The 55,467-nt window shown below is 73.1% G+C and carries 58 protein-coding genes (1 of these 58 running past the window's edge); 31 read left to right on the top strand and 27 right to left on the bottom strand.

The genetic code is table 11. The features are described from left to right. Window positions 1-70: 70 nt before the first annotated feature. From ACFW47_RS22000 to ACFW47_RS21980, 5 genes are all read right to left on the bottom strand, one after another. Entirely contained in the window at window positions 71-1,294 is a 1,224-nt protein-coding gene (locus ACFW47_RS22000; RefSeq protein WP_386306748.1) for a cytochrome P450, read from the bottom strand. 154 nt (window positions 1,295-1,448) lie between these two features. Then, a complete protein-coding gene (locus ACFW47_RS21995) occupies window positions 1,449-2,762 on the bottom strand; it encodes a cation:proton antiporter (protein ID WP_386283586.1) in 1,314 nt (437 codons plus the stop codon). 73 nt (window positions 2,763-2,835) lie between these two features. Continuing rightward, entirely contained in the window at window positions 2,836-3,528 is a 693-nt protein-coding gene (locus ACFW47_RS21990; RefSeq protein ID WP_386283584.1) for a GAF and ANTAR domain-containing protein, read from the bottom strand. Window positions 3,529-3,610: 82 nt separating this feature from the next. Beyond that, window positions 3,611-4,255, bottom strand: coding sequence for a response regulator (locus ACFW47_RS21985; RefSeq protein WP_386283582.1), 645 nt, complete (start codon window positions 4,253-4,255; stop codon window positions 3,611-3,613). Continuing rightward, entirely contained in the window at window positions 4,252-5,577 is a 1,326-nt protein-coding gene (locus tag ACFW47_RS21980) for a histidine kinase (protein ID WP_386283579.1), read from the bottom strand. Before ACFW47_RS21980 ends, ACFW47_RS21985 begins: the two co-directional genes overlap by 4 nt. A gap of 196 nt (window positions 5,578-5,773) precedes the next feature. On the opposite strand from ACFW47_RS21980, the gene ACFW47_RS21975 reads away from it, so the two are divergent. Next, window positions 5,774-6,862 carry an ABC transporter permease gene (locus ACFW47_RS21975; RefSeq protein ID WP_386306818.1) on the top strand — a complete coding sequence of 363 codons (1,089 nt, stop codon included), beginning with the start codon at window positions 5,774-5,776 and terminating at the stop codon, window positions 6,860-6,862. Beyond that, window positions 6,859-7,542 (top strand): ABC transporter ATP-binding protein, encoded by a 684-nt coding sequence (locus ACFW47_RS21970; protein WP_386283576.1) that lies wholly within the window; start codon window positions 6,859-6,861, stop codon window positions 7,540-7,542. The genes ACFW47_RS21975 and ACFW47_RS21970 overlap by 4 nt, the downstream gene beginning before the upstream one ends. 7 nt (window positions 7,543-7,549) lie before the next feature. On the opposite strand, the gene ACFW47_RS21965 is transcribed toward ACFW47_RS21970, so the two are convergent. Continuing rightward, entirely contained in the window at window positions 7,550-8,002 is a 453-nt protein-coding gene (locus tag ACFW47_RS21965) for a hypothetical protein (RefSeq protein WP_386283574.1), read from the bottom strand. 98 nt (window positions 8,003-8,100) lie between these two features. On the opposite strand from ACFW47_RS21965, the gene nsrR reads away from it, so the two are divergent. Next, on the top strand, window positions 8,101-8,547 hold the full coding sequence (nsrR, locus tag ACFW47_RS21960) for a nitric oxide-sensing transcriptional repressor NsrR (protein WP_386283572.1): 447 nt from the start codon (window positions 8,101-8,103) through the stop codon (window positions 8,545-8,547). Window positions 8,548-8,636: 89 nt separating this feature from the next. Next, a complete protein-coding gene (locus tag ACFW47_RS21955) occupies window positions 8,637-9,833 on the top strand; it encodes a globin domain-containing protein (protein ID WP_386306747.1) in 1,197 nt (398 codons plus the stop codon). Window positions 9,834-9,856: 23 nt separating this feature from the next. Here the strand turns inward: ACFW47_RS21955 and ACFW47_RS21950 are convergent, their stop codons facing one another. After that, window positions 9,857-10,204, bottom strand: a complete 348-nt coding sequence (locus ACFW47_RS21950; RefSeq protein WP_386283567.1) for a hypothetical protein — start codon at window positions 10,202-10,204, stop codon at window positions 9,857-9,859. 157 nt (window positions 10,205-10,361) lie between these two features. Between ACFW47_RS21950 and ACFW47_RS21945 the strand changes: the two genes are divergently transcribed. Next, entirely contained in the window at window positions 10,362-11,045 is a 684-nt protein-coding gene (locus tag ACFW47_RS21945) for an adenosylcobinamide amidohydrolase (protein ID WP_386306746.1), read from the top strand. Between the two features lie 9 nt (window positions 11,046-11,054). Here the strand turns inward: ACFW47_RS21945 and ACFW47_RS21940 are convergent, their stop codons facing one another. Both ACFW47_RS21940 and snpA read right to left on the bottom strand, forming a co-directional pair. Further along, window positions 11,055-11,315, bottom strand: coding sequence for a hypothetical protein (locus ACFW47_RS21940; protein WP_386283562.1), 261 nt, complete (start codon window positions 11,313-11,315; stop codon window positions 11,055-11,057). Between the two features lie 154 nt (window positions 11,316-11,469). Further along, the gene (snpA, locus tag ACFW47_RS21935; protein WP_386283560.1) at window positions 11,470-12,150 is read right to left on the bottom strand and encodes a snapalysin; all 681 of its coding nucleotides are present in this window, start codon (window positions 12,148-12,150) and stop codon (window positions 11,470-11,472) included. A gap of 230 nt (window positions 12,151-12,380) precedes the next feature. Here snpA and ACFW47_RS21930 point away from each other — a divergent pair, with 230 nt between their 5' ends. After that, window positions 12,381-13,370: a LysR substrate-binding domain-containing protein gene (locus tag ACFW47_RS21930; protein ID WP_386306745.1), complete on the top strand. Its 990-nt coding sequence runs from the start codon at window positions 12,381-12,383 to the stop codon at window positions 13,368-13,370. A gap of 74 nt (window positions 13,371-13,444) precedes the next feature. Next, complete coding sequence (locus ACFW47_RS21925) at window positions 13,445-14,206, top strand: PepSY domain-containing protein (RefSeq protein ID WP_386306744.1); 762 nt, start codon at window positions 13,445-13,447, stop codon at window positions 14,204-14,206. 92 nt (window positions 14,207-14,298) lie between these two features. On the opposite strand, the gene ACFW47_RS21920 is transcribed toward ACFW47_RS21925, so the two are convergent. The 3 genes from ACFW47_RS21920 to mdlC form a co-directional block, all read right to left on the bottom strand. Continuing rightward, complete coding sequence (locus ACFW47_RS21920; protein ID WP_386306742.1) at window positions 14,299-15,552, bottom strand: MFS transporter; 1,254 nt, start codon at window positions 15,550-15,552, stop codon at window positions 14,299-14,301. A 95-nt stretch (window positions 15,553-15,647) separates the two neighbouring features. Then, window positions 15,648-17,102 (bottom strand): benzaldehyde dehydrogenase, encoded by a 1,455-nt coding sequence (locus ACFW47_RS21915; protein ID WP_386283552.1) that lies wholly within the window; start codon window positions 17,100-17,102, stop codon window positions 15,648-15,650. A 42-nt stretch (window positions 17,103-17,144) separates the two neighbouring features. Then, on the bottom strand, window positions 17,145-18,728 hold the full coding sequence (gene mdlC / locus ACFW47_RS21910; RefSeq protein ID WP_386283550.1) for a benzoylformate decarboxylase: 1,584 nt from the start codon (window positions 18,726-18,728) through the stop codon (window positions 17,145-17,147). A gap of 94 nt (window positions 18,729-18,822) precedes the next feature. Between mdlC and ACFW47_RS21905 the strand changes: the two genes are divergently transcribed. Continuing rightward, a complete protein-coding gene (locus ACFW47_RS21905) occupies window positions 18,823-19,761 on the top strand; it encodes a LysR substrate-binding domain-containing protein (protein WP_386306741.1) in 939 nt (312 codons plus the stop codon). 17 nt (window positions 19,762-19,778) lie between these two features. Here the strand turns inward: ACFW47_RS21905 and ACFW47_RS21900 are convergent, their stop codons facing one another. Then, complete coding sequence (locus ACFW47_RS21900; protein ID WP_386306740.1) at window positions 19,779-20,594, bottom strand: SAM-dependent methyltransferase; 816 nt, start codon at window positions 20,592-20,594, stop codon at window positions 19,779-19,781. Between the two features lie 115 nt (window positions 20,595-20,709). On the opposite strand from ACFW47_RS21900, the gene ACFW47_RS21895 reads away from it, so the two are divergent. Beyond that, entirely contained in the window at window positions 20,710-21,138 is a 429-nt protein-coding gene (locus ACFW47_RS21895; protein WP_386283544.1) for a hypothetical protein, read from the top strand. A gap of 225 nt (window positions 21,139-21,363) precedes the next feature. Next, window positions 21,364-23,004, top strand: coding sequence for a phosphoglucomutase (alpha-D-glucose-1,6-bisphosphate-dependent) (pgm, locus tag ACFW47_RS21890; RefSeq protein ID WP_386306739.1), 1,641 nt, complete (start codon window positions 21,364-21,366; stop codon window positions 23,002-23,004). Window positions 23,005-23,028: 24 nt separating this feature from the next. On the opposite strand, the gene ACFW47_RS21885 is transcribed toward pgm, so the two are convergent. Further along, window positions 23,029-24,234, bottom strand: coding sequence for a cytochrome P450 (locus ACFW47_RS21885; protein ID WP_386283711.1), 1,206 nt, complete (start codon window positions 24,232-24,234; stop codon window positions 23,029-23,031). A gap of 71 nt (window positions 24,235-24,305) precedes the next feature. Beyond that, complete coding sequence (locus ACFW47_RS21880; protein ID WP_386306737.1) at window positions 24,306-25,319, bottom strand: LysR family transcriptional regulator; 1,014 nt, start codon at window positions 25,317-25,319, stop codon at window positions 24,306-24,308. 102 nt (window positions 25,320-25,421) lie between these two features. Between ACFW47_RS21880 and ACFW47_RS21875 the strand changes: the two genes are divergently transcribed. Further along, complete coding sequence (locus ACFW47_RS21875; RefSeq protein ID WP_386306736.1) at window positions 25,422-25,892, top strand: ATP-binding protein; 471 nt, start codon at window positions 25,422-25,424, stop codon at window positions 25,890-25,892. Between the two features lie 36 nt (window positions 25,893-25,928). Here the strand turns inward: ACFW47_RS21875 and ACFW47_RS21870 are convergent, their stop codons facing one another. Next, window positions 25,929-26,636 carry a hypothetical protein gene (locus tag ACFW47_RS21870; RefSeq protein ID WP_386283535.1) on the bottom strand — a complete coding sequence of 236 codons (708 nt, stop codon included), beginning with the start codon at window positions 26,634-26,636 and terminating at the stop codon, window positions 25,929-25,931. A 131-nt stretch (window positions 26,637-26,767) separates the two neighbouring features. On the opposite strand from ACFW47_RS21870, the gene ACFW47_RS21865 reads away from it, so the two are divergent. The 4 genes from ACFW47_RS21865 (at window position 26,768) to ACFW47_RS21850 (ending at window position 31,392) form a co-directional block, all read left to right on the top strand. Continuing rightward, on the top strand, window positions 26,768-28,663 hold the full coding sequence (locus ACFW47_RS21865; protein WP_386306735.1) for a SpoIIE family protein phosphatase: 1,896 nt from the start codon (window positions 26,768-26,770) through the stop codon (window positions 28,661-28,663). 170 nt (window positions 28,664-28,833) lie between these two features. Then, the gene (locus tag ACFW47_RS21860; RefSeq protein WP_386283530.1) at window positions 28,834-29,268 is read left to right on the top strand and encodes a hypothetical protein; all 435 of its coding nucleotides are present in this window, start codon (window positions 28,834-28,836) and stop codon (window positions 29,266-29,268) included. Between the two features lie 136 nt (window positions 29,269-29,404). Beyond that, window positions 29,405-30,082 carry a class F sortase gene (locus tag ACFW47_RS21855; protein ID WP_386306734.1) on the top strand — a complete coding sequence of 226 codons (678 nt, stop codon included), beginning with the start codon at window positions 29,405-29,407 and terminating at the stop codon, window positions 30,080-30,082. 167 nt (window positions 30,083-30,249) lie between these two features. After that, window positions 30,250-31,392, top strand: coding sequence for a SchA/CurD-like domain-containing protein (locus tag ACFW47_RS21850; RefSeq protein WP_386306732.1), 1,143 nt, complete (start codon window positions 30,250-30,252; stop codon window positions 31,390-31,392). Window positions 31,393-31,476: 84 nt separating this feature from the next. Here ACFW47_RS21850 and ACFW47_RS21845 read toward each other — a convergent pair whose 3' ends face one another. Both ACFW47_RS21845 and ACFW47_RS21840 read right to left on the bottom strand, forming a co-directional pair. Continuing rightward, window positions 31,477-32,502: a methyltransferase gene (locus tag ACFW47_RS21845; RefSeq protein WP_386283522.1), complete on the bottom strand. Its 1,026-nt coding sequence runs from the start codon at window positions 32,500-32,502 to the stop codon at window positions 31,477-31,479. Window positions 32,503-32,563: 61 nt separating this feature from the next. Continuing rightward, a complete protein-coding gene (locus tag ACFW47_RS21840) occupies window positions 32,564-33,637 on the bottom strand; it encodes a nitrous oxide reductase family maturation protein NosD (protein ID WP_386283520.1) in 1,074 nt (357 codons plus the stop codon). Window positions 33,638-33,782: 145 nt separating this feature from the next. On the opposite strand from ACFW47_RS21840, the gene ACFW47_RS21835 reads away from it, so the two are divergent. Both ACFW47_RS21835 and ACFW47_RS21830 read left to right on the top strand, forming a co-directional pair. Further along, window positions 33,783-34,646: a restriction endonuclease gene (locus ACFW47_RS21835; RefSeq protein WP_386283518.1), complete on the top strand. Its 864-nt coding sequence runs from the start codon at window positions 33,783-33,785 to the stop codon at window positions 34,644-34,646. Next, window positions 34,600-35,136, top strand: a complete 537-nt coding sequence (locus ACFW47_RS21830; RefSeq protein ID WP_386283516.1) for an isochorismatase family cysteine hydrolase — start codon at window positions 34,600-34,602, stop codon at window positions 35,134-35,136. Before ACFW47_RS21835 ends, ACFW47_RS21830 begins: the two co-directional genes overlap by 47 nt. A gap of 40 nt (window positions 35,137-35,176) precedes the next feature. Here the strand turns inward: ACFW47_RS21830 and ACFW47_RS21825 are convergent, their stop codons facing one another. Further along, on the bottom strand, window positions 35,177-35,665 hold the full coding sequence (locus ACFW47_RS21825; protein WP_386283514.1) for a DUF5949 family protein: 489 nt from the start codon (window positions 35,663-35,665) through the stop codon (window positions 35,177-35,179). 315 nt (window positions 35,666-35,980) lie between these two features. Between ACFW47_RS21825 and ACFW47_RS21820 the strand changes: the two genes are divergently transcribed. Together ACFW47_RS21820 and ACFW47_RS21815 are read left to right on the top strand one after the other, a co-directional pair. Beyond that, window positions 35,981-36,244 (top strand): hypothetical protein, encoded by a 264-nt coding sequence (locus tag ACFW47_RS21820; protein WP_386306730.1) that lies wholly within the window; start codon window positions 35,981-35,983, stop codon window positions 36,242-36,244. Window positions 36,245-36,254: 10 nt separating this feature from the next. Next, window positions 36,255-36,611 (top strand): transglycosylase family protein, encoded by a 357-nt coding sequence (locus ACFW47_RS21815; RefSeq protein WP_386283512.1) that lies wholly within the window; start codon window positions 36,255-36,257, stop codon window positions 36,609-36,611. Between the two features lie 24 nt (window positions 36,612-36,635). Here ACFW47_RS21815 and ACFW47_RS21810 read toward each other — a convergent pair whose 3' ends face one another. The 5 genes from ACFW47_RS21810 to ACFW47_RS21790 all read right to left on the bottom strand — a co-directional run bounded on the left by ACFW47_RS21810 (window position 36,636) and on the right by ACFW47_RS21790 (window position 42,019). Beyond that, complete coding sequence (locus ACFW47_RS21810) at window positions 36,636-37,601, bottom strand: YihY/virulence factor BrkB family protein (protein WP_386283510.1); 966 nt, start codon at window positions 37,599-37,601, stop codon at window positions 36,636-36,638. Window positions 37,602-37,887: 286 nt separating this feature from the next. Further along, window positions 37,888-38,718 carry an ABC transporter ATP-binding protein gene (locus tag ACFW47_RS21805; protein WP_386306728.1) on the bottom strand — a complete coding sequence of 277 codons (831 nt, stop codon included), beginning with the start codon at window positions 38,716-38,718 and terminating at the stop codon, window positions 37,888-37,890. 115 nt (window positions 38,719-38,833) lie between these two features. Then, complete coding sequence (locus ACFW47_RS21800) at window positions 38,834-39,562, bottom strand: S1 family peptidase (RefSeq protein ID WP_386283505.1); 729 nt, start codon at window positions 39,560-39,562, stop codon at window positions 38,834-38,836. Between the two features lie 157 nt (window positions 39,563-39,719). Further along, window positions 39,720-41,090 (bottom strand): cytochrome P450, encoded by a 1,371-nt coding sequence (locus ACFW47_RS21795; RefSeq protein WP_386306727.1) that lies wholly within the window; start codon window positions 41,088-41,090, stop codon window positions 39,720-39,722. 176 nt (window positions 41,091-41,266) lie between these two features. Beyond that, window positions 41,267-42,019, bottom strand: coding sequence for a sulfite exporter TauE/SafE family protein (locus tag ACFW47_RS21790; RefSeq protein WP_386306816.1), 753 nt, complete (start codon window positions 42,017-42,019; stop codon window positions 41,267-41,269). Between the two features lie 333 nt (window positions 42,020-42,352). Between ACFW47_RS21790 and ACFW47_RS21785 the strand changes: the two genes are divergently transcribed. The 6 genes from ACFW47_RS21785 to ACFW47_RS21760 all read left to right on the top strand — a co-directional run bounded on the left by ACFW47_RS21785 (window position 42,353) and on the right by ACFW47_RS21760 (window position 47,568). Then, on the top strand, window positions 42,353-43,528 hold the full coding sequence (locus ACFW47_RS21785; protein WP_386283499.1) for an ATP-binding protein: 1,176 nt from the start codon (window positions 42,353-42,355) through the stop codon (window positions 43,526-43,528). Further along, on the top strand, window positions 43,525-43,926 hold the full coding sequence (locus ACFW47_RS21780) for a roadblock/LC7 domain-containing protein (RefSeq protein WP_073730178.1): 402 nt from the start codon (window positions 43,525-43,527) through the stop codon (window positions 43,924-43,926). Before ACFW47_RS21785 ends, ACFW47_RS21780 begins: the two co-directional genes overlap by 4 nt. Continuing rightward, window positions 43,923-44,300 carry a DUF742 domain-containing protein gene (locus ACFW47_RS21775; protein ID WP_272589843.1) on the top strand — a complete coding sequence of 126 codons (378 nt, stop codon included), beginning with the start codon at window positions 43,923-43,925 and terminating at the stop codon, window positions 44,298-44,300. The genes ACFW47_RS21780 and ACFW47_RS21775 overlap by 4 nt, the downstream gene beginning before the upstream one ends. Then, the gene (locus ACFW47_RS21770) at window positions 44,275-44,868 is read left to right on the top strand and encodes an ATP/GTP-binding protein (RefSeq protein WP_272589842.1); all 594 of its coding nucleotides are present in this window, start codon (window positions 44,275-44,277) and stop codon (window positions 44,866-44,868) included. Before ACFW47_RS21775 ends, ACFW47_RS21770 begins: the two co-directional genes overlap by 26 nt. Before the next feature lie 15 nt (window positions 44,869-44,883). Then, on the top strand, window positions 44,884-46,233 hold the full coding sequence (locus ACFW47_RS21765) for a cytochrome P450 (protein WP_386306724.1): 1,350 nt from the start codon (window positions 44,884-44,886) through the stop codon (window positions 46,231-46,233). 207 nt (window positions 46,234-46,440) lie between these two features. Beyond that, window positions 46,441-47,568, top strand: a complete 1,128-nt coding sequence (locus tag ACFW47_RS21760; RefSeq protein ID WP_386306723.1) for a tryptophan dimethylallyltransferase family protein — start codon at window positions 46,441-46,443, stop codon at window positions 47,566-47,568. Window positions 47,569-47,667: 99 nt separating this feature from the next. Here the strand turns inward: ACFW47_RS21760 and ACFW47_RS21755 are convergent, their stop codons facing one another. The 3 genes from ACFW47_RS21755 to paaI form a co-directional block, all read right to left on the bottom strand. Then, a complete protein-coding gene (locus ACFW47_RS21755; RefSeq protein ID WP_386306722.1) occupies window positions 47,668-48,966 on the bottom strand; it encodes a flavin-containing monooxygenase in 1,299 nt (432 codons plus the stop codon). Window positions 48,967-49,094: 128 nt separating this feature from the next. Then, complete coding sequence (gene paaK, locus ACFW47_RS21750) at window positions 49,095-50,441, bottom strand: phenylacetate--CoA ligase PaaK (protein WP_386283493.1); 1,347 nt, start codon at window positions 50,439-50,441, stop codon at window positions 49,095-49,097. After that, window positions 50,438-50,887, bottom strand: coding sequence for a hydroxyphenylacetyl-CoA thioesterase PaaI (paaI, locus tag ACFW47_RS21745; protein ID WP_384478612.1), 450 nt, complete (start codon window positions 50,885-50,887; stop codon window positions 50,438-50,440). Before paaI ends, paaK begins: the two co-directional genes overlap by 4 nt. A 187-nt stretch (window positions 50,888-51,074) precedes the next feature. Here paaI and paaA point away from each other — a divergent pair, with 187 nt between their 5' ends. The 6 genes from paaA to ACFW47_RS21715 form a co-directional block, all read left to right on the top strand. Continuing rightward, the gene (paaA, locus tag ACFW47_RS21740; RefSeq protein WP_386283490.1) at window positions 51,075-52,052 is read left to right on the top strand and encodes a 1,2-phenylacetyl-CoA epoxidase subunit PaaA; all 978 of its coding nucleotides are present in this window, start codon (window positions 51,075-51,077) and stop codon (window positions 52,050-52,052) included. Then, window positions 52,049-52,351 carry a 1,2-phenylacetyl-CoA epoxidase subunit PaaB gene (paaB, locus tag ACFW47_RS21735; RefSeq protein WP_386283489.1) on the top strand — a complete coding sequence of 101 codons (303 nt, stop codon included), beginning with the start codon at window positions 52,049-52,051 and terminating at the stop codon, window positions 52,349-52,351. Before paaA ends, paaB begins: the two co-directional genes overlap by 4 nt. A gap of 9 nt (window positions 52,352-52,360) precedes the next feature. Beyond that, a complete protein-coding gene (gene paaC / locus ACFW47_RS21730) occupies window positions 52,361-53,188 on the top strand; it encodes a 1,2-phenylacetyl-CoA epoxidase subunit PaaC (protein WP_386283488.1) in 828 nt (275 codons plus the stop codon). Next, entirely contained in the window at window positions 53,182-53,688 is a 507-nt protein-coding gene (gene paaD, locus ACFW47_RS21725) for a 1,2-phenylacetyl-CoA epoxidase subunit PaaD (RefSeq protein WP_386283487.1), read from the top strand. The genes paaC and paaD overlap by 7 nt, the downstream gene beginning before the upstream one ends. Then, window positions 53,688-54,806: a 1,2-phenylacetyl-CoA epoxidase subunit PaaE gene (gene paaE / locus ACFW47_RS21720; RefSeq protein WP_386283486.1), complete on the top strand. Its 1,119-nt coding sequence runs from the start codon at window positions 53,688-53,690 to the stop codon at window positions 54,804-54,806. Before paaD ends, paaE begins: the two co-directional genes overlap by 1 nt. 132 nt (window positions 54,807-54,938) lie before the next feature. Continuing rightward, window positions 54,939-55,467, top strand: the 5' end (the start) of a protein-coding gene (locus ACFW47_RS21715; RefSeq protein ID WP_386306721.1) for a hypothetical protein. It continues 944 nt past the right edge of the window; 529 of the gene's 1,473 nt are visible here — the first part of the coding sequence; its start codon is at window positions 54,939-54,941; its stop codon lies off the right edge, out of view.

Below are 55,467 nucleotides of genomic sequence, written 5' to 3'. Positions count from 1 at the left end.
TGCCGGAGTTACCCGAAGGGCGGGGTGCAAACGCCCCACAGGTGAAGGTACGGGGCGCGACCGGAAGGCGCTAGACCAGCCTGACCGGCAGCTCGAACAGGTCGTTCTGCGTGACCACCGGCTTGTTGCGCAGCTCGGACGCGGGCACGGCCAGGTCGAGCCGCGGGAAGCGGCCGTAGAGCGCGGGCAGCGCCACACCGGCCTCCAGCCGGGACAGGGCCGCGCCGGGGCACACGTGCGGGCCGTGCCCGAAGGAGATGTGCCGGCTGGGCGAGCTGCGGGTGATGTCGAACTCGTCCGCCGTGGGACCGTGCGCCCGCTCGTCCCGGCCCAGCGCGCCGTACGACACGATCAGCGCGTCCCCGGCGGGTATCACCCGGTCGCCGACCGGGACGTCCTCGGTGGCGAAGCGGATCAGGACGTGGGACGTCGGGGACGAATAGCGCAGCGTCTCCTCGACGACCGCGGACCAGTCCGCCTCGCCGGAGAGCACCAGTGCCCGCTGCTCGGGGTGCGTGGACAGGTTGACCACGGAGTTCACGATCAGCGAGATCGTGGTCTCGTGCCCCGCGGCCACCATCAGCTGGAGCGTGGAGACGATCTCCGCGTCGGTGAGGTGGTCCCCGTCCTCGGAGGCACGGATCAGCGCGCTGGTCAGATCGTCGCCCGGCGCCGCGCGCTTCGCGGCGACCGTGCCGGCCATGACGCCTGCCAGCTCGGTGAGGGTGGCGACCACCTGACCGGGCGGCGTCTGCGTCGAGAAGAACCTCTCGAACAGCACCTTCAGCCGAGGCAGCCGCGCCTCCTCGATGCCCATCAGGCCGGCGACGACGTACATCGGCAGCGGGTGGGCGAAGGCGGCCTTGAGGTCGACGACGCCGCCGTCCGCGGGCAGTTCGTCCAGCAGGCGGCCGGTCAGCTCGGTGATCCGCCCCCGCATGTGCTCCACCCGGCGCGCGGTGAGCGCCTGCGCCACGAGAGTGCGCAGCCGGCGGTGCTCGGCACCGTCCACGGTGAGCATCGAGCGGCCGGGGTTGGCCAGCCCGGTCAGCGGCCAGTCCGCGGGTATCTCGCCACGCTGCCACGCCCCCCACACGCCGATGTCCTTGACCAGACGGGGATCCGTCAGGAGGGCCTTGGCCTCCGCGTGGCGCGTGACCGCCCAGACGGGCACGCCGCCCGGCAGCTCCACGGCAGCGAGCGGTCCGGCCGCGCGCAGCCGGGCACTCTCGCCGTCCAGGTCGGTGACGAACGGGTCCAGCGGGATGCGGGCTTCTTCGGTGCCGGTCGTCATGCTGACGTGCCTCTCGGGGCCAAGGGAGCGGGCCGAAGCGCGCCGGAACGGTCGCACGGCGGGCAACAGGCGATCACTATAGGGGAGTTCATGATCCGACCGAGAGGGGTCCCGTTCGATCACGGCGTGCTTCGGGTCGGTCCAGGACGGCCGGTCACAGCCGCTCGCCGGCCACGTCGTCCTCGTCCGGCCCCCGTCCGGCGGGCCGTCGGCCGCGGGCCCTGAGCAGCCTGAGACGGTCCAGGCGGGAGATCGCGGGGGACGCGGTCACCCCGTGCAGGACGACGGAGGCGAGCACGGTGAACGCCACCACGGCCCACAACTCCCCGGCGGGCACGTGGAAGCCCTCCGTACCCAGGGCGTGCGCCAGGTAGAACAGCGAACCGATGCCGCGAATGCCGAAGAAGGCGGTCACGGCACGTTCCCGGGGGCCGGCCGCGACGCCGAACTGCGCGACCCAGCCGGTCACCGGCCGGACGACGAGCAGCACGAGCAGACCGACGGCCGCGCCCCGCCAGGTCAGGTCGGCCAGGGCGCCCTGCGCCACGCACGCGCCCAGCAGGAAGAGGAGACCGGCGGTCAGCAGTCGTTCGACCTGCTCCACGAAATCGTGCAGCACGGCGTGGTAGCCGTGGTCGCGTTCGGCGGCGCGGATGCGGCAGGCGGTGACGAAGACGGCCAGGAAACCGTAGCCGTGGGCGAGTTCGGTGACCCCGTAGGAGAGGAACGTGGCACCCAGGGCGACGAAACCCTCCCGGTGCTCGGACAGCCGTACCGCCTGCCGGCCGGCCCGGAAGAAGAGCCAGCCGAGCAGCTTGCCGACGGCCAGGCCGCCCAGGACGCCGATCACGCACGCGTACAGCAGGTCGACCAGCAGCCAGTGGCCGACCCAGTCACCGGACAGGCCCGTGCCCGCAGCGGCGGTCAGCGCGATCGCCGCCATGACGACCGGGAAGGCGAGGCCGTCGTTGAGGCCGGCCTCGCTGGTGAGCGCGAAGCGCGCCTCGTCCTCGTCGTGCTCGGAGTCGGTGGGAGCGCCCACCCGTACCTCGGAGGCGAGCACCGGGTCGGTGGGCGCGAGCACGGCCGCCAGCAGCAGCGCCGCGGCCGGCGGCCAGTCCAGCAGCCACCAGGCCAGCAGCCCCGTGACCGCGACGGTCAGCGGCATGGTGATGCCGATCAGCCGCCAGGGCGCCTGCCAGCGCCGTAGGCCGAACGGGCGGTTGAGCGCGAGTCCGGCGCCCATCAGGGAGACGATGACGCAGATCTCGGTGAGGTGTTCCACCCACACCCGGTCGCGGACCAGGTCGATCTCAGGGAGCGGGGTGGGCAGCAGTTGCAGGGCGACACCGAAGGCCAGGAACACCAGCGGCATGGACAGCGGCCGTCCGGCCACCAGCCGCGGCAGCACGGCCGCCGCGAGCGCACCCGCCCCGAGCACGGCGAAGAGGAAGTCAGCCAAGGTCACCGCTGACGTGTGCCCGCCGCGGCGGAGCGGTACGCCCATCCGGTGCGTACCGGGGCGTTCGCCGGGCGCCGGCTCAGGACAGGCCGCCCTCTTCGACCACCCGGCGGGCGACCTCGCGGAGTTTCACGTTGTGGTCCTGCGAGTACCGGCGCAGTGTGGCGAAGGCCTGGTCCTCGCTGATGCGGTGCCTGCCCATGAGGATGCCCATCGCCTCACCGATGGTGTGCCGGGTGCCGATGGCCTGCTGCAGCTGGGCGTGCGTACGGGCGCTGGAGAAGGCGACCGCGGCGTGCGAGGCGAGCAGCCAGCCCGCCGTCTCACTGGCCTCCGTGAACGCCCCGGGCCTGAAGGAGTAGAGATTGAGCGCCCCGAGGTCCTCGTCCTCGGTGAACAGCAGGAACCCCATCATGCTGCCCAGGTTCAGCTTGCGGGCCTCGGGAACGTACTTGGGCCAGCGCCGTGCCTGGTCGGTGAAGTCGGCGATCCGGAACTGCCGCTGTCCCACGGCGGTCCGCGCGGCGTCGAAGCATGGCCCCTCGCCGACGCGTCCCTGCAGTTCGTCGCTTTCGACGACCACCTGGTCGGTCGGGGCGAGGGACTGCACCTGGTTGCCGCGCAGGATGAGGATGCCCGCGGCGTCGCAGCCCTCCACCAGCTCCGTCGCGGAGAAGGTGATCCGCTTCAGCGTGTCGTTCACCGACTCCTGCGCCAGGAGATCGCGCGCCAGCGACGCCATCTGCTCGGCGAACCCGCGCCAGTCGTCCATGCCGCCTCCTCCTCGCTCCGTGCAAGGGTTCCCACGAATTTCCGGGTGGCAACACCGGACCGGCGACGGCCACCGGCCCGGCTCAGCGCCGGATGAGGCCGAGGGCCGTCGCGGCGGCGACCGCGGCGGTGCGGGAGTCCACGTCCAGCTTGGTGTAGACGCGGGCCAGGTGTGACTTCACGGTGCCCTCGGTCAGATGGAGCCGGGCCGCGATGTGCTGGTTCGACAGGCCCTCGGCGACCAGGGACAGGACCTCGGTCTCGCGGCGGGTGAGCGAGGTGTGCGGCTCGCGCAGGCGGGTCATCAGCCGGTCCGCGACCGTGGGCGCGAGCGCGGTGCGGCCCGCGGCGGCGGTGCGCACCGCCGCCGCGAGGTCCTCGGGCGGTGCGTCCTTGAGCAGGTAGCCGGTGGCGCCGGCCTCGATGGCGGGCAGGGTGTCGGCGTCGGTGTCGTACGTCGTGACGATCAGGACGCGCGGCGCACCCGCCCGCGCGGTGATCGCGGCCGTGGCCTCCGCGCCGCCCATGCCCCGGCCGAACCGCAGGTCCATCAGCACCACGTCGATGTCACCCCGGCCCGCCCGGGCGACGGCCTCCTCGGCGGTCGCGGCCTCGGCGGCCACGGTGATGCCGTCCTCGGTCTCCAGCACCGCGCGCAGCCCCGCGCGGACGACGGGGTGGTCGTCGGCGAGCAGCAGACGGATCGGCGTCGGGGCGGGCTCGGTCACGGGCGTGCCTCGGGGTCGTCGGGCTCGGGTGCGGGGGCAAGTGCGGGTCCGGGGCCGGGTGCCTGCTCGCGCCTGGGCGCGGTCTCGGAGCCGGGTGGGGTGTCGGGCCCGGGCGCCGGTTCGGAGTCGGACTTGGGATCGGGCACGGCTTCGAGCGGGATGCGCGCGGTGAGCGCGGTGCCGCGCCCGCGGGCGGACTCGACGGTGAGGGCGCCGTGCAGGGCGTGCACGCGAGCCCGCATCGCCGGCAGCCCGAAGCCGCCGCCGTCCGGCCCGGGCACGGAGACGGCGCCGGGATCGAAACCCACCCCGTCGTCGGTGACGCCCAGGGTGACGCAGTCGTCGAGGTAGGCCAGCGTCACCTCGGCCTTTCCGGCCCGGGCGTGCCCGACCGTGTTGGCCAGCGCCGACTGCGCGACGCGCAGCAGGGCGACCTCGTGCGCGGTGGGCAGCGGGCGCGGCCGGCCGGCGAGGGCGAAACGGACGTCGAGACGGTGCCGCTCGGTCGTGGTCGCGCACAGGCGTCCCAGCGCGTCGGCGAGCGTGGTGTCGTCCAGGGCCGGCGGTGCGAGCGCGGCGACGAGCCGACGGGCTTCGGCGAGATTGTCCAGCGCGGCCTGACGGGCCTGGCCCACGTAGGTGGTGGCGGGCCCCGACCCCTCGGGCAGGGTCCGCTCGGCGGCGCGCAGCAGCAACTGGATGCTGGACAGGCCCTGGGCCAGGGTGTCGTGGATCTCCCGGGCCAGGCGTTCGCGTTCCTCCAGCACCCCCGCGGCCCGCTGGGCCTCCGCCAGGTCGGCACGGGTGACCGTGAGCTCCTCGATGAGCCGCCGCCGCTCCTCGCTCTCGCGGTACAGCGCCTGGTAGCCCCACACCACCGCCACGGCGACGGCGGCCCCCAGCCCCGGGCCGATCACGGTGGCCACCGTGAACGTGCCCTGGTGGGCGGCGAACGCCGCGATCGCCGCGACCGCCGTGGCGAAGACCGCGGTCAGCCCGGCCCGCCGGGACAGCAGGTGGAGCTGGACGAAGTACAGCGGGAACGCCAGCCACACCCCCTCGGCGGAGAGCGCGAGCAGCGCGAGCCACACCGCGCCGACGGCGCCCAGCCACAGCGCGGCCGCACGGCGGGACGACCGGACGGATTCGAGCGCGGGGCCCAGGGCGTACACCACACCCACCAGCGCGGCCACCGCGACGACGGCGGGCGCGTGCGGCCGGTCGTCCGCCACCGCACGCACCGCCACAAGGGCGAGCAGGCCGGCCACGAGCAGGTGCAGGCTCCAGGTCAGGGCCCGGGAGGTGGGAGTCAGCGCGTTCACGATCGTTCCAGCGTACGGACCGTGCCGGGGCCGGGCATCTGCCGAAAGTTGCAAGTCGCACCGCACCCTTCGGCCCCGGAAGTGCCTGCCCAGGAGCGAGGCCCGGCGGGCCGCCGAACGGCGACGGTGGACACCTCGCCGGCCACTCCGGCGCGTGTTCCTCCCTCCCACCATCGTCGAAAGGCCGGGCGAAGACGTGTTTGTCGCCTTGAGAGACCTGACGTTCGCCAAGGGGCGGTTCGCCCTGATGGGCGGCGTCGTCGTACTGATCACCCTGCTGGTCGGACTGCTGTCCGGCCTCACCGCCGGTCTGGCCCGGGAGAACATCTCCGCCGTCACGTCCCTGTCCGCCGACCGGATCGCCTTCGCCGCGCCGAGCGGCGGCCAGGACCTGTCGTACGCGGACTCCACCGTGACCGAGGACCAGTGGCGCCGGTGGGAGCGCGCGCCCGGCGTCCGCAGCGCCGAACCGCTGGGCATCACCACCACGCGGGCCACCGCGGGCGACCGCGGCACCGGCGTGTCCGTCTTCGGTGTCGAACCCGGCTCGCGCCTGGCACCCGGCGGCGACCGCGTCGACGACCGTACGGTGCTGATGCCGGACTCGGTGGCCGATGGACTCGGCGTGCGCGAGGGCGGCACCGTGGCACTCGCCGGCCGGCGGCTGGCCGTCGCCGTCACCGGCCACGACGTCTCCTTCAGCCACACGCCCGTGGTGTGGACGAGCCTCACCACGTGGCAGTCCGTCGCCCCGCCCACCGGCGGCACCGACGGGCACTCCGCCACGGTGATCGCTCTCGACACCGCCCCCGGCGCCGACCTCGCGGCGACGGACCGGGCGGCGGGCACCGACACCGTGAGCAAAGACGAATCGCTCTCCGCGATCGGCTCGTACACCTCCGAGAACGGTTCGCTGCAGCTGATGCGGGGATTCCTCTTCGCCATCTCGGCCCTGGTGACCGGCGCCTTCTTCACCGTGTGGACGATCCAGCGCGGCGGCGACATCGCGGTGCTGAAGGCCCTGGGCGCCACCACCGCCGCACTGCTGCGCGACGCGCTCGGCCAGGCCGTCGTCCTGCTGGCCGGCGGCACCCTCGTGGGCACCGCCGCCGCGGTCGCGATCGGCGCCGCGGTGTCCGGCTCGGCCGTCCCCTTCGTCCTCACACCCGCCACCGTCCTCGTCCCGGCCGCCGTGATGATCCTGCTCGGCGGCCTCGGGGCGGGACTCGCCGTCCGCCGTATCACCTCCGTCGACCCGCTGACCGCCCTGGGGAACGCCCGATGAGCCTGTGCCTGACCGACATCACCCTCACCTACCCCGACGGCGACAGCCGGCTGACCGCCCTCGACCGCGTCACCCTGGAGGTCCCGAGTGGCCGCCTGACCGCCGTCATCGGGCCCTCCGGCTCGGGCAAGTCCAGCCTGCTCGCCGTGGCCGCGACCCTCATCACGCCCGACTCCGGCACGGTCACCGTGGACGGCGCCGACACCACCGGGATGAGCCGCGCGGAACTGACCGACCTGCGCCGGCACCGGATCGGCGTCGTCTTCCAGCAGCCCAACCTGCTGCCGTCCCTGACCGCGGCCGAGCAGCTCCAGGTGATGGCCCACATCGACGGGCGCCGGGCGCGCGCCGCCCGGGGCCGGGCGCTGGACCTCCTCGACGCGGTCGGCCTGGCGGACCGGGCCGACCGCCGGCCCCACCAGCTCTCCGGCGGCCAGTGCCAGCGCGTCAACATCGCCCGCGCCCTGATGAACGACCCCGGTGTGCTGCTCGTCGACGAACCCACCAGCGCCCTCGACCACGAGCGGGGCGCCGCCGTCGTCGACCTCATCACCCGCCTCACCCGGGAGCGCGGCACGGCCACCGTGCTGGTCACCCACGACCACGCCCATCTGGCCGCGGCCGACCGGGTCACCGAGGTGCACGACGGCCGCCTCGGCCTGCCCGCGGCGGCCGGCTGACGCGGGCTCAGGCGCCGCCGGGCCCCGGATCCCGTCCGGCGGCGTCCCGCGGCTGGATCCGCATGCCGGGACGCCGTCGGTGGACGGTCAGGTACGTCACGCCGTCCGGGCCCGCGGCGACGCCCCGCGCCGAACCGTGGGGCAGCCAGGTGAGGGCGCCCGTGCGCAGTGGGCGCTCGCCGTCGGCGCAGACCAGGTCCGCCGTTCCGTCCAGGACGAGCAGCAGGACGTCGAGGTCCGGCTCGGTGTGCGTGCCGACCCGCCCGCCCGCCGGGACGCGGACGACGTTGGCGTCGAGCTGCCGCCCCGGCTCCGCGAGCCTCCACAGGGCGCCGGCCGCCGCGTCGCCGCCGAGCGAGAGGACCTCCGCCGTGTCGCACAGGACCCGGGGGAGGGGAGCGTCGTCCGCCGGGGTGTCCGCCGTACCCCGGGCCGGGGAGCCGTCGTCGTCCGCTGCCATCCGAAGTCACCCTCCTCGCGCGTCCCGTGACGCATTCCACAAGATCATGGCCGCCAGTAAATGCGAATCTAACATGCGCATTTGATAGCGTCCGGGTCGTGCGGCTGACGAAGTTCACCGACCTGGCACTGCGTTCGGTCATGCGCCTGGCGGTCCTGAAAGACGGCGACGACCCGCTGACCACCCGTGAGGTGGCCGAGGTCATGGGTGTGCCGTACACGCACGTGGCCAAGGCCGTCACCCGTCTCCAGCACCTCGGTGTCGTGGAGGCGCGACGCGGCCGCGGCGGCGGTCTGACACTGACCGACCTGGGGCGGCAGGCCTCCGTGGGCCGGCTGGTGCGCGAACTCGAGGGGGACGGCGAGGTGGTCGCCTGCGAGGACGACCCGCCCTGCCCGCTCCGCGCGGCCTGCCGGCTGCGCAGGGCGCTGCGGGACGCCCAGGAGGCCTTCTACGCCTCACTCGACCCGTTGACCGTCGCCGACCTGGTGGCGTCGCCCACCGGCCCGGTCCTGATCGGCCTGACGGACCGCCCCTCGGGGTGAGCGCCGGCCCGTCGCCGCGGTCCGGCCGGTCCGCTCCGGTACCGGCCTGCTTCAAAACACGAATATCATCTACCAATTAAGGAGTCGCTGTGCTCTCCGAACAGTCGGTCCCCGTGGTCCGCGCGACCCTCCCGGCGGTGGGAGCGGCCATCGGTGACATCACCACGCTGTTCTACCGGAAGCTGTTCGACGCCCACCCCGAGCTGCTGCGGGACCTGTTCAACCGCGGCAACCAGGCCAGCGGGGAGCAGCAGCGGGCCCTGGCCGGCTCCATCGCCGCGTTCGCCGGCATGCTGCTGGAGCGCCCCGACGCCCGCCTGGACGCGCTGCTCTCCCGGATCGCGCACAAGCACGCCTCCCTCGGCATCACCTCCGACCAGTACAAGATCGTCCACCGCCATCTGTTCGCCGCGATAGCGGAGGTGCTCGGCGACGCCGTCACCCCGGAGGTGGCCGCGGCCTGGGACGAGGTGTACTGGCTGATGGCCAACGCGCTCGTGGCCGCCGAAACCCGTCTCTACCAGGAGGCGGGCGTCGCCGAGGGCGAGGTCTGGCGCCCGATGGAGATCACCGAGCGCACCGAGGAGACCCCCGACGCGGTCTCCCTCGTACTGCGGCCCGCCGACGGTCGCCCGACGCGGCCGTTCCTTCCCGGCCAGTACGTCGGCGTGCGGTCCTCGCTGCCCGACGGCTCCCGGCAGATCCGCCAGTACAGCCTGTCCGCGGCGCCGGGCCGGACCGGCTGGCGCATCACCGTCAAACGCGTCCGGGGCGACGGGCGGCCCGAGGGCGAGGTCTCCTCCTGGCTCCACGCGCACGCCCGTCCGGGCGACGTCCTCACCGTCTCCGCGCCCTTCGGCGACCTGGCGCTCGCGGAGAACGACGGCCCCCTGCTGCTCGCCTCGGCGGGAATCGGCGTCACCCCCGTACTGGCCATGCTGGACCACTTGGCGGCCACCGGCTCCACCCGCCCGGTGACCGTCGTCCACGCCGACCGGAGCCCCGCCGACCACGCCCACCGGCAGGAACACCTCGGCCTCGTACGGGCACTGTCCGACGCCCGGCTCCACCTGTGGTACGAGGAGCCCGGTGAGGGGGCGCCGGAGGCGGCGGCCGGCCGCGCCGACGTCACCGGTCTCGAACTGCCCCCGGGGCTCACCGCCTACCTGTGCGGACCGGTGCCCTTCATGCGTGCCGTCTGGGGCGACCTGCTGCGCCGGGGAGTGCCGGCCGAGGCCGTCCACTACGAGGTCTTCGGCCCCGACCTCTGGCTCGGGCGGCAGTAAGGGCGGAGGGCACGCGCGAGGCGTCAGGCCGCCGTGAACGCGGTGGAGATGGCGGTGTCGATCCGCGCGTGCACCACCAGCCGCGGGCCGGAGGCGTCGGCGTTGTCGTCCAGCAGCCGCCGGACGGGCGCGCTGTGGGTGACGACGCTCATCAGCACACCGAGGCGACCGCACCACTGATGGGCCCGGAGCACGGCGCTGACCGCGGCGGGGCTGCCGGCCCGGTCGGTCAGGAGGATGACGACGGGCGTCGGCTTGTGCGCGTCGACCAGGTTGGTGATGTGCGTGGTCAGCGCGGCCCGCCCGTCGATTCCCGGGTCCTGGTCCAGCGTGATGACCAGGACCCCATGCTCCAGGGTGTGGGACAGCATCGCGGCCTCCGATCCGACGCCTCGTGGCGAAGTTGTGTCCAGTGAAAGTGCCCAGGGCGGGGTCCGCAATGCGCCCGCCCCGCACCGCCCCGTCCGGGCGACCGGAGCCGAGTACGATCGTCCGGTTCGCCCCGACCGCCACGAGGAGTCCCGACCGGTGCCCGCCCTGCTGCCCCAGCCCCGTACCGGGGCCCGTCTGCCGGTCCCGGAGTGCCTGACGCGAGTGGAGGACGGCGAACGGCTGCACGCCCTGCTCTGGCGTCCGGGGCCGGGCTGGCGCACGGTCAGCAGCGCCGTCCTGGGCGGCGGGGTCACCGAGAGCGAGTGGGTGCTCAACGCCCAGGTGGCCCACGGCTATCGGCGCACCGACCCCGCCCGGCACCTGGCCGGCCTGGCGCGTGACGCCGGCGCGCGGGGGCCGGGTGTGGGCCTGATGACGGCCGCCGACGTGTCGGCCTACGCCGGCGCGCGGGACGGCGGTGCGCAGGCCGTGGTGACCGCGGGCATCTCCGTGCGCGGGTGGGCGGCCTCGCCCGAGGCGGGCGCCCCCGGGGCCCCCGCGCCGGGGACGATCAACATCGTCGCCGCGCTCCCGGTCGCGCTGACCGACGCCGCCCTGGTCAACGCGGTGATGACGGCGACGGAGGCCAAGGTGCAGGCGCTGCTGGACGCGGGCCTCGACTGCTCCGGCACTCCCACGGACGCCGTGTGCGTCGTCGCCCGCACCCCGCAGGACGGTGCCGCGCTCCACTCCTTCGCCGGCCCCCGCTCCGAGTGGGGAGCCAGGCTCGCCCGCGCCGTCCACCGGGCCGTGCTCGGCGCGCTGCCCGAGCGTCCCTGAACTGGCCCGTTACAACGGCGTCCGGCGCCGCACCGCGAGCGTCCGCAGAGCCAGTGCCCCGGCGAGCAGCACCCAGGCCACCGCGCAGTAGGCCCACGCGGTCCCGCCCCGTGCGACACCGACGGCACTCCAGACGGCCCACAGCGCGAGCACCACGCACAGCGCCGTCCAGGCGATGTCGGCGGCGCGGGTGCGCAGTCGGGCGCGCTGGCGGGTGCCGGGCTCCAGTTCGCCGAGGCCGTTGTCCGCGGTGCGCTCGTGCTCGTCCACGTCGGGCTCCCTTCGGGGTCACGGATCGGATCGCCGCAGCGCGGACTCCGGGTACCCGGGGGCTCGTTGGCCAAGCGGTCGCCCGGGCGGGGGGACGCGCACGCGCACGGGGGCGGCCCGGCCGGGCCGCCCCCGTCGACCGTCCTGTGGACGCTCAGCGCTGCGAGGTCTTCTCCAGCGCCTTGTCGAGCGCGGCCTGGAAGCCGTAGGCCCACAGCTGGTTGACCCGGCTGCGCTCGGCCGAGTTCGGGTAGGCGTTGGTGCAGGACGGGCCGGGGCCGCCGCCCGACATCAGCTCGCTGCACGGGCCGGAGTAGTGGTCGGGCAGACCGAGCACGTGCCCCGTCTCGTGGGCGGTCACGCGGGTCGAGTCGTACACCTGGTTCTGCCGGTAGTCGAGGAAGATGTAGCCGTTGCCGTGTCCGTCGGTGGACGCGTACGAGCCGCGCGAGTCGTTGCCCTCGTAGTACGCGAAGTCCGCGCCCGAGCTTCTCTCCGCGAGCCGCACGTTGGACACCGAGCTGTTCCAGATCTGAGTGGAGCGGGCTATCTGGTTGCGGAAGCTGGGCGCGTTGGAGGCGCTGTAGTAGACGGTCACGGCGGCCGTCGAGGACGGGTTGGCGGCGCGCTTCTCGGCGACGGACTTGATGACCGCCTCGAAGAACGCCCGGTTCGCGGCTGCGTCCTCGCCCGAGCCGGCGGCGGGCTGGTAGCCGAGCTGGGCGGTCTTGGCGGGTGTCTGGGGAGCTGCGACGGTAGCGGCAGGGGTGCCGAGCACGGCCGCCGTCAGGCCGAGGCCGACCGCGGTGGAGAGCAGGGGCATGCTGATGCGCATCGATGACTCCTTGTGTGGGGGAGTGGGGAGAGAAGTCGTCACCGGTGAGTGTGGAGCGCCCATGGACTCGCTGTGATGATGGCAACCGGTGATAGGGCGGGGCTATCACCGCCGGACGCCACCGCCGGACGGCGCCCCGGAACCAGCTTCGACCGGAGTGCAGAACTCGCCCTGGTCCGCCGCGTTTTGTTCACCTGGCGCAACCAACTGTTCCGCTTTACGCTCCCTGCATGGAGCTCGAGGTGAGGCACCTACGCGCACTGTGCGCCATCGCCGACGCGGGCAGCCTGCACCGGGCGGCACGTCAACTGGGCGTCGCCCAGCCCACCTTGAGTACGCAGCTGGCCCGGATCGAACAGGCGCTGGGCGGGCCCCTGTTCGTCCGCGAGCGCACCGGCTGCCGCCCCACCCCGCTCGGCCGGTCGGTCCTCGGGCGGGCCCGCCCGCTCCTCGCCGACATGAGCACCCTGGTCCGCGAGGCCCGCGCCGCCGCGGCCGGCGGCGACAGCAGGCTGCGCGTCGGCTCCACCGCGAGCCGCGCGCTGTCCGGCTGGCTGCGCCGGCTCAGACGCCCCGGTCTGGAACCCACCCTCCAGATGGACGTCTCCGCCAACGCCCTGCTGCGCCGGGTCACCGAGGGACAGCTCGACGTGGCCTTCGTGCACGAGGTCGAGGGCAGCCCGCTGCGCATCCCCGAGGGCCTGCGGCTGCGGGTCCTCGTGGAGCGTGAACCGCAGTTCGTCATGCTGCCCGCCGATCACCCGGCGGCCGGCCGGCCCGTCGTCCGCCTCGCCGACCTCGCCGACGACCGCTGGATGGTCGACCCCACCGTCGACGGCGAGTGGGACGGGGTGCACCGCATGCTGCGCGCCGTCGGGCTCAACCCCCGTGTCCTGCACGGCGACTACCACACGGCCGCCTCCCTCGTCGCCACCGGCGAGGTCGTCACCGTCTGCCAGCCCAGCTCCCAGTCGCGCCCCGACATGGCGGTACGGCGCCTGCACGGCGACCCGCTCGGCGTACGCCTCCTGCTGGCCGCGCGCACCCGGGCCGAGCTGGAAGCCGTCTACCCGGCGCTGGAGGAGGCGTACTGGGAGGTGGCGCGTCAGTCGACCGCCTACCGGGAGTGGCTGGAAGGCGCCGGGCCCCGCGCCGGTGCCCCGTTCACGCCCGGGGCCCGTACCGCAACGGACCGGGCGGTGTTCGTACCGGCTCGCTGAGCCGTGTCGGCCATTGCGGTGGTTTCCACCCGAAACCTGTATGACAAGACGGTCATATGGTTACGGAGAGGTGTATGAGCTCTGTGCGACGTCTCCCGCCTCTTCGTTCGATGGCCGTCATCTGCGCGCTGGGCAGCTCGGTGCTGCTGGTGACCGGTTGCACGAACGCCGACACGACACGCTCCAGTGTCGCCGAGGCGGCCCAGACCACCCCTGCCACCAACACCGCCTCCCCCACCGGTACCAGTACCGGTACGACCTCTCCCTCCCCCTCTCCATCCGAGTCCATGACCGATGACCAGGCCGAGCGCAAGGCCCTCGTCCCGATGGCGAAGGTCACCTGGGACAAGGCGGCCGACACGGCCGTCAAGGAGGTCCCCGACAGCAAGCTCGTCGACCTCGAACTCAAGCGCACCTCCGCCGAGGCCACCGCGTCGACCGGTTCGCCCAGCCCGAGCATGCCCAACCCGGCCCCCAGCCAGGGCGCTCCCGAATGGGAGGCCAAGGTCGCCACCGCCGACGGCACCGTGCACCGGATCGACATCGACGCCGTCTCCGGAAAGGTCTTCCGCACCCAGGCCGAGGACCAGGACGCGGACGACAAGCAGCAGCTCGCCGACCTGCTGAAGAAGGCCACCCAGACGCCTGAGCAGGCGGTGAGGGCGGTCACCGACAACGCCAAGGGCACCGTGACCCACGTCGAGCTGGACGAGAACGACGACCAGAAGGCCATCTGGTCCGTCGACGTGGTCTCGACCGACAACTGGAACAAGACGACCCTGGACGTCGACGCGACGAACGGCGAGATCCTGCGCGAGCACGTGGACCGCGACTGAGCGACCCCCACGTCGCCGTGAGAAGTACCTGACGACGACGGGAGCAGCCGGGTGACTCATCCGGCTGCTCCCGTCGTGCGCGTCCGCGGACCTCAGGCGGCCGGTTCGACGGCCTTCGCCCCCGCGGCCGCCGCCGTGCGCGGCAGGGTGAGTACGGCCAGGAACCCGAGGACCGCCACCGCGGCGAAGAAGTAGAAGCCCCACGGGTGGCCGACCCCGGACGAGACCAGCGCACCGGTGATCGACGGGCCCACGATCGAGCCGATCCGGCCGATCCCCGACGCCGAACCGAGCGCGGTGCTCCGCACGGAGGCCGGGTAGTAGGCCGTCACGTAGGCGTACACGAGCACCATGGCCGAGAAGACGAAAACGCCGGTGAGGAAGACGACGACGTTGAGCATCAGGTCGCTCTCCATCTTGATGCTCAGGCAGGCCAGCATGAGCACCGAGACCGCGAACCAGACCATCGTGGTGCCTTTGATGCCCCGTCGGTCGGCGACGAATCCGCCGAGCACCAGCCCGACCACACCGCCGATGTTGAGCACGAGGAGCTGGGTGACGGCCGTGGGCACGGGGTAGCCGGCGTCGTTCATCAGCTTCGGCAGCCAGGTGTTGAGGCCGTAGACCAGCAGCAGCCCCATGAACGACGCGACCCAGATGCCGGTGCCCGCCCGCAGGTACGCCGGCTTGAGCAGCTCGGTGAACGGCACCCGCTGTTCCCCGTCCTGCTTGGCCCGGACGAAGGCCTCCGACTCCGGCAGCCTGAACCACTGGACGGCGGCGACCACGAGGCCCACGACGCCGAGCAGGTAGAAGAGGATCTCCCAGTTGTCGGTCACCTGGAGCGCGAGCAGCGAGGTGATCACCGCACCGGTGTGGTAGCCGGTCATGGTCAGCGTGCTGGCCCGCGCCCGGCGGCCGGCGGGCATGTGCTCGGCCATCATCGTCAGCGACACGGGCATGCAGGCGCCGAGCCCGAGTCCGGCGACGAGCCGCAGCGCGGCGAACATCCAGACGGAGGTCGCGAGCGGCACCACGATGGTGAAGACCGAGAACAGCACCACCGAGCCGATGAGCAGCCGGCGGCGGCCCAGCCGGTCGGCGAGCGGCCCGACACAGACCGCGCCGATGGCGACGCCCACGAGCGAGAGCGTCGCGATGGTGGTGGCGTCACCCGCGGTCATGCCGAGGTGGTGGGTCTTGAGCAGGGTGGGGATGATGGCGCCGAGGACGACGAGGTCGTAGCCCTCCAGCAGGACGGTGATCCAGCACAGGACCACCGTCCACGCGCTGCTGCCGGTGCGGCCTGCCTGCGCGGGCGCGCCGGACGTGGTGGCGGAAGCCATGATGAGTCTCCCCCCGGGGGACGGGTGTGAGTGGGCGGAGCCGGAGCCGGCCCGGCCGGGGTGGCCGGGCCGGCCGGAACGAGGGGCCGGACGGGTCAGAACGGGTAGTCGGCGATGTCCGGGCGGACCGTGACCCACTGGGTCTCGGTGAACGCCTCGATGTTGGCCGTGGCGCCGCCGAAGCGGGAGCCAGTGCCGGAGGCCTTGACACCGCCGAACGGGGCGCCCGGCTCGTCGCTCACCGTCTGCTCGTTGATGTGGACCTTGCCCGAGTCGATCCGGTCGGCGAGCTTCATCGCCGGCCCGACGTCCCCGAGGATGCCGACCGACAGCCCGTACTCGCAGTCGTTGACGATCCGCGCGGCCTCCTCGAGCGTCGAGAAGGAGATGACGGGGGCGACGGGACCGAAGATCTCCTCGCGCCAGGCCGGCATCCCGGTCGTCAGGCCGGTGAGCACCGTGGCCCGGTAGCCCGCGCCCGCGATCTCGCCGCCGGCGGCGATCTTCGCACCCGCCGCCACGCTGTCGGTGACGATGCCGTGCACCCGCTCCAGCTGGCGGCGGTCGATGATCGGGCCGAGCGCCACGTCCTCGCGGGCCGGGTCACCGACCGGCAGCGCCTCGGCCTTCGCGGCGAGCGCGGCGGTGTACTCCTCCACCAGCGACTCGTGCACGATGTGCCGGCCGGTCGTCATGCAGATCTGTCCCTGGTGCAGGTACGAACCGAACGCCCCCGCGGAGGCCGCCTTCGGCACGTCCGCGCCCGGCAGCACGACCAGCGCGTTGTTCCCGCCCAGCTCCAGGTGGGCCCGCTTGAGCAGCCGCCCGGCCTGCTCGCCGATGATCCGCCCGACCGGCGTGGACCCGGTGAAGGAGATCACCCGGACCTGAGGGGCCTCGACGACCGCCCGGCCGACCGCGCCGTCGCCCGGCAGCAGGTGCAGGACACCGGCGGGGAGCCCGGCCTCCTCGAAGATCCGGGCGATCACGACACCGCCGCTGACCGCGGTGCGCGGGTCCGGCTTGAGCAGCACGGCGTTGCCGAGGGCGAGCGCCGGGGCCACCGAGCGCAGGCCGAGGATGAGCGGGAAGTTGAAGGGGGCGATCACGCTCACCACACCGGCCGGGCGGCGGCGGGCGAGCGACCAGCGGGCCTCCTCGGAGGTGAGCACCTCGCCCTGCGGGTGGGTCGGCAGGCCCGCGCACTCGAAGCACTCGCCGATCGCCAGCCCCACCTCGAAGCCGGCCTTGGCGCGCACCGAGCCGGCCTCGCGCACCAGCCAGTCCTCGATCTCGGCGGCGTGCTCGGTGAACAGCTCACCCGCGCGGCGCAGCACCGCGGCCCGCCGCTGGGGCGGGGTCGCCGCCCACTCCCGCTGGGCCTCGGCGGCCCGCGCGGCGGCACGGCCCGCGTCCTCGGCCGTGGCGAGCCCCACCGAACCGAGCCGCTCTCCGGTCGCCGGCTCGGTCACCGGGTGCTCTGCGGGGGAGTCCTGCCAGCCGTCGCTGAAGAACTTCCGGCCCCAGACGTCGCTGTCCAGGAATGTCATCGTCTTCCCCTTCTTCGGGACTACTTCGGAACCAGTCGTGTGTCAGGAGGGTGCGGTGAGGGCGGTGTCCACCTGGATCAGGCGAGGGTGGTCGGGGCGCTCGGCGAGTACCGCGCGCAACTCCTCGGCCCCGCCGACGTGCTGGGCGCGCACCCCGTACCCCTCCGCGACGCGGGTGAAGTCCAGCCCCGGGATGTCCAGTCCGGGCGCGTCCGGTACCCCGAGCAGACCGCCGAACCAGCGCAGCGCCCCGTAGGTGCCGTTGCGCAGCAGCACGATCGTCAGCGGCACCCGGTGCTGCGCGGCCGTCCACAGGGCGGTGATGCCGTAGTTGGCCGAGCCGTCCCCGATCACCCCGGCGACCGGCCGGCCGGGCTGGGCCATCGCCACGCCGACGGCGCCGGGCAGGCCGAAGCCGAGCCCGCCGGCGGCCGGGAAGTAGTACGAGCCATGGCGGCGCAGGTCCATCTGACGCCACCACGCGGAGTTGGTCGACGTGGACTCGACGACGTACGCGGTGTCACCGGGCAGTTCGTCGCGCAGCGCGGCGAAGACCTGCTCGGGGTGGAGCGCCGGTCCGTCGGCGGTGAGCGGCTCGGGCGCGGGTCGGTAGGGGCGGCCCGAGGGCTCGCCGGGCGCGTCGAGGGACCTCAGCAGCAGGCCGATGACGGCGCCGGGGTCAGCGACCAGGGCCTCGCCCATCGGTGCCCGCGCGGCGGCCGACGCGTCCTCGGTCACCTGGATCAGCCGCGTGCCCTCGGGCAGGTAACGGCCGGGCAGGTACTCGTGGTAGCGGAACACCGGCGCGCCCAGCACCAGGACGAGGTCGTGCCCCTCGAATGCCTCGGAGACGGGCGCGATCCCGGCGGGCAGCACACCGCGGAACTGCGGGTGCCGGTTCGGGAAGGGCAGCCGGAAGAGCGAGGGCGCCGCCCACACCGGACCGCCCAGCCGCTCCGCCAGCCGCACGGCGTCGTCGAACAGGTCCGCCGAGTCGATGTCCCCGCCGAGTACGAGCGCCGGGCGCCGGGCGGCGGCGACCCGCTCGACCAGTCGGCTGCCCTGCTCGCCGCCGGGCACCGAGGCGCGCTCGACCCGGCGGTCGAGCACCGCCAGGGCGTTGTCGTCGGCCTCGGCCGACCAGTCGTCGTACGGCACGGACAGGTACGTCGGCCGCCGCTGGAGCCGCGCCTCGAAGACCGCCTGCGCCAGCGCCCGCGGCACGTCCTCGGCACACGCCGGTTCCGCGGCCCAGCCGACCAGTGGCTTCATCAGGGTCTGCGCGTCGACGCTGGCCAGGTTGGCCTCCGGCCCGATGGCGGGCCGCACCTGCTGCCCGGCCAGCACCACCAGCGGCGTGCGGGAGGCCACGGCGTTCGTCAGCGCCCCCATCGCGTTGCCCGAACCGGAGGCGGCGTGCAGGTTGACCAGGACCGGGCGCCCCGACGCCTGGGCATAGCCGTCCGCCATGCCGACGACCGCGCCCTCGTGCAGACCGAGGACGTAGCGGAACGCGTCGGGCAGGTCGGCGAGGAAGGGCAGCTCGTTGGAGCCCGGGTTGCCGAAGACGGTGGTAAGGCCCTGGCGCTCCAGGAGATCGTGGGAGACACGGCGCACGGATGGCACGGACGTTCCTTTCGCAGTGATGTCCGACACGCTAAGGACCCCGCGACATGGGCACCAATAGATGTTTCGGCGAGCCGATATAGAGTCCTTCTATATGGGCACCTTCGATCTCAACCTGGCCCGCGTCTTCGTCCTGCTCTACGAGACCGGCAGCGTCACGGCCACCGCGGAGACGCTCCACGTCACCCAGCCCACCGTCAGCTACAGCCTGGGCAAGCTGCGGCGCCACTTCGACGACGAACTCTTCCGCCGCAACGGACGCGGACTGACGCCCACGGCCGGCGCCCGGCGGCTGTACGAGCCGCTCCAGCGCGCCCTGGCGGAGATCGACGGGACGGTCCGGCAGGGCGACGCCTTCGACCCCGCCACCATGTCGGGCCGCTTCACCATCGCCCTCTCCGACCTCGGGGAGGCGACCCTGTTGCCGCGGCTCCTCGCCGCCGCACGCGAGCGGGCGCCGGGGGTGTCGTTCACGGTCCGCCCGTTCGACGTGGAGGACGCCGAGAGCCAGCTGCGCCGCGGCGACCTCGACGTGTTCGTGGCCACCCCGGTGATCACCTCGCACCTGACGGTGCGCGTCCCGCTCTTCCGGGAGCGCTACGTCCTCATGGTCGCCGCCGACCATCCCCGGATCCGGGGCGACGCGGTCACGCTGCCGGACCTCGCGGCCGAGCACCACGCGACGGTCTTCGGGCCGAGCGGACACGTCGCGCCCCGGGCGGTGCTGGCGGCGCACGGACTCCTGGAGCGGGTGGCCGTGGACGCCACCCGCTTCTCGATGCTGCCCTACCTGCTGGAGCAGACCGACCTGATCGCCATCGTCCCCGAGTACGTCGGGGAGGTCTTCACCGCCTCCCACCGGGTGCGCCTGGTGCGGCTGCCCTTCGAGGCCGAGCCGATCGAGATCGCCCTGTACGCACGGCACGAGTCCTCGCGCAGCCCGGCGCAGCGGTGGCTGGTCCAGTTCATGGCCCAGGTGCTGGGCGAGCAGGTGAGCCCGGCCCAGCTCCCGCCGACCGCGGCGGCGACGTAGCGGTCACCGTCCGGACGTCACCCCTTGCGGCCCACCCCGCCGAACATGGCGACCTCGGCGGGGAGTTCGCCGTCACCGGACTCCGGGCGCCAGCGGTTGCAGGAGACCACGCCGGGCTCCAGCAGCTCCAGCCCGTCGAAGAACCGGGCCACGGCGTCCGGGGTGCGCTGCGTGAGCTTGGGCGTGCCGTTCTCGTTCCAGAAGGCCACGGCCGCGTCGACGTCGGGCATGTCCGGCCGGGTGACGGTGTGCGACAGCACCAGATGACTGCCCTCGGGCAGGGCGTCGACCAGCCGCCGCACGATTCCGTACGCCTCCTCGTCGTCCTCGACGAAGATGACCACGCCCAGCAGCACCAGCGCCACGGGCCGGCTCAGGTCCAGCGTGCGCGAGGCGTGCTCGAGAATCGTGTCGACGTTGCGCAGGTCCTCGTCGAGGTAGTCGGTGCGGCCCTCGGGTGCGCTGGTGAGCAGCGCCTCGGCGTGGGCCAGGACGATCGGGTCGTTGTCGACGTAGACGATGCGGGACTCGGGCGCGACGCGCTGGGCGACCTCGTGGGTGTTGTCCGCCGAGGGCAGCCCCGTACCGATGTCGAGGAACTGCCGGATGCCGCACTCACCGGCCAGATGACCCACCGCGCGCCCCAGGAAGAGGCGGTCGGCGAGGGCGTAGTCCCCGATCCCGGGGTGCAGCCGGCGTATCTGGTCGCCCGCCTGCCGGTCGACCGGGTAGTTGTCCTTCCCGCCCAGCCAGTAGTTCCATATGCGGGCCGTGTGCGGCTGGTCCGTCCTGATCCGGCTGCGCGCTTCGTTCACGGCGGGCGACTCGGGCATGGGAAGTCCTCCGGTGCGGCTGGATGATCACTCAACGACAAACGTAGCCCGCCGAGTTGACGCCCGCCGGAACACGTACGGGTTTGCCGCGGCGGCGAGAGGCAAAGCGGAGTCCATGAGCGATCCGAACAAGGACACGAGCCAGAAGCGCACCACCACACGGACCGCCGAGGTCAAGGCCCGCGGCGTCGCGGAGGAGGCGGCCGCCTCCACCTCGCGAGCCGGGAAGGCCGCCGCGGACAAGGCCGGTGACACGGCGTCAGCGGCCAGGGCGGGCGCCCGGCGTTCGGCCGAGGCCGCGAGCGGTGCCGTGCAGACGGCGGCCAAGGGCGTCGCAGCCGGCCGGCAGGCGGTCGTCACCACCTCGGGCCAGGTGGCGACCAAGGCCAAGACGGCATGGGCGGTCATCGCCCACCGAAAGCTGGTCGCCGCGGGCGTGGGCGCCGGCGTCACCGCGCTCAGCGCCGCCTCGTACGCGGTGGGCCGCCGCGCGGGACGCCACACCCACGGACCCCTCACCCGGCTCACCGGCGGCCGGATCTGACGTTCGCCGGACGGCCCCCGTCGCCGACGGTCGCGCCGGTCCGGGCGCGCCGGGCCGCCGCGCGCCCGGCCCCCGGCCCTTCCTCCGCACCCCGACCGGCGGCCGTCGCGCCCCCGCCTCGGTCACGCGTTCACCGTAACCCCGGCCCTCACCTCGGGTGCCGCTCCCCGGACAGGGGAAGATGGGTCCGCGAGCGATTGCCCGACGATGCGGAGGAGTGGGCGCATGCAGCATGACCGAGCCGGGAAGCCGGCCGGCCCCGAGGACCTGATCGACGTCGCCAGGCTGGTGACGGCGTACTACGCCGTGCAGCCGGACCCGGCGGAGCCCGGCCAGCGCGTGGCCTTCGGCACCTCCGGCCACCGGGGGTCGTCCCTGGCGGCCGCGTTCAACGAGGACCACATCGCGGCCACCAGCCAGGCCATCTGCGAGTACCGCGCCGCACAGGGCACCGACGGTCCGCTCTTCCTGGGCGCCGACACCCACGCCCTGTCCGAGCCGGCCAGGATCACCGCGCTGGAGGTCTTCGCGGCCAACGACGTGACCGTCCTGATCGACACCGCGGACGGCTACACCCCCACCCCCGCCGTCTCCCACGCCATCCTCACCCACAACCGGGGCCGCGCCTCCGGCCTCGCCGACGGCGTGGTCGTCACCCCCTCGCACAACCCGCCCTCCGACGGCGGCTTCAAGTACAACCCCCCGAACGGCGGCCCGGCCGGCTCCGACGCCACCTCCTGGATCCAGGACCGCGCCAACGAGATCATCGCCGCCGGGCTCAAGGACGTACGACGCGTCCCGTACGCCCGGGCCCTCGCCGCGCCCGGCACCGGCCGCCACGACTTCCTCGGCGCCTACGTCGGTGACCTGCCGAGCGTCCTCGACCTCGACGCGATCCGGTCGGCGGGCGTGCGGATCGGTGCCGACCCGCTGGGCGGAGCCTCCGTCGCGTACTGGGGCCGCATCGCCGAGCAGCACCGCCTCGACCTGACGGTGGTCAATCCCCTCACCGATCCCACCTGGCGGTTCATGACGCTGGACTGGGACGGCAAGATCCGCATGGACTGCTCGTCGCCGCACGCGATGGCCTCGCTCATCGAACAGCGCGACCGCTTCACCATCGCCACCGGCAACGACGCGGACGCCGACCGGCACGGCATCGTCACCCCGGACGCCGGGCTGATGAACCCGAACCACTACCTCGCCACGGCCATCGCCTACCTCTACGCCCACCGCGGCGCATGGCCCGCCGACGCCGGTGTGGGCAAGACGCTGGTCTCCTCCGGCATGATCGACCGGGTCGCCGCCGACCTCGGACGCCCACTCGTGGAGGTGCCCGTCGGCTTCAAGTGGTTCGTGGACGGACTGGTCGACGGCTCGCTCGGCTTCGGTGGCGAGGAGTCCGCCGGCGCCTCCTTCCTGCGCCGGGACGGCTCGGTCTGGACGACGGACAAGGACGGCATCATCCTGGCCCTCCTCGCCTCCGAGATCACCGCCGTCACCGGGAAGACACCGTCCGAGCACTACGCGGCCCTCACCGCCCGCTTCGGCGAACCCGCCTACGCCCGCATCGACGCCCCGGCCACCCGCGAGGAGAAGGCGCGCCTGGCCAAGCTGGCCCCGGCCGAGGTCACCGCCGGCACACTCGCCGGCGAGCCGGTCACGGCGGTGCTCACCGAGGCACCGGGCAACGGGGCGTCCATCGGCGGCATCAAGGTGACCACCGAGAACGCCTGGTTCGCGGCCCGGCCCTCCGGCACCGAGGACGTCTACAAGATCTACGGGGAGTCGTTCCTCGGGGCGGACCACCTCCGTCAGGTGCAGGACGAGGCCAAGCTCGTCGTCCTCGGGGCGCTGGGCGACTGACGTCGTCCCCCGGCCCCGGGCCGGTCAGTGGTGACCGGCCCGGGGGAGCGCCACGGTCAGCCCGCGGATCTCGTAGCCCCCGATCGCCTCCTGGAAGGCGACGCGCGGCTCCCCGCTCATGCGGACGCCCTCCAGGGCGAAAAGGCGGCTGAGGAAGACGTCCGTCTCCAGCAGGGCGATGTGCGCCCCCGGGCACCGGTGCGGCCCGTCGCCGAAGGCCAGCCCCGCGCCGACCCCGCCGGCGCGGTCGGGCCGGACCCGCAGCGGCTCCTCGCCCACGGCCGCCGGGTCGGTGTTGGCGTCGTCCAGCAGGAGGGCGACGTGCTCGCCGGGGCGCACGGTCACCGGCCCGCCCCGACAGGGCAGCTCGACGGTCTCGGTGGCCCGCCGGCGCAACCGCCCGATCACCGGCTCCAGCCGCAGCAGCTCCCGCAGGACGGCCAGGCGCCCCGCTTCGTCCGCCGCGCGGTAGTGGGCGAGCAGTGCGGCGTCGGAGAACAGGTGCCAGGCGGCCAGGCAGACGAACTCACGTGTGGTGACCATGCCGGCCGCGGCGAACGTCAGGCACTCACCGAGGATCTCCGCGTCCGAGCAGCCCTCCGCGATCAGGTGGGAGATCAGGTCGTCGTGCTCCCGGCGACGGTGCGCGCGGATGGCGGGGCGGACGTCGGCCAGGTGGATACGGAGCCAGTCGGCGTTCTGCCGCATCAGCCAGTACAGGCCCCGCGCACTGCTCAGACCGGGCTCGCCGAACTCCTGAGGGAAGAACCGTTCCAGCCTGCGGCGGATGCCGGGCCGGCCGTACCGCAGCCCGACGACCTCGCCCACCACGCCGATGGCCAGTTCGAAGGCCAGGTCGGTGAGCGGGGCCTCGCCCGCCGCGCGCAGCACGTCCAGCTGTTCCCCGGCTATGCGGACCATGAGGTCGCGGTAGTGCTCGTCGGCCCGGCGGGGAGTGAAGAAGCGCGCGGTCTGCCGGCGGTGCTCCCGGTGTTCGGGGCCGTCCCGGTAGAGCACCGGCCGGCGCACGCGCGGCGGGAGCTTCTCCACCGTCTCGACGCCGAGCCCGGCCTGTACGGTGCCGGGTCCCCGCAGCAGCGCACGCGCGACCTCGTAATCGTGCACCTGCCATGTCCCGTCCGCAGCGCGGCTGACCGGGCAGGTGGGCCGGGGCCGTCCCCGGTCGGCCTTCCGCGAGGACCACGCCGCTTCGTGTCCGCCCTGCACCAGGATCCCCTCCCCGTCCCGGCCCGGCGCGGTCCCTCCGACCGCGCGGCCGGCCGGCGTGCTGACAGGATCAGTCAGGCACCTGGTCCCTGAACACCCCCGGAATCCGCCGAACCGGCCGGGACGGGCCCTGAGCCCGGCGGCCGGGAGCGCAGCGCCCACGGCGGCGCCCAGACCTCTCCCTCCGGGTGGCCGGCCGGCCGGGAGGCGAGGTGGGACCGCAGCGCCGCCAGCGCGGGGTGCGGATTGTCGGCGTGCCAGAGCAGGGAGTGCGGGTACACGGGCGTCGGGTGGCGCAGGGGGATGCGCCGCAGACCGTGCACGGCGGGCCTGACGAGCGGTGTCCGGTCGCTGAGGAAGGTCGCCAACGACGAGGACCCGGCGACCGTGTCGAGCATGTCCTCGACGCCGAAGTTCGGTCCCACGGCGTCGATGGTGAGCCCGAACGCGGCGGCGAGGGCGTCGTAGTAGGCCGTCCACTCGGTGCCGGGCACGTTCCCCGGCATCCAGACACGATGACCGGCGAGCCGAGCGGGGGTGATCCCCCGTGCCGCCGCGAACGCGTGGGCGGGCCCGGTGACCAGATGGAGCGGCTCGTCGAACAAGGGCGTGGCCTCGATGCCGTCCGGCAGGTCGAACCCCGGCATGGTGACGCAGCGGAAGGACGCGTCGACCGACCCGGACCGGATGGCGGTGACGGCCGCGCGCACGTCGGGGAGGGTGACGACGTCGAGGGCGACACCGGGACGGGCGCGGTGGAAGTCGCGCAGCACGCCGGCGGTGGCGGCCCGTCTGCCGATCACGTCGACCCGCAGCGGGCGGCGTCCGGGCCGTACCGAGGACAGGGCCCGCTCCTCGGCGTCGAGCAGCGCACGCGCGTGCGGGAGGAACGCCTGTCCGTCGACGGTGAGCCGCACTCCCCGTGCGGTGCGGGTGAACAAGGGCACGCCCAGGCTCTTCTCCAGGGCGGCGACGCGCTTGGACACCGCCTGCTGGGTCACCGCCAGCCGGTCGGCGGCGATCTGCAGCTGCCCCGTCTCCGCGGCGGTGACGAAGGTGCGCACGGCGAGGAGATCCACGCCCGCCATCCTAAGAGGCCCGCACGACTCGTGGCCGTGGGCTGATGTTTCCCGGATCCGGGGGTAGACGGGCTGGCGTGACGGTCAAGGCTCAGGAAGAGGGCGGATCGAATGAACGGGGCTGCCCAGAACGGGAACCTGCCGAGGGAAGCGCCGGTCAGGGTGTCGGCGGAGTACGAGGGCAGGCCCGGCGACATCGCCCGGGGCCGGGAGCTCGCCCGTGCCTTCCTGACCCGGGTGCGGACCACGCGGGACCGTCCGGTGCCCGACCGCGCCGTGGACCTGGTGCAGCTCGTGGTCAGCGAGCTGCTGACGAACGCCTGCAAGTACGCGCCCGGTCCGTCACTCGTCGACCTGGAACTGGCCGAGGACCGGGTGGAGGTCACGGTGTGGGACAGCGATCCGGTGCTGCCGGTGGCCGAGGGCGCCGACCCCGACCGGGTCGGGCGGCACGGACTGGAGATCGTCATGGCCGTCTGCCAGAGCTTCGAGGTGCACCGCGAGCCCGTCGGCAAGCGCATGAGGGCCGCGGTGCGGCTCGCCGACGACCGGGAGGGCACGGCCCTCGGCCACGCGTCGTGACCACGCCGGTCCCGCACTACCCGGCGGCCAGGAGCCTCACCTCGTCGCCGCCTCCGCGTCGATGACCTCCGCCGGGTCCGGCGCCTTGATGTCCAGCGGCTCGTCGAAGCCGGTGAAGGACGTGGTCGTTTCGTAGTCGGCGCCCTTGTAGTCCACCTTGAGCAGATGGGGCTCGCCCTCGGTGGCGACGTGGAAGGTGTACGTCCCGCCGGTGCCCCCGTCACCCCCGTCCTCGGTCACGGTCAGCTCGACGGCCGCCCGGCCCGCGACGGGGCCGCTCTTCCCCTTCTTCGCCTCGCCGAACGACGTGAAGGGCCGCGTGCAGGAGGAGAGGCCGTCGCCGGGCTGCGCCGCGTCGGCGGGCACCTTGATCCACATCCGCTGCTCGCCCGTGACACCGCCGGGCTTCCACTTCTCCAGATAGGCGCGATCGGGACGGACGTAGTCGGTCTCGCCCATCCGTATCTGCTCCAGGCTGCCGCCCTCGGAGAACGCGGTCCTCCCGGAGCACCGGCTGTCGAGGTCGGTCACGAGCCGGCTGGTCACCGTACCGCCTCCGGCGGCGGTGCTGGTGGAGTCGATCCGTACGGACTCCAGTGCCCGCATCGTGGCGTTGGCGTCGTCGAGCAGCTCGTCGGCGGACTTCGTCCCCCGGGCGTCGCCGGCGCCGCACCCCGCCGTGAGGGCCCCCGCCAGCAGACAGCTCAGCACGGCCGTCGCCGCGGTCGTGGTCCTGGTCCGCACACACCCCTCCGAGGTACAAGATCGGCACCGCGAGCCTACCCGATCTCCCTCCTTCGGCCCTCCGGAGCGGTTCGCCCGTGCCCGGTGGGGGAACCTGGCGGGACGGACGGCATCGGAAGGCTGTGAGGGTCGTGGCGTCACGCTGGGCGGGCCACCGGGAGGGCGACGGACCGGCGCCGGAGTACGCGGACGGCGTGCCGGAGCCCGCCTTCGCCCTCGCCGTGCTGCGGGCTCTGGGCGCCGGCGTCCTCACCCTCGACTCGGCCGGCCGGATCACGTCGGTGAACCCGTGGGCCGAGCAACTGCTGGGCCGGCCGGCGCGGGACATGGTCGGACACGACGCGCACGACCTGCTGCACAGGCACGCGGACGGCAGCCCCGTACCGCGCGAACGGTGCGCCCTGCGCAATCCCCTGTCCGGGACGCCGGCCGAGGAGGGCAGCGAGGAGTACTTCGGACGGGCGGACGGCACCACCGTGCCGATCATCTGGGCCAGCACCCCGCTGGTCCGGGAAGGCCGGCAGGACGGGCTGGTGCTCGTCTTCCACGACTTCAGCCTGCACCGCAGCGCCACCGAGGAGATCGAGGCGCGCACCGCCGCCCTGGAGGCCTTCACCACTCAGCTGCACCTGGTGGCCGAGATCTCGACGGTCCTCGTCCCCACCGAGCGCACCTCCGTCACCCTGCGCCGTCTCCTGCGGCTGCTGGTGCCCGAACTGGGACAGTGGGCCGCGGCCGACCTCCACCAGGACCGGTCGGAAGTCCTGGAACGGGTCGCCGTCCGCAGCAGCACACACCCGCACCGGACGGGTCGGCTGAGAGGGCCCGTCACCTCGCTGCCGGGCCCCGCCCGCGCCGCGCTGAACCGGCTGGTCAACGGCGACCGCCCCGTCCCGCTGAGCGCCGACGAGGTGCTCGGCGACCCGCACCACCCCCTCGCCGCCACGCACCGCGTCCTGTTCGAACGACTCGGCGGACACTCCGCCGTCGTCGTCCCGCTCCGCACCCGGCAGCGGTCGTACGGGACACTGACCGTGGCACGTGAGGGGGACCACCCGGCCCACTCCGAGGCCGAGATCGCCCTGCTGGCCGACATCGGCCGACGCATCGGACTGGTACTGGACAACGCCCGGCTCTACCGGGAGCAGCAGAACGTCGCCGTGACCATGCAGCGCCAGCTGCTGACCCCTCTCCCGCAGGTCGACCACGTGCGCATGGCGGCCCGCTACCGGCCCGCCGAGAGCGCGATGGAGGTCGGCGGCGACTGGTACGACGCGTTCCTGCTCTCCGACGGCGTGATGGCCCTGGTCATCGGGGACGTGGTCGGCCACGATCTGCAGGCCGCCGCCCACATGGCCGAGGTCCGCAACATGCTGCGCGCCCTGGCCTGGGACCACCGGGAGCCGCCCAGCGTCATCATGCGGCGTCTGGACGAGGCGGTGACCAACACCAGCGACGCCCCCATGGCCACGCTCGTCTTCGCCCGCATCGAAGGCCCCGAGGGCGGCCCCTGGCAGTTCCACTGGGTCAACGCCGGCCACCCGCCGCCCCTGGTGATCGCCCCGGACGGTGCCACCCGCTTCCTGGAGGCGGGGCACGGTCCGCTCATCGGCATGAGCGCCACCCTGCGCCTCGGCCTGGACTGGCCCGACGCCAGCGAGGAGCTCCCGCCGGAGAGCATCCTGCTGCTCTACACCGACGGTCTGGTGGAGAGCCGGGACCGTCCGATCGACGCCGGTATGGCCAAGCTCCGCCACCACGCCGGCGTCCTTGCGCGCCGGCTGGAGGAGGAGAGCATCGACGTGTTCTGCGACGAACTGCTCGCCCGGATCGAGCCGCGCGGCGACGATGCCGCCCTGCTGGCCCTGCGCCTGCCCGCCGCGGGTGTCGGTGCCCCCGGCGACGCCTCACCCCCGCCCCCGCCCCAGTCCCCGCACAGCGAGGCCACCCCCGACCGGGCCGCGCCGGGCTCGCGCCGTCAGGAGCCGGAGGTCCTCGACCCGACCCACGCCGACCCGGAGGAGTAGCGGGTTCGGCCGACGGGGCGAGGCCCGCCCACGGATGCCCCACGCCTTCACCCGCCTGAGCGCCTTGAGTGGTGCGACCCGGGCCGCGGGCTGACGGTGATTCACATCGGGGCCGGGTCACCACAGCTGACGAAGCACCAGCTGCCCGGTCGTGACGGAAGGAACCTCAGATGCGTTCTGCTCGCATGCTCCTGACCACTGCGGCGGCCTCGGCCGTCCTCGTCCTCGGCGCACCCGGCGCCTACGCGGCGGCCGCCGGCGACTGGGAGCACGACGATTCTTCCTACAGCAAGGAGCACGACAACGGAGGCAAGCACGACGAACCGCGCGGCGGAATGCACACGGGCGGCGGCGCCCTGGCCGTGGTGAACGAGGGCGACTGGGAGGGCGGCGGCTCAAAGGAGGGCTCGGAGACCCACAAGCAGGACGAGGGTGAGAAGTCCTGGGGCGGCGGCGAGCAGGAGAAGCCGCGCGGCGGCATGCACACCGGAGGCGGCGGGCTGGACACGCCGGCCACGACCGCGGGCGGGCTGGCCGTCCTGGCCGTCGCCGCGACCGGTCTGTACGCGGTCCGACGCAGGAAGTCGGCCGACGGAGTGGCGTGAGCCGTGCCGGGCGCGATAGCAGCCGGGCCGCCACCAGGGAAGCACGTGGCGGCCCGGCTCGCTTCCCCCTCGCCCTGCCACCCCTCGCCCCCTCCACCGCCCGCCCTGCTGCCGTGCCCAAGTGAGGTGGTCCTTGATGGCAGTCCCCCCTACTCCACCCGCCGACGACACGCAGGTGCCCGCCGGACAGGGAACCCGCCCGGGCATGACGGTGCTGTGCGCCGTGGCCCTCCTGGTCCTGGCGGTGAGCCTGATCGGCGGCAACGACACGTCGGCCGACTCCTCGCGCCCGCCCCTCGCCCCGCAGCCCGGCGCGTCGGCCCCCTCGGCCCCGTCCGCCGCGGACGACACCGGGACGGAGCTGCCCCGGTCGAAGCCGGTGCGGCTGCTGATCCCGGAGATCTCCGTCGACGCCCCCTTCACCGACCTCGCCATCGGCAAGAACGGACAGCTCGAAGCACCGCCGCCCGACGACACCAACCTCGTCGGCTGGTACGCCAAGGGCGCCTCCCCGGGGGAGACGGGCACCTCGATCATCGCCGGGCACGTGGACACCAGGACGTCCGCGGCCGTCTTCGCCCGGCTCTCCGAACTCGACGAGGGTGACGTCTTCCGCGTGGAGCGGGCCGACGGACGCACGGCGTCCTTCACCGTCGACGCCCTGGAGACCTTCGACAAGGACGACTTCCCCAGCAAGCGCGTGTACGGCGACACCGACCGGGCCGAGGTACGGCTCATCACCTGCGCGGGCGACTACGACCGCAAGGCCAAGGACTACACGGACAACCTCGTCGTCTTCGCCCACCTCACCTGAGCCCGCCTCGCCCGGGCCCCCCGGTCACCCGCGCAGTGCACACGGGTCGCGCGCCACCAGGGGCGGGCACAGGATCGAGGCACGCCGGCGTCGCACCACCACGGCCGACGCCCCGTTCCGCCCCCGCGAAGGACCCGTGCAGGACCCGCGAAGGAGATGTGCGCAGGATGACCACCACGCCCGCCCCTGCTTCCGAACCGCTGACGCGACAGGTGTCGCACCATGTCTCCCAGTCCGTGTTCGACGGCTCCAGACTCCGGGTCGTCCTGCTGGTCGAGGTCTACGACGGAGCCCAGCAGCAGTTCCTCGAGACGTACGAACAGCTGCGCAGCCACGTCGAGTCCGTGCCCGGGCACCTCGGCGAACAACTGTGCCAGTCCATCGAGAACCCCTCGCAGTGGCTCATCACCAGCGAGTGGGAGAGCGCCCCGCCGTTCCTGAACTGGGTGAGCAGCGAGGAGCACGTGCGGATGGTGAAGCCGCTGCACAGCTGCGTCCGGGACACCCGGTCGCTCCGCTTCCACGTGGTCCGCGAGACGGGGCACGCGGCCGCGGGAGCCGAGTCCGCCGCCCGCGGCGGCCTCCAGACGTCTCCGCGGATCGGTGACGGAGTCATCCGGCACGCCCTCACCTTCACCGTGAAGCCTGGCAGCGAGGAGGCGGTCGCCAAGCTCCTCGCCGACTACGCCTCGCCCGAGCCGCGGGTCGACGACAGCACGCGCCTGTGCCGCACCTCCCTGTTCCTGCACGGCAACCGGGTGGTGCGGGCCATCGAGGTCCGCGGCGACCTGCTCGCGGCACTGCGGCACGTCGCGGAACAGCCCGAGGTGCGCGCGGTCGAGGAGGCGCTCAACCCGTATCTGGAGCAGGACCGTGACCTCGGTGACCCGGAGTCCGCCCGGGTCTTCTACACCCGGGCGGCCCTGCCCGCCGTGCACCATGTGACGGCGGACGAGGAGGACCCGGCGGCACGCCGGCACGCGTTGTCGTACCCGGCCCGGCCGGGCTGCGGCATGCGGCTGGCCCAGTTGCTGGCCGAGGCCGACGAGGCGGCGGCGGACGACCCGCGCAGCCAAGTCCTGTGCAGCACGATCTTCCAGCGCGACGACGTCGTCGTGCGGCTGGTCGACGTACGGGGTGAGCTCGGTGACGGAGACCCCGCGGTGGCCCTCGGTCTCCCGGACCCGGCCAGGGTGGCCGAACTGACGACCCTTCTGGACGGCCCCGCGCCCGCGGGCGGCGGGCTCGCCCGCGCGCTCGACGGAGCCCGCATGGACCTCGTCACCGACCGCCGCGCGCCCGGCGTCTGACCCGGCCGCCCGGCCCGCACGCGCCTCGGCCGCCGGCCCGCGCACGTCGCGGAGCGGCGGCCGAGGTGCGGCCCGCCCGTCAGCTCACTCGGGCACGGTGCAGTCGAACGCGTGCAGGTAGGGGTTGACCGGGCGGATGTCGTCGATGACGAGGCCCGCGTCGGTCAGCCGGCCGACCATGCTGTCGGTGGTGTGCTTGGCGCCGCCGACGTTGAGGAGCAGCAGCAGGTCCATGGCGGTGCTGAACCGCATGGAGGGCGTGTCGTCGACGAGGTTCTCGATGACCACGACGCGTGCCCCGGGGCCGCCCGCCGCCATGACGTTGCGCAGGGCGCGGGCGGTGCTGTCGTCGTCCCACTCCAGGATGTTCTTGATGACGTAGACGTCGGCCCGGACCGGGATGGCCTCCCGGCAGTCGCCCGGCACGATCCGCACCCGGTCCGCGAGCGGACCGCCCTCGCGCAGCCGGGGGTCGGCGTTCTCCACCACGCGGGGCAGGTCGAGGAGGGTGCCGTGCATCGACGGGTACTTCTCCAGCAGGCTCGCCACCACGTGCCCCTGGCCGCCGCCGATGTCGGCCACCGACGTGCTCGCGGACAGGTCGAGGAGCGCGGCGACGTCCTGGGCCGACTGGCGGCTGGACGTGGTCATGGCACGGTTGAAGACCTCGGCCGACTCGGGGGCGTCCTCGTTGAGGTAGGTGAAGAACTCCTTGCCGTACAGGCCCTCGACGACGTTGCCGCCGGTGCGGACCGCCTCGTCGAGCAGGGGCCAGGCGTCCCAGGTCCACGGTTCGGTGCACCACAGGGTGATGTGGCGCAGGCTGTGCGGGTCGTCCTCGCGCAGCAGCAGGGACATGTCGGTGTGCGTGAACGTCCCGTCCTTGTGCTCGGCGAAGACCCCGTAGCAGGTCAGGGCGCGCAGCAGCCGGCGCAGCGGCCTCGGCTCGGTCTTCACCGCGGCCGCCAGGTCCTCCACGGCCATCGGTGCGTCGCCGAGCGCGTCGGCGACGCCGAGCCGGGCGGCCGCGCGGAGGGCGGCGGCACATGCCGCCCCGAACACGAGCTCCCGCAGCCGCATGGGCGGGGGCGGGGCGGTCTGTGCGGTCATGTGCCGCGTCCTTCCTTCTTCTGCGTTCTTCCGGGTTCCTCGGGTGACTACGGCCGGCCGGTCAGCACAGTCCCGCGGGCTTGGAGGCGCCGCAGGTGTTGCCGGTGAAGGTGTTGCTCTTGGCGGTGTCGCCGGTCGTGGCGTTGACGAGGTCGGCGGGGGAGTTGCCGCGCAGCCGGTTGCCGTTGACCTCGTTCTTCGAGTTGGCGGCGCCCACCATGCTCGTGGCCAGGACGATGCCGCCCGACATCGACGACTTGCCGGAGTTGCCCTCGACCGTGTTGTCGGCGACCAGGACCTTCTCGACGCCGGTCAGGACGATGCCGGAACCCTGGAGGGCCTCCAGCCGGTCGGTCTTCGGGCAGGACTTGTTGTTGCGCACGACGTAGTTGTCGCGCACGACCAGGTCGCCGGCCATGGGCTTGTTCTCGTCGCCGACGACGAACACGCCCGCGCAGTTGCCGGTGACGTGGTTGTCCGCGACGGCGAGGTTGCGCAGCCGCCGGACGGTGATGCCGATCCGGTTGCCCTCGAGCCGGTTGTGCGCGACCTCGGTGCCCTGGGTGTCCACGGCGCCTTCCTCGGCCTTGATGGTGTTGGCGAGGAAGATGCCCGCGTCGCCGTTGGCGCGGGCGGTGTTGTCCCGGAAGATGCCGTGGATCGACCGTTCCTGGGCGATGCCCCAGACCCCGTTCTTCACGGCCGTGACGTTGCGCACGGTCAGGCCGTCGGTGGCCATGGAGAACAGGCCGGTGCGCTTGAAGCCGGTCACCGTCAGGTTGGCGACGGTGATGCCCTTGACGTTCTCGTCCTTCGTTCCGATCACGCAGATGCCGTTGCCGCCCTCGGCGCAGGTGTTGTCCTCGGCGGCCTTCTCCGTGCCCGGCTTGATGACCGTGCTGCGGCCCATGCCGCGCAGGGTGAGTCCGGGCGTGCTCACCTTGACGCTCTCGTGGTAGGTGCCGGGGGTGAGGAGCACGGTGTCGCCCGGCTCGGCGGCGTCGACCGCCTTCTGGATCGATTCGCCGGGGTGGACCACGTGGGTCATGTGGCCGGCGGACGCCGGAGCCGCACCGAGCCCCGTTCCGATCATCGCTGCGGTGCACACCAGGTACACGACATGGCATTTCTTCATATTCCGCACGTTATGCCCGAAGGATTCTCGCGCCGGTCGGATGAGCCATCCGACGGCGTGTCATGAACGGACGGTGAACGCCCGGTTCTTGGGCAGACGGGGCGTGAGTGATCTTCATGTCGTCGGCCAGGAAGGAAGCACCCTCGTGACCGCTCCCGCACGACGCCCCCGCCGAAGGCGCTCCGGGCGCCGCTTCGACCTCCGTGCGACGGCCCTGTTCTTCGGACTCGCCGCCGTCGGCCTGTGCGTCGCGGGGTGGGCGGTGCGGATGGCGTTCGACGTCGCCGAGCGGCGCCCGGCCTGGGCGCTGGTCCTGGTCCTCGGCGGAGTTCTGGCCTGTCTCGCCGGCCGGCGGAGGCGCTCGGGACTCTCCGCTTCCGGCCTGGCGCGGCGCACCACGCGCGCGCTGGCGGCGGGCACGGAGACGGCCCTGGAGGCGCTGGAGGAGACGCGGACGGCCGCGGTGCCGCCGCAGGAGGCGCCACCCGGGCAGACGTACCACCTGCGGGAGCCCTCGACCGCGACGGCCGACCTCCACGAGACCCTGACCGCCGACGAGTTCGAGCAGGCGATAGCCGACCTCTGCCTGCGTGACGGCTGCGCCGAGGTGGAGGTCGTCGGCGGCGCGGGCGACCTCGGCGCCGACGTGACGGCGGTGGCCCCCGACGGCCGGCGCCTGGTCATCCAGTGCAAGTGCTACGCCGACGGCAACAAGGTCGGCTCGGAGGACCTGCAGCGCTTCGGCGGCACGTGTTTCACCGTCCACGACGCCGACATCGCGGTCGTCGTCACCACCAGCGACTTCACCCGCCCGGCCGTCGAGTACGCCGAACAGTGCGGAATAGTCTGCGTGGACGAACGCGGGCTGCGGGACTGGAGCGGGGGCGCCGGACCGGCGCCCTGGGCGCTCGCTCCCGCGCGGCCGCACGGTTTCCCCGGCGCACAGTGGCAACCTGTGCCGCATGGGCAAAACAGCGCTGATCGTCATCGACATGATCAACACCTATGACCACGAGGACGCCGACTCGCTGATTCCCTCGGTGGAATCCGTACTCCCCGCCGTGACCGGGCTGCTGGAGCGGGCGCGGCGGCAGGGCGTCCCCGTGATCTACGTCAACGACAACTTCGGCGAGTGGCGGTCGCACCACGGCGAGATCCTCGACCAGGCCCTCGCGGGACCGCACGCCCGCCTCGTCGAGCCGCTGCGGCCCGACGGTTCGTCCCTCTTCGTGGTCAAGGCACGCCACTCCATCTTCTTCGAGACCCCGTTGACGTACCTGCTGTACGAGCAGGGGATCGACCGGCTCGTGCTGTGCGGGCAGGTGACCGAGCAGTGTGTGCTCTACTCGGCGCTCGACGCCCACATCCGCCATCTGCAGGTCATCGTGGCGCGCGACGCGGTCGCCCACATCCACTCCGACCTCGCGGACGCCGCGCTGCGCATGATGGAGCGCAACATGGGCGCCCGGGTGTGCGACAGCGGCGAGTTGTGGACGTGACACGAGCCGCCGCGCCGGCGCACGCGGACGCCGCCCGGCGTCAGCTGCGCAGCGTGCGCACGGGCAGGATCACCTGGGCCGCCGACGCCAGTGTCCGCTCGTCGTTCGCGAAGGCGGCGACCGCCTCGCCGTCGCCGGGCTCCCCGTCGCCCCACGGGCGGGTGGCGAAGATCAGGCAGGCGTACCCGCGCTCGTCGACCGCGCGGCGCCACTGCGCCGTGGGGACGAACTGGGCGTTGATCCCCGGCATCGTGAGGGCCGCCGCGCCGGGCACCACCAGCAGCGTCACCGGCAGGTTCGGCAGCCGCGCGGCGTCGACGACACCGTCGCCGACGGACAGCCCGGCGTGGCCCAGCAGCCGCTCGACGGCGGCCCCGGTCGCCTCCGGGCCGCCCTCGCCGTCGCCGAGGGAACAGGCGAGGAGGAAGGGGACGTCGCCGTCGGGGGTCTCCCGGCTCCAGGACATGATGACGAGCGTGCCGAGGTCGGCGGTTCGCAGGGGGCGTGTGTCAGTTGAGATCGAGGTCACCGCGAAACCGTAAGGGCGCGCCGTGCCCCATTCGCCCGCCGCTCACTCGACTGGCCGAGCCCGTCGTGGTTCTTCACACGAACGAGGGGCACGCGCTCAGTGCTTCGAGAGGCCGCTCGGCCGCCGGCCTCCGGTCTTCGCTGTCCGGGACAGTCGGTTCCGGCTGGGCGTCCTGCTCTTCCTGGTGCTCGCCTGCACGCAAGCATCTCGGGGCTGCTGCCCAAGTTCACCGCCGGGCACTTCCCGACCGAGACCCGGGCCGCGTCCCTGGGCCTCACCTGTAACGCCGGAGCGCTCGGCGGTGCCGTCGCCCCGGTGCTCGGGGCAGAGCCGGCGTCGACGATGTCGCTGGGGCGGCCGCTCGCGGTCCTGACGTTCTTCCTCACCCTCGTCGTGATCGTGCTGACCGGCTTCGACGTGCCGAGCCGTCTCAACCGGCTCGTGGACCCGCGGGCCGTGCCGGACTACCTGGCCCCCGAGAGGGTGACGGACGCGGCGGGTGCCGTCGGGTGGTCCGGGTGCCCCGACCGGCGCAACGGAACGGTGGCCGGCGAGGCGCCGCGCCGTCACCCGGTGTAACAGTCTCGATATGATCTGTAGACGAGATGTTCATCAGGGTGCCTCGCGCGTCCGCACGGTCCGGACCGCGGCGGTGGCCCTCCTCGCCGCGGCCGCCCTGGGCGCGACCAGCGAGGCGGCGGCCGCGGCCACAGTCCCCCTGCGTACCGACTGGGACGCCATCGCCGCCTGCGAGTCCGGCGGCGACTGGAACGCGAACACCGGCAACGGCTACTACGGCGGTCTGCAGTTCGCTCCGTCGAGCTGGGCCGCCGCGGGCGGCCTCGCGTACGCGCCGCGCGCCGACCTCGCCACCCGTGGGGAGCAGATCGCCGTCGCCAAGCGCCTCGCCCGCATCCAGGGCATGTCGGCCTGGGGCTGCGCCTGACGCGCGAGCGGTACGGAACGGGCGTCAGTCACCCGGACCCGGGTCCGGCCGTACCGGCGTACGGATGCCGGCCCGGGCCGCCTCCAGCTGGGCCGCGAAGGCGATGCCGAGGAAGAGTGCCACCGCCGTGAGGTTCGCCCACAGCAGCAGCGCGATGAAGGCGGTGAGCGGTCCGTACACCGCGCCGAAGGCACCGCTGTGACCGACGTACAGCGCCAGCAGCCAGGTCGCCGACACCCACAGCACCAGGTGGACCGCGGAACCGAAGGCCAGCCAGGTGTAGCCGGGCTGGTCGCGGCGGGGCGACCAGCGCAGGATCACAGCCGAGGCGATCCAGGCCGACAGCAGCCCCGCCGGTACCTCCAGCGCGGTCCACCACCCGGGGGCGCCGGCACGGTCGCCGGCGGAGCGGGCCACGGCGTCCCCCACGGCCTCGCCCGCGACGAGCACCAGGAACCCCAGGACCATCGGCAGGCCCGCGGTGAGCGCGAGCACCAGCGCCCTGCCGTACTTGCGGAGGGAGGGGCGGTCGCGCTCGATGCCGTAGATGCGGTTGGCGCCCCGCTCGATCTGGCCCATGGCCGAGGCGAGGTTCAGCAGGGCGAACGCCAGCCCCAGCCAGAGCGCCAGAGCGCTCCACGCGTCGCTCCCGGCGCTGCGCCGGGTGCCCTCGAACGCCTTCTCCACGACGTCGGCGCTGGCCCCCGGCACGATCCGCCCGAGCGTGAGCTCGACGACGCGGCCCACACCCTCGGTGTGGACCGAGGTGGCGAGGCCGACGAGCACGATGGTGAACGGGACCAGTCCGAGGACCACCTGGAAGGCGAGGGCCCGTGCGTTGGTGAAGCCGTCCGCGTAGCGGAACCGGGCGAAGGAGTCGGTCAGGAGCCGCAGGCCTCCGTACCGGCGCAGGGCGGTCAGGGCTTCGTCGCCGGAGAGTTCTTCTCCGAGCATGTCGCGGGTCTGCGGGACGTGTACGGCGGTTCCCACGGTGCGGCTGCTCCTCGGGTCGGGGCGGGCGAAGGCGCGGGCCTCCACCCATGCGCATGCCCGTGAACGAGCCGGGCAGCACGCACCGGACGACCGGCCGGGGCCGATCGGGTGGCGGTGTCAGGAGTTGACCGGGGTAACCCATGGGTGTGCACGTGCCCGGGCCGTCGCCGCCGCCTGTTTCCCCCGGGCGGCGGCTGGGCAGTCCCCTGGCGGGGGAGCCGAGGGGCGGTCCCGGACGTTCCGTACGCCGATACCTCCGGGGCCGCCCTCGCTCACCCGGGTCTCAGGAACGGCGCCCCGAATAGGCCGACCAGCGGCCGTCCCGCCTGGCCACCGTGATGTCCCGGCCGAAGCACGCGGTCAGCAGGGAGTCGGTGAGGACGTCGTCCACGGGCCCGCGGGTCAGGATCCGGCCGTCGCGCAGCAGCAGGGCGTGGCTGACGGCGGGGAACAGCTCCTCCAGATGGTGCGTCACCGTCACGGTGGCCAGCCGGGGGCGTCCCCCGGCCAGCTGGTGCATGGCCTCGACGAGGTCCTCCCGGGAGGGCAGGTCCAGCGCGTTGAAGGGCTCGTCCAGGAGGAGCAGGGCCGGGTCGGCCATCAGCGCCCTGGCGATGAGGATCCGCGCCCGCTGTCCGCCCGAGCACACGCCGTACGGCCGGTCGGCCAGCTCCTTGACGCCGAGTTCGGCGAGCAGGTCGCGGGCGCGGAGGCGGACCTCGTCGTCGTACGTCCGCCACAGGGGCTGCACGGTGCCGCTGTGCCCGGTGAGGACGACCGCGTGGGCGGTGAGGTCCTGGGGTACCCGCTGGGCGGAGTTGACGTGGCCGATGCGGGCCCGCAGTTCACGGACGTCCACCCGGCCCAGTCGGCTGCCGAGGACCTCCACCGCCCCGGTCGTCGGGTGCGTCAGCGCGCCCAGCAGCCGCAGCAGGGTCGTCTTGCCGGCGCCGTTGGCTCCCAGCAGGGCCCAGTGCTCGCCCGGCCGGACCGTCCAGTCGACGCCGTCGAGGATGAGCTGGTCGGTGGTGTGGCGGCGGACGCCGACGCCCTCGAGCCGGAGGACGGCCGCGTCGTACTCGGGCACGGGGGAGCCGGTCGTCTGCCCTGTCATGGCGGAGCTCCTTCGCGCGGGAGGGCGGTCGTTCGCGCCGAAGGATAGATGCATGCGCCATGCGTCTGCCGGGCCGTCCGGCTGCTGGACGGCCCGGCCCGCTGCCGTGGGCGGGTCAGACGCCCGCGACCGACTGGATCCAGGAGCGGTACGCCGTCACGTTCGTGTACGCCGTGGTGGTCTGGCGGTCGCTGGTCGAGGCGACGCCGACCTGGACGCCGCCGGCCATCATGGGACCGCCGGAGTCGCCGCCCGCGGTGATGCCGTCACCGGGGCGGGCGCAGATGGCCTGGCCGTAGTAGGCGTCGTAGCAGCCGCGGGTGACGGTCAGGTTGGCGACCTTCAGGTACCGGGACTGGCAGTTGATCTCCGAACCGCACCGGGAGGTGGCGCCCCAGCCGTAGACCTGTACGTTCTGGCCGACGCGCACCGTGCCGGGCTGGCCGAGCTGCGCGTAGGAGGCGGAGACGGAGCGGTCGAGGCGCACCAGCGCGAGGTCCGACGAGGAGTGGGTGACGGTCTGCACGCCGTTCGCCACGGTGCCGCCGGAGCTCTGGTCGAGGCTGCCGATGCGGAAGGAGAGCCCGCCGCCGCTCACGCAGTGCTTGGCGGTGAGTATCCAGGTGGGGGAGATGATGGTGGCGCTGCAGGTCTGGGTGCCGTTGGAGAACAGCCGGGCCGCCCAGGGGGCGTTCTGGGCATAGCCGCCGCCGATGATCGGCTGGGGGCCGCCCTCACCGGGCTTGGGCTCGGCCGCGGAGGCGTTCGGCGCGAGCGCGACGGCGGACAGAAGTGCGGCCATGAGCGCGGCCAGCAGGGTGGGGACGAGTCTGGTGATGCGCAAGGCTCCTCGATTCCGACGACACGCGTGGGGTCGCGTGTGGTGGGTGGGGGCGCTCAGCATCTCGGCTGGGGGCCAGGGGCCACCAATCCCGGTTTCCCATAACACGCCGTTATGGAACGGACCCGGAGCCCGCGGGTTCCGGGTCCTGTTCCTCGTCTCAACCGGTCGCGGGGGCCGGGGAAATCCGCCGGTCGCGCACGGTCATCGACAGGGTCCGGGGCCGCACGGTCGCCGCGGCGACGGGCCGTACGGTCTGTCCCGGTGCGAGTTCCAGGCGTACCCGCCGGACGATCGTGGCGACGGCGGTGAGGAGCTCGGTGAGGGCGAAGCGGTCGCCGATGCACTTGTGCTTGCCCGCGCCGAAGGGCAGGAACGCGGGCGAGGGCCCGGGACGGTCGCCGTCCGGCCGGCGGTCGGGGTCGAACCGCAGCGGGTCCGGGAAGAGCGCGGGATCGCGGTGGAGGGCGTGCTGGCAGTAGGCGAGTTCGGTCCCGGCGGGCACGGTCCAGGGACCGAGGCGGGTCTCGGTGACGGTGCGGCGGGTGACGAGCCAGCCGGTGTGGTGCAGTCGCAGGGTCTCGTCGACGACCCGTCTCAGGTAGGGGAGCCGGCCCAGGTCGTCGAAGGCCACCGGCCGGTCGCCGAGCACGTCGTCGAGTTCCGCGAGGACCTCGGCCTCGACATCCGGATTGCGGGCCAGTTCGTACAGCATCCAGGAGAGCACCGAGGCGGTGGTCTCGGTGCCGGCCACGGCCAGGGTGAGGATCTCGGAGGAGATCTGGTGGCCGGTCAGCGGCCGGCCGGTCTCCTCGTCCGTGGTGCGCAGCAGCAGGGACAGCATGTCGCCGGTGTCGTGCCCGGAGGCCCGCAGGCCGGTGACGGCCCGGTCGATGGTGGCCCGTACGGCGTCCCGCGCCTTGGTGAAGCGGCGGTTGGCGGGCAGCGGCAGCCGCTCGACCCAGTCGGGGAGCATGACGCGGGCGCCGACGCCGTTCATCACGACGGACAGGTCCGCGCGCAGGCGGCGGAAGGCGCTCTCGTCAAGGCTGCCCGAGAACACCGTCTTGGCCAGCATGTCCAGGCTGAGCCCCACCATCGCCTCACGGACGTCCAGGGCCCGGCCCACGGCCCAGCCGTCGACGGCCGCCTCGGTCTCGCCGCGCATGGTGTCGACGTAGCGGGCGATCCGTTCGCGGGCGAAGGCGGGCTGGAGCTGTCGGCGTTTGCGGACGTGGGTCTGTCCGGCGGCGGTGACGACGGAGTCGCCCAGCAGCTGGCCCATCTTCTCGAAGAAGCGGCCCTTGTCGAGGCTCGGGCCGAGGTCGGTCAGCATGGTGCGGATGAGGTCGGGGTCCTGGACGACGAGGGTGCGGGTGCCGGGCTGGAGGGTGATCTCGACGACCGGCCCGTAGGCGGTGCGCAGTGCGGCGGTGAAGCCGAGGTTGTCGCGCATGAGCTGTATCGCGTGACCCAGGAACGGCAGCGAACCCGCTGCCCTGGGTATGGGGGGAGGCGCTACGAGCGTCACGGGGGTGTCCCTTCGATTCGATCTCGGGCGCCTGAATGGCTTCCCTGATCGCTCGCGGGATCAATCCGTGCGGGAACGTGGTCCATGCCACGTGCCCGGTTGGCCCGGACGTGGAGTGCGGCGACAAGCGGCGGGGAAGCTTCCACTTTTGGCCGCTTCCTGGCCGCCTCGACGGCTCAGCGCAGCAGCAGCTGTACGAGGGCCACGGTGCCGACCGTCACGACGATGATCCGCAGCGCCAAGGGGCTGAAGCGGCGGCCCACCCTGGCGCCGGTGTACCCGCCGAGGGCCGAGCCGACCGCCAGCAGCGCGACGGCCGTCCAGTCGAAGTCCGCGGCGAAGAGGAAGAAGAGCGCGGCGACGGTGTTCACGACGGCGGAGAGGACGTTCTTGACGCCGTTGAGCCGCTGCAGCGGCTCGTCGAGCAGCATGCCCATCAGGGACAGGTAGATGATCCCCTGCGCGGCGGTGAAGTAGCCGCCGTAGACGCTCGCCAGCGTCAGCCCGGTGAACAGCAGCGGGCCGCCGTCGCGGCGCGGCGAGGCACCGGTGCGCTCGCGGCGGCGCTGCACCCACCTGCCGATCTGGGGCTGGAGCGCCACCAGTACCAGGGCGAGGCCCACCAGTACCGGCACGATCGTCTCGAACGCGTCCGCGGGCAGGGCGAGCAGCAGCGTGGCACCCGCCAGGCCGCCGGCCAGCGCACCCGCGCTGAGCTTCAGCACGCGCCGGCGCTGGCCGCCCAGTTCCTTCCGGTACCCGATGGCGCCGCTGATGGAGCCGGGAATGAGTCCGAGCGCGTTGGACACCGTCGCGGTGACGGGGGACAGTCCCGTGGCCAGCAGCGCCGGAAAGGTGATCAGGGTTCCGGAGCCGACCACGCTGTTGATGGCGCCGGCTCCCACGCCCGCCGCGAACACCGCGGCCATCGCCTCGGGCGTCACGGCGGTCCGTCCGGGGCCGGCTGCGCGTGCGGCCGGAAGGTGTCGTGTGCATCTTTCACGGGCCCGACTGTACCCACCACCGAAGTGACGGGAAGCGCCGGTTCCAACCGGTCCTGGATGAACACTTCTTGACGTGAATTCACCTGATCATGCGGTGATACGATCACCGCGTTTGCGGAGCGGGCGGATGGGTGAAAGACGGCATCCCCGACTTCAGGGACAGCCCGGGCAGCACCCCCCGGTGCCGGGCGGTCCACCGGACCGCCCGCGTGGACGGGAACTCAGCGAACCGGCCTTCAGTCGCCTGAAGAGAGTCTTATGACGGAATACACAGGGAACCCATTGCTCTGGGTCCTTCTCGTCGCCCTCGTCGCCGCCGCCGTGCTCATCGGCCGGCAGCGCGGGGCGGCACGAGCTCTGCGGCAGGAGGTCCAAGGGCTCAAGCAGCACTACACGGAGCTGGAGAACGACTACGGCAAGTCCGTGCGGGCGGCCCAGGAGCGGGCCGAGGACGAGACCAAGACCGTGCTGAAGTCGGCCATGCGGACCCTGCAGGGCCTCGCCGCCGAACAGCAGCTGGTGCTCTCCCGGCTGCAGACCAAGTACGGGGACTCGGCCCTGCTCCAGGACCTGCTGGAGATCGACCACACCAACTCGCAGTTCGGCCGGCGCGCCCAGTCCATCGCGGTGCTGTGCGACGGCTGGCTCGGCGGCCGCCGCGACACCGCCTCGGTGTACGACGTGGTGCGCAGCGCCCAGGGCCGCATCCGGCACTTCCGCCGGGTGGAGATCCTCTCCCAGGTCGACTTCGGCATCACCAGCCGCGCCGTCGAACCCGTCGCCCTGGCCCTCGCCGAGCTGCTCGACAACGCCACCAGCTACTCCAGCCCGGACACCGTCGTCGAGATCAACATCCGTACCGTGCCCAAGGGCATCTGCGTCGTCGTCGACGACGCGGGCGTCGGCATGAGCGACGAGGAGCGCGTCCGCGCCGACAAGCTCCTCGCCACCGAGCGCGCCTCGGGCGTGGCGGGTCTCGGCAACCCGCCGCAGTTCGGCTTCGCGGTCATCGGCCTGCTCTGCGAACGCTTCGGCTTCGAGGTGTCGGTGGACTCCTCCTCCCCCTACGGAGGTGTGCGCGCCGTGGTCCTGCTCCCGCACGACCTGCTCACCGCCATGCCGGAGAGGAAGGCACCCGCCGCCCCGGCCGTCCGCGGCACCGCCCGGCCCGAGGCGGACGGCGGACCGGAGGCCGCGCTCGCCCCCTCCGAGACCAGCGACGGCCTGCCCCGGCGGCGCCGCAAGCGTCCGATGGCCATCGTGCCCGGCAGCGCGGCCGGCCCGCGTCCCGCCGGCCGATCCGACGCCGAGCAGGCACAGGTCATGGCCGCTTTCCAACGGGGCACGCAGACCGGCCGCGTCACCGGTCCCCAGGACGCCGACCGGACACGCAGAACATCTGGTGCAAGCAGAGAAGGACATGAGGACTCGTGAACGACGATCTGTCATGGATGCTCGACAGCGCCCTCGAGATTCCCGGGGCCCTGCACGCGGTCCTGATCTCGGCCGACGGGCTGCTGATGGCCCGGACGCAGGACTTCGACAAGGACGACGCCGACCGGGTCGCGGCCGCGATGAGCGGCGTGCAGTCGCTCAGCCGGACGCTCGCCTTCTTCTGTGAGGACCCCAGCCAGTCCTGGCGGCAGACCCTGGTCGAGTTCGACGGCGGCTGGGTGTTCCTGATCTCCGCCGGCGAGGGTGCCTATCTCGGCGTCTCCGCCTCCCCGGACGTCGACATGGCGGACATCACCTTCCGGATGCAGCAGCTCGTCGCCCAGCTCGGCAAGCGGCTGACGACGCCGCCGCGCGAGAACCTCGGTTCCCGCTCATGACCGGCCACGACGGCTGGGAGCCCGAGGCGCCCGAATTAGTGCGGCCGTACGTCATCACCAAGGGCCGCGGCCTGCCCGACGAGGAGCACCTCTCCCTCATCACCCTCGTCACGGCCGCCGACGGGCACGCGCGGCGGCCCCTGCGGCTCTCCCCCGAGGAGCAGAGCCTGCTGGACCTGTGCTCCGCCGGCTACCTGTCGGTCGCCGAGATCGCCGGGCACACCCACTTCCCGCTGGGCGTGGTGCGCATCCTGCTGGCCTCCCTGATGGAGGGCGGCCACCTCATGACCCGTCCCCCGGTGGCCCGCGCCCGCCTGGCCGACAAGGAGATCCTGGAGGAGGTGCTCAATGGGCTCCGCGCCAAGTTTGGATGAGCGGGACTACGTGCGCGGCGGGGCGACCCAGACCGCGGTGAAGATCCTCGTCGTCGGTCACTTCGCGGTGGGCAAGACCACCCTCATCGGCTCCATCTCCGAGATCGAGCCGCTGTCCACCGAGGAGACGATGACGCAGGCCGCCGAGTCGGTCGACGACCTCAAGGGAGTCCAGGGCAAGACCACGACCACGGTCGCCATGGACTTCGGGCGTCTGACCATCAGCGACCGCGTCGTGCTGTACCTGTTCGGCACCCCCGGGCAGCAGCGCTTCGTGCAGATGTGGGAGGACATGGCGCGCGGCGCGCTCGGCGCCCTGGTGCTCGTCGACCCCGAGCGGCTGGCCGACTCCTTCCCGGTCATCGACCTCATCGAGCACTACGGCCTCGACTACGCCATCGCCGTCAACCACTTCGACGGCGCCCCGCCGCGCGACGAGCGGGCCCTGCGCGAGGCACTGGACCTGCTCGACGACACCCCCGTCGTCACCTGCGACGCCCGCGACGAGAAGTCCTCGGCCGCCGCACTGACCACCCTCGTCCGCTACTTGCTGGACCGCACCCGCTAGGAGCTGGGAGCAGACATGAACGCCCACGACACCGCCCCGGTGCCGCCCCCGGGGTGCCCGGCGCACGGCTCCGGCGCCCGAGTGCCCCTGCACGGACCGGAGTTCGCCGCCCACCCCCAGGCGTACTACGAGTACCTGCGCCACTACGGGGCCGCCGCGCCCGTCGAACTGGCCCCGGGCGTCGAGGCCACGCTGGTCACCGACTACGCGGCGGCGCTCCAGCTGTTGCAGGACTCCGGCTCCTTCCGCAAGGACGCGCGCCGCTGGCGGGCCTTCAACGAGGGCAAGGTCGGTCCGGACAGCCCGGTCGCCCCGCTGCTCGCCTACCGGCCCAACTGCATGTTCGCCGACGGCGCCGACCACATCCGGCTGCGGCAGGCGGTCACCGACAGCATGGCGCGGGTGGACACCCGGCGGCTCAGCCGCAGCACCGAGCAGATCTCCGGCTACCTCATCTCGCAGTTCGGCTCCCGCGGCTCCGCCGACCTGCTCGGCGACTACGCCAAGCAGCTCCCGCTGTTCGTGTTCAACGAACTCTTCGGCTGCCCCGCCGACATCGGTGACCGGGTGCTGTTCGGCATCTCCGGCATGTTCGACGGCGTCAACGCCGAGAAGGCCACCGCCGTGCTGTTCCAGGCGGTGGAGGAGCTGGTCGCGCTCAAGCGGAGCAAGCCCGGCGAGGACGTCACCTCCTGGCTGATGCGGCACGAGGCGCGGCTCAGCGACGAGGAGATGGTCCACCAGCTCGCGCTGCTGCTGGGCGCCGGCGCCGAGCCGCTGCGCAACCTCATCGGCAACACCCTGCACCGGCTCCTCACCCACGAGCGGTACGCGCGCGAGGGCGGCCTGATCGACGAGGCCCTCGACGACACCCTGTGGGAGAACCCGCCGATGTCGAACTACGCGCCGCACTACCCGGCGGCCGACACGGAACTCGCCGGGCAGCGGCTGCAGGCGGGCGACCTGGTCCTGGTCAGTTTCGCGGCCGCCAACACCGGACCGGCCCTCAAGGCCGCGCGCCAGGCCGGCAGCAACCGTGCCCACCTGGCCTGGAGCGCGGGCCCGCACGCCTGCCCGTCCAAGGAACCGGCCCGGCACATCACGGTCACCGCCATCGAGCACCTCTTCAACGAGCTGCCGGACGTCGAACTCGCGGTGCCCGAGGACAGCCTGACATGGCGTCCGGGCCCCTTCAACCGGGCCCTCGCCACCCTGCCCGCCCGTTTCACCCCGGTGCGCTCCGGCCGGGCCGCGGAGGCGCAGCCGGGCACCGTGACCGCCGAGCGGCAGACGGCGGCCGGCTCCGCCCGTCCGGCCGAACGGGGAGGCATGTGGAGCCAGTTCCTCAACTGGCTCACCAGGTGACAAGCGCAACACCCTCCCAACCAGCCCCTTCCGCATGAAGGTTCGACGGCACGGGTAGTGAGCAACGCGGCATTCAAGTTGCTTACGAGTAAAAGGAGGTTTCGTGGAGCACATATCCACGAACGCCGCTATCCCGCCGCCGAACCCCCCGATACCCGCCTCGCCAGGCGGGTATCTCTCTGTGCGGCCCCGGCGGGGGACGGGCCGATGAGCGCCGCACCGACGGGCGCGGACCTCGCGGGCGCACCGACCCTCGGCGCCCTCACCGGCGGCCAGCTGCGAAGACTCGGCGCGGTCGCCGGACTCTCCGCGTCCGACGCCGACGCCTACGCCGACGTGCTGACCGACGTCCTGGGCCCGGTGGCCGATCGGTCCCTGAGCCTGCCGCCGCCCAACCGCACCTTCCTGTCCGACGACCACACCCCGGTGGAGTTCTCCCTCTCGTTCCAGCCGGACGCGGCACCCTCCCTGCGGGTGCTCCTGGAGCCGGGCTGCGGCGCAGACAGCCTGGCTCGGGAAGGCCGCGCGGGGCTGGAGGCGGTCCGGGCGATGGCTCGGCGCTGGGACTTCTCCACCGCCGCGCTCGACGGGCTCCGGGACCTGTTCCTGCCACCGTCCCCGCAGGGGCCCATGGCCCTGTGGATCGCCCTGGAGCTCGAGCCCGGCGGGGTGCCCAAGGTCAAGGTCTACCTGAACCCGGCCGCGCGCGGGGCGGAACGTTCCGCCGCGACGGTGCGCGAGGCGCTGGACCGGCTGGGCCTCCGGCGGGCCTTCGCGAGTCTGCCCGCCGGCAGCGGCTACCCGTTCCTCGCCCTCGACCTGGGCGACTGGGAGGAGCCCCGGGCGAAGGTCTACGTCCGCCACGAGAGCCTCACGGCCGGCCAGGCCGGGCGGCTCTCCCGCATGTCGCCGGGGCCCGGCCCCGCGGCCGTCGAGGGCTTCTTCCGCACCGCCGCGGGGATCGGCCCGGACGTGACGGGACTCGGCCGGCGGCCCGGCCTGTCCTGTCACGCCTTCACCGACACCGCCTCCGCACGGCCGACCGGGTTCACCCTGCACATCCCGGTCAGGGACTACGCCCGGCACGACGGCGAGGTCCTGGCGCGGGCGTCGAGGGTGCTGCGCCACCACGGCATGGACGACTCCGTGCTCGTCCGCGCCCTGGCGGCCCTCACCGAGCGTCGGCCCGAGGACGGGGTGGGGCTGATCGCCTACCTCGCGCTCGCCCACCAGCAGGGCCGCCCGCCGAGGGTGACGGCGTACCTCTCCTCGGAGGCGTACGCGGTCAGGCCGCCGGCCGTGGACGCCCCGCGGGAGCCGGTGGCGGTGGGCTGAGCGGACGTCCGGACCCACCGCGGGGCTCACGGTGCGACCCACCGGGAGCCCCGCGGACGGAGACGGCGACCGGGCGCGGGTAAGGGTGTCCGGGGACGGTCACACGGGCAGCGACTCGCGGAACTCCGCCAGGTACGGGCCCACGTCCACCTGGATCGAGGCGCCCTGCGTCCGCCCGTACCGCTGCACGATGGAGGCGAGGTAGGAGTCGATCTCCTCCCGCATCTCCTGGGCCGCGGGCAGTGTGGCGTCCCCGCCGACGATCCCGGCCACCCACCGCGCCTGGGCCTCCACCAGCCGTGTGATGGCGCCCACGGGCCGGACCAGTCCCACGAAGAACAGTCCCGGCCGGTCGGTCGGCACGACCCGCCGGTACAGCTCGACCGAGCCGTCCGCCGCCACCGGGCAGCCGGCGGGGAGGAAGGGCCAGGTCATGTGGAAGCCGGTGCAGTAGACGACCGCGTCCGCCGCCGCGGACGTGCCGTCGGTGAAGAGGACCCGGTCGCCGTCGAAGGAGTCGATGGCGGGCCTGGGCGTGACCGCGCCGTGCCGGATGCGGCTGAGGATCTCGTCCGAGAGGGTCGTGGCCGAGGAGAAGACCGGGTGGTCGGGCTCGGGCAGGCCGTAGTCCGACAGCTTGCCGCGGGCGACCAGCAGGGCCTGTTCCGCCCACTGGATCCGCTCGGCGAAGGACATCTCGTTGAACCAGGGCGCTTCGGCGATCACGTCGACCGACATGCCGTAGAGCTGTTTGGGCACGATGTGCAGTCCCCGGCGCACCGAGAGGTGGGTCTCGGCGGCGTGCCGGGAGAGGTCCGCCGCGATGTCGACCGCGGACGCGCCCAGCCCGACCACGACGACGCGCCGGCCGGCGAAGTCGGCGCCGGTGCGGTAGTCGAGGGAGTGAAGAATCGTTCCGGCGAAGGACTCGGCCCCCGGGGGAAGGGGATCGGGCAGCGCGGGCTCGGTGTGGTGGCCCGAGGCGACGACCACCTGCTCGAACCGGCGCGACGCCACCGCGCCCTCGGCGTCCCGGCTGACCACGGTCCACATGCCGTCCGCGTCCTGGCTCACGGACGTCACCTCGGTCCGCAGCTCGACGTGCTCCCGTACGCCGGACCACTCGGCGAAGGACCGAAGATAGGCGGCGAACTGGCTGTGCCGGGGATAGAGCGGGTACGCCTCGGGCATCGGGAAGTCCGCGTAACCCGTCAGCTGCTTGGCGGTGTTGAGGTGCAGGGACAGATATCCGGGGCCCCGCTCGCCGGCCTCCGGCTGTCGCCAGATGCCGCCTACGTCGTCCGCCTTCTCCAGGCAGACGAAGCCGATGCCCCGCTGCCTCAGGGCATGGCCCACCGCCAGCCCCGACAGACCTGCACCGATCACACACACACGCACGGGATTTCCCCCCAGGACGGACTCGACCTCCCCCGATCATGCACTCACTGCCCATTCGCACCTCGCCGCACACCAGTACGGAAGTGGAACGGGGCGTGTCCGTCCTCACGTTTCTCCCCGCCGGGCGCTCAGACCCCGCGCTGATCGCTCACCCGGCGGATCTTGCCGAGCGAGCGCTCCAGGGTCTCCGGCTCGACGATCTCCACCTCCACGGTCACGCCCACACCGTCCTTGACGCCCTGGCCGATCGCCCGAGCGGCGGCCTCGCGCTGCTCGGGGCCGGCGCCGGGGCGGGCCTCCACCCGCACGGTCATGTGGTCCATGCGGCCGCGCTCGGTGAGCCGGATCTGGAAGTGCGGAGCGACGCCGGGCGTGCGCAGCACGATCTCCTCGATCTGAGTGGGGAAGACGTTCACCCCACGCAGGATGATCATGTCGTCGCAGCGGCCGGTGACCTTCTGCATCCGGCGGAATGCGGGCCGCGCGGTGCCCGGCAGCAGCCGGGACAGGTCGCGGGTGCGGTAGCGGATGACCGGGAGCGCCTGCTTGGTGAGGGAGGTGAAGACGATCTCGCCCTCCTCGCCCTCGGTCAGGACCGCGTCCGTGAGCGGGTCCACCACCTCGGGGTAGAAGTGGTCCTCCCACACGTGCAGCCCGTCCTTGGTCTCGACGCACTCCTGGGCCACACCGGGGCCGATCACCTCGGACAGCCCGTATATGTCGACCGCGTGGATGTCCATCCGCTCCTCGATCTCGCGGCGCATCTCCTCGGTCCACGGCTCGGCGCCGAAGATGCCGACCTCGAGGGAGGTGCCGCGCGGATCGACGCCCTGGCGTTCGAACTCGTCGAGCAGGGTGAGCATGTAGGACGGCGTGACCATGATGATCTCGGGCCGGAAGTCCTGGATGATCTGGACCTGCCGGGCCGTCATGCCGCCGGAGGCCGGGATCACCGTGCACCCGGCGCGTTCGGCGCCGTAGTGCGCGCCCAGTCCGCCGGTGAACAGGCCGTAGCCGTAGGAGATGTGCACCTTGTGGCCGGGGCGGCCGCCCGCGGCACGGATGGAGCGGGCGATCACGTCCGCCCACATGGACAGGTCGTCGTCCGTGTAACCGACGACGGTGGCCCGGCCGGTGGTGCCGCTGGAGGCGTGCACGCGCCGTACCTCGGACATCGGGACGGCGAACATGCCGAAGGGATAGGTGTCCCGCAGGTCGGCCTTGGTGGTGAAGGGGAACCGGGAGAGGTCCGCCAGGCCGCGGCAGTCGTCGGGCGTGACCCCGGCGGCGTCGAACTTCTTGCGGTACAGCTCGACGTTGTCGTAGGCGTGCCGCAGGGTAGCGCGCAGCCGGTCGAGCTGGAGCTCGGCGAGCTGCTCCCGGGACAGCCGCTCGGCGTCGTCCAGGAGGTCGTGGGGGAGGGGCTCGCCCCGGCGCGGTGCCGGGGCCGTCCCGGTCGTCGGCTCGCTGCTCATCGCGACTCCCTCGTCGTCGTGCCCTGCGTCCTGCGCGCGGTGGTGTCCCGCACGCTGCGGCTGCGTCCGCGGAACTCGGCGATCACCTCTTCGCCGCGCCGCACGGTCACGTCGTAGACGCCGCTGCGGCCGAACCGGGCGCGTTCCTCGGCCCTCGCCACGAGCACGTCTCCCTCGCGGGCGGGCGCCACGAAGACGATGTCGGCACCCGCGGCGACGGTCACGGGACCGTGGCTGTTGCAGGCGCAGGCGAAGGCCGTGTCGGCGAGCAGGAACAGATAGCCGCCGTGGGCGATCCGGTGCCCGTTCACCATCGACGGGGTCACGGTCATGCGGAGGGACGCGGTGCCCTCGCCGTGCTCGATCAGCTCGATGCCCAGCCGCCGGGACGCCTCGTCCGCGGAGAACATCACCTCCGTGGGCGTCTGCTCCGTGGCCTGCGACACCTGACCCACCACCTTGTCTCCCGAGTCTCCCGACCGACCATTCGGTTCGCGCGTGGCCCGGCCCAGTAATCCAGTCGTCGGGTCGCCCTGTCAAGAGTGTGACCGGCAGGGCTCCGGGGTCTTGCCCGGCGCACGGAAAGACGTCACACTGGTACCGAACGAATGGTCGGTTGGGAAGCTGGTGACGATGACCACGACAGACGCCGCCGAGGCGCCGCCCCCGCAGCCGTTGCAGGAGCACTTCGACGCGACGATCGCGCGCGACCAGCGTGTCGAGCCGCGCGACTGGATGCCGGAGGGCTACCGGAAGACGCTGATCCGGCAGATCGCCCAGCACGCGCACTCGGAGATCATCGGCATGCAGCCGGAGGGCGAGTGGATCACCCGCGCGCCGTCGCTGCGCCGCAAGGCGATCCTGTTCGCCAAGGTCCAGGACGAGGCCGGCCACGGGCTCTACCTGTACTCGGCCGCCGAGACCCTCGGCGCGGACCGCGCGGACCTCACCGAGCGACTGATCGACGGACGCCAGAAGTACTCGTCGATCTTCAACTACCCGACGCTCAGCTTCGCCGACGTCGGCGTCATCGGCTGGTTCGTGGACGGCGCCGCGATCTGCAACCAGGTGCCGCTGTGCCGCAGTTCCTACGGGCCGTACGCGCGCGCGATGGTGCGCATCTGCAAGGAGGAGTCCTTCCACCAGCGCCAGGGATACGAGCTGCTGATGACGATGATGCGCGGCACCGGCGCTCAGCGCGAGATGGTCCAGGACGCGGTGGACCGCTGGTGGTGGCCGTCCCTGATGATGTTCGGACCGCCCGACGACGCCTCGCCCAACTCGGCGCGTTCGATGGCCTGGAAGATCAAGCGGCACAGCAACGACGAGCTGCGGCAGCGCTTCGTCGACATGACCGTCCCGCAGGCCGAGAAGCTCGGCGTCACCCTGCCCGACCCTCGGCTGCGCTGGAACGAGGAGCGCGGGCACCACGACTTCGGCACCCCCGACTGGGACGAACTGATGCGCGTCATCAAGGGCGACGGCCCGTGCAACGCGCAGCGGATGGAGCGGCGTCGGACCGCCCACGAAGAGGGCGCCTGGGTGCGCGCGGCGGCCACCGCCCACGCCCGCAAGCGGGCCGCCCGCGCGGAGAAGGGAGCGGCGGCATGAGCGCCGAGAAGCCGGGCAGGCAGGGCTGGCCGTTGTACGAGGTGTTCGTGCGCGGCAAGCGCGGCCTCAACCACGTCCACGTCGGCTCGCTGCACGCCGCCGACGACGCGATGGCCCTCACCCACGCCCGCGACCTCTACACGCGGCGGAACGAGGGCGTGAGCATCTGGGTCGTGCGCTCCGAGCACATCGCCGCCTCCACGCGCGACGAGAAGGACCCGTTCTTCGCCCCCAGCGCCGACAAGGTCTACCGCCACCCGACCTTCTACGACATCCCCGACGACGTCCCGCACATCTAGGAGCAGGGCATGAGTGACGACCACGTCTACCTGACCCTGGCCGAGGGACACGAGGACGACACCCGCTGGGCCTACGGCACCGGCTTCGAGGACCCGCTGCACGGGGTGGACACCACCGTGCCCGAGGGAGTCGACGCCGCCGAACTGGCCGCCGAGTGCGTGGCGCTCGCCGACGACGCCCTGGTGAGCGCCCAGCGGCTCGCCGAGTGGGTCACGCGCGCGCCCGAGCTGGAGGAGGAGGTGGCGCTGGCCAACATCGGCCTCGACCTCCTCGGCCAGGCCCGCCTGCTCTACTCCCGCGCCGGCCAGGTGGACGGCACCGGCCGGGACGAGGACGCCTACGCCTACTTCAGGGACGCCGGCGACTTCCGCAACGTACGCCTCGCCGAACTGCCCGGCGGCGACTTCGCCTTCGCGATCGTGCGGCTGCTGGTGCTCTCCAGCTGGCGCCTGGCCCACTTCCAGCGGCTGGCGGCCCACCCGGACCCGGTCCTCTCGGCGGTCGCGGCCAAGGGCGTCAAGGAACTGACCTACCACCGGCAGTACGCCGCCGAGTGGGCCGTGCGCCTGGGCGACGGCACCGACGAGTCGCACCGCAGGATGCGCGCGGCGCTGGAGGAGGTCGCCCCGTACGTCGAGGAGCTGCACGCGACCCACGACGCGCGCGAGGAGGTCGCCGACGTGCTCAGGCAGGTCACCGAGGCGGCCGGGCTGCCCCTGCCCGTGTACCGCCCGCTGCCCGGCTCCGGCCGCGCCGGCGAGCACACCGAGCACCTGGTGCCGCTCCTCACCGAGCTGCAGGGCATCGCCCGCGCCCACCCGGAGGCGACATGGTGACCGCGCTCCTCGACGCCCGCCGCGCCCGGCACATCGCCGAGCAGGTCCCCGACCCCGAGCTGCCCATGCTGACCCTGGCCGACCTCGGCGTGCTGCGGGACGTCGAGGTGACCGGGGAGGGCGCGGTCGTCGCGAGCCTCACCCCCACCTACTCGGGGTGCCCGGCGATGGCCGAGATGCGGGCGGACGTCGCCGCCCGGCTGCGGGCGGCGGGGTACGACCGGGTGGAGATCCGCACGGTTCTCGACCCGCCCTGGACCAGCGACTGGATCACCGAGTCCGGCCGCCGCAAGCTCGCCGAGCACGGTATCGCCCCGCCCGGTGCCGCACCGCGCGGCCCCGTCCCCCTCGTCGTGTCGCCCACCCGGCCCGCGGTGCCCTGCCCCCGGTGCGGCTCGCGGGACACCGAGGAGACCTCCCGCTTCGCCGCCACGTCCTGCAAGGCGCTGTGGCGCTGCCGGGCCTGCCGCGAGCCGTTCGAGCACGTCAAGGAGATCTGATGGCCCCGACCGCCCCCGCCTCGGCGTCCGCCGCCGCACCGGCGGTACGCACGCGACGCCGTCCCGCCTTCCACCGCCTGCGCGTCGCCGCGGTCGAGCGGCTGTGCGCGGACGCGGCGGCCGTGAGCTTCGAGGTCCCGGACGGGCTGGCCGAGGAGTTCGCCTTCGCGCCCGGCCAGTCGCTGACCCTGCGCCGCCAGGCCGACGGCCGGGACGAGCGCCGCTCGTACTCGATCTGCTCGCCCGCCGGTTCCGTCCCGCGCATCGGCGTCCGGGTGGTCCCCGGCGGCCTGTTCTCGTCGTGGCTGGTGAACGAGGTGCGGCCGGGCGACACCGTGGAGGTGATGGCCCCCACCGGCGTCTTCACGCCCGACCTGTCCACCCCCGGCCACCACGTGCTGGTCGCGGCCGGCTCGGGCGTCACGCCCATGATGTCCATCGCCGAGTCGGTGCTGGCCGCCGACGACCGCTCGACGGTCACCCTCTTCTACGGCAACCGCCGCACCGGCACGGTGATGTTCGCCGACGAACTGGCGGACCTGAAGGACCTGTACCCCACCCGCTTCCACCTCGCCCACGTGCTCTCCCGCGAACCCCGTGAGGCCGAGGTGCTCTCCGGCCGCCTGGACGCCGAGCGGCTGGCGGCGCTCGTCGACTCCCTGGTCGACGTGGAGCGGGCGGACCACTGGTGGCTGTGCGGCCCGCAGGGCATGGTCGCCGACGCCCAGCGGGTCCTGGCCGGCCTCGGCGTGCCGCCGGACCGGGTCCACCGGGAGCTGTTCTTCGCCGAGGACGAGCCCGTGCGGGAGGTCCGGCACGAGGAGACCGGTCCCCAGGGCCCCGTCAGCGAGGTCGTCATCACCCTGGACGGCCGCTCCACCACCTCCTCCCTGTCCCGGGAGCGGACCATCCTCGACGGCGCCCAGCAGACCCGCCCCGACCTGCCCTTCGCCTGCAAGGGCGGTGTCTGCGGCACCTGCCGCGCCCTGGTCACCGACGGCCGGGCCGACATGCGCCGCAACTTCGCCCTGGAGGACGCCGAGGTGGCGGCCGGGTACGTCCTGACCTGCCAGTCGTACCCGGTCTCCGAGAAGCTGACCGTGGACTACGACAGCTGAGGCACCCGTGGGGTCCGGTGGTCGCGGGAACAGTATGAACGCAATGATCGAAGGGGTGGCTCCGGTTCCCGCGGGTTCCTAACATCGCGGCTCGCAGCGCAACTTCGCGCGCAGCACCTACAGGAGCCGCCCGTGACCACCCCCCACGCACCCGCCCGTCTCCCCTGGGCCGCGCCCCGTCGACGCCGCCCGGCGGTCCTGGCCGCTGCCCTCACCGCCGTCCTCCTCGGCACCCTCGGCAATGTGTCCGCCGCCCCCGCGCAGGCCGCCCGGCCGGGCACGGGCCCGGCCGCCGCCGACTGCCCGGCCGAACTGGCGGGCAGGGCGCGCTGCTACACCGGTCAGGACGCGAGCGGCGCCCACTACACGATGGCCGTGCCGACCCGCTGGAACGGCTCCCTCGTCGTGCACGCCCACGGCGGCCCCGACCTCGGCGACGCCTCCGACCCGGCCCGCAGCACCGAAGACCTCCAGCGGTGGGCGGTGATGGTCGAGGAGGGGTACGCGTGGGCCGGCTCCGCCTACCGCCGGGGCGGCTACGGAGCCAGGGTGGCGGCCGCCGACACCGAGAACGTACGCCGGCTGTTCACCGAGCACTTCGGCCGGCCGGAGCGGACGTACCTGCACGGACAGTCCTGGGGCGGCAACGTCGCCGCCAAGG

The organism is Streptomyces sp. NPDC058796, from assembly GCF_042745235.1.
Lineage (GTDB): Bacteria > Actinomycetota > Actinomycetes > Streptomycetales > Streptomycetaceae > Streptomyces.
The sequence above is the reverse complement of the archived record's forward strand: the minus strand, read 5'-3'. Positions and strand labels throughout refer to the sequence as shown.

Coding starts and splice junctions, on each gene's coding strand:
- ACFW47_RS21840 (WP_386283520.1), bottom strand. CDS start 33,637: ATGAAGAAATGCCATGTCGTGTACCTGGTGTGCACCGCAGCGATGATC.
- ACFW47_RS21970 (WP_386283576.1), top strand. CDS start 6,859: ATGAGCCTGTGCCTGACCGACATCACCCTCACCTACCCCGACGGCGAC.
- ACFW47_RS21900 (WP_386306740.1), bottom strand. CDS start 20,594: ATGCCCGAGTCGCCCGCCGTGAACGAAGCGCGCAGCCGGATCAGGACG.
- ACFW47_RS21845 (WP_386283522.1), bottom strand. CDS start 32,502: ATGACCGCACAGACCGCCCCGCCCCCGCCCATGCGGCTGCGGGAGCTC.
- paaB (WP_386283489.1), top strand. CDS start 52,049: ATGAGCGCCGAGAAGCCGGGCAGGCAGGGCTGGCCGTTGTACGAGGTG.
- ACFW47_RS21990 (WP_386283584.1), bottom strand. CDS start 3,528: ATGGACGACTGGCGCGGGTTCGCCGAGCAGATGGCGTCGCTGGCGCGC.
- ACFW47_RS21880 (WP_386306737.1), bottom strand. CDS start 25,319: ATGGCGGGCGTGGATCTCCTCGCCGTGCGCACCTTCGTCACCGCCGCG.
- ACFW47_RS21905 (WP_386306741.1), top strand. CDS start 18,823: ATGGGCACCTTCGATCTCAACCTGGCCCGCGTCTTCGTCCTGCTCTAC.
- ACFW47_RS21785 (WP_386283499.1), top strand. CDS start 42,353: ATGACGGAATACACAGGGAACCCATTGCTCTGGGTCCTTCTCGTCGCC.
- ACFW47_RS21920 (WP_386306742.1), bottom strand. CDS start 15,552: ATGGCTTCCGCCACCACGTCCGGCGCGCCCGCGCAGGCAGGCCGCACC.
- paaE (WP_386283486.1), top strand. CDS start 53,688: ATGGCCCCGACCGCCCCCGCCTCGGCGTCCGCCGCCGCACCGGCGGTA.
- ACFW47_RS21950 (WP_386283567.1), bottom strand. CDS start 10,204: ATGCTGTCCCACACCCTGGAGCATGGGGTCCTGGTCATCACGCTGGAC.
- ACFW47_RS21805 (WP_386306728.1), bottom strand. CDS start 38,718: ATGACAGGGCAGACGACCGGCTCCCCCGTGCCCGAGTACGACGCGGCC.
- ACFW47_RS21830 (WP_386283516.1), top strand. CDS start 34,600: ATGGGCAAAACAGCGCTGATCGTCATCGACATGATCAACACCTATGAC.
- ACFW47_RS21895 (WP_386283544.1), top strand. CDS start 20,710: ATGAGCGATCCGAACAAGGACACGAGCCAGAAGCGCACCACCACACGG.
- ACFW47_RS21770 (WP_272589842.1), top strand. CDS start 44,275: ATGGGCTCCGCGCCAAGTTTGGATGAGCGGGACTACGTGCGCGGCGGG.
- ACFW47_RS21925 (WP_386306744.1), top strand. CDS start 13,445: ATGAGCTCTGTGCGACGTCTCCCGCCTCTTCGTTCGATGGCCGTCATC.
- pgm (WP_386306739.1), top strand. CDS start 21,364: ATGCAGCATGACCGAGCCGGGAAGCCGGCCGGCCCCGAGGACCTGATC.
- snpA (WP_386283560.1), bottom strand. CDS start 12,150: ATGCGCATCAGCATGCCCCTGCTCTCCACCGCGGTCGGCCTCGGCCTG.
- ACFW47_RS21855 (WP_386306734.1), top strand. CDS start 29,405: ATGGCAGTCCCCCCTACTCCACCCGCCGACGACACGCAGGTGCCCGCC.
- ACFW47_RS21915 (WP_386283552.1), bottom strand. CDS start 17,102: ATGACATTCCTGGACAGCGACGTCTGGGGCCGGAAGTTCTTCAGCGAC.
- ACFW47_RS21790 (WP_386306816.1), bottom strand. CDS start 42,019: ATGGCCGCGGTGTTCGCGGCGGGCGTGGGAGCCGGCGCCATCAACAGC.
- ACFW47_RS21930 (WP_386306745.1), top strand. CDS start 12,381: ATGGAGCTCGAGGTGAGGCACCTACGCGCACTGTGCGCCATCGCCGAC.
- paaC (WP_386283488.1), top strand. CDS start 52,361: ATGAGTGACGACCACGTCTACCTGACCCTGGCCGAGGGACACGAGGAC.
- paaA (WP_386283490.1), top strand. CDS start 51,075: ATGACCACGACAGACGCCGCCGAGGCGCCGCCCCCGCAGCCGTTGCAG.
- paaK (WP_386283493.1), bottom strand. CDS start 50,441: ATGAGCAGCGAGCCGACGACCGGGACGGCCCCGGCACCGCGCCGGGGC.
- paaD (WP_386283487.1), top strand. CDS start 53,182: ATGGTGACCGCGCTCCTCGACGCCCGCCGCGCCCGGCACATCGCCGAG.
- ACFW47_RS21775 (WP_272589843.1), top strand. CDS start 43,923: ATGACCGGCCACGACGGCTGGGAGCCCGAGGCGCCCGAATTAGTGCGG.
- ACFW47_RS21850 (WP_386306732.1), top strand. CDS start 30,250: ATGACCACCACGCCCGCCCCTGCTTCCGAACCGCTGACGCGACAGGTG.
- ACFW47_RS21765 (WP_386306724.1), top strand. CDS start 44,884: ATGAACGCCCACGACACCGCCCCGGTGCCGCCCCCGGGGTGCCCGGCG.
- ACFW47_RS21760 (WP_386306723.1), top strand. CDS start 46,441: ATGAGCGCCGCACCGACGGGCGCGGACCTCGCGGGCGCACCGACCCTC.
- ACFW47_RS21875 (WP_386306736.1), top strand. CDS start 25,422: ATGAACGGGGCTGCCCAGAACGGGAACCTGCCGAGGGAAGCGCCGGTC.
- ACFW47_RS21815 (WP_386283512.1), top strand. CDS start 36,255: ATGATCTGTAGACGAGATGTTCATCAGGGTGCCTCGCGCGTCCGCACG.
- ACFW47_RS22000 (WP_386306748.1), bottom strand. CDS start 1,294: ATGACGACCGGCACCGAAGAAGCCCGCATCCCGCTGGACCCGTTCGTC.
- ACFW47_RS21965 (WP_386283574.1), bottom strand. CDS start 8,002: ATGGCAGCGGACGACGACGGCTCCCCGGCCCGGGGTACGGCGGACACC.
- ACFW47_RS21860 (WP_386283530.1), top strand. CDS start 28,834: ATGCGTTCTGCTCGCATGCTCCTGACCACTGCGGCGGCCTCGGCCGTC.